Genomic DNA, 57,671 nt, shown 5'->3' with positions numbered 1-57,671 from the left:
GGTAATCGTTTACACAGCCGACACAAGTTATAAAGAGGATTGGGTTGCTTTTAGTGAAGGGGCAGATTTGCTCATTACCGATTGCAACTTTTATGAGGGACAGGATGCTTCGAAAGCCGGACACATGAACAGCAGGCAGGGAGCGGAAATTGCAGCAAAGGCAGGGGTGAAAGAGCTTGTACTAAGCCATCTGCCTCATCATGGCGAAATAACGAAACTTCCGGAAGAGGCAAGGGCCTACTTTAAAGGACCTGTCCATTTGGCGCATGAAGGGTTCGTATGGGCCAAATAACCGATGCCGGAGGATTGCTCTGGCATGCGACATGGGATAAGATAGTACTAGATAAGTTAAGGAGGTTTTCACTATGTTATATATTGATAATGAAGGGATTCACGATCCTCATATCAATTTGGCAATTGAAGAATATATTTTGAAAAATTTCGGCGAGGACGATACATATTTGTTGTTCTATGTGAACGAGCCTTCGATTATTATAGGTAAAAACCAAAATACCATCGAAGAGATCAATACAAACTATGTAGATGAAAACAGAATCCATGTAGTACGGCGCCTTTCCGGCGGTGGAGCTGTTTACCATGATCTCGGCAACTTGAACTTCAGCTTTATAACAAAAGACGACGGGAACAGTTTCCATGACTTTGCTAAATTCACTGAGCCTGTTACAGATGCGTTGAAACAACTGGGTGTAAATGCAGAACTAAAAGGAAGAAACGATATAGTCGTTGATGGCAGGAAAATCTCTGGGAACGCCCAATTCTCTACAAAAGGCCGGATGTTCAGTCATGGAACATTGATGCTTGATTCAGAAATTGAAAATGTCGTATCTGCCCTTAATGTGAAATTGGAGAAAATCAAGTCAAAAGGTATCAAGTCAATCCGCAGCCGTGTCGCCAATATTTCGGAGTTCTTGGAAGAACAAATCACGGTGGAAGGGTTTAAGGAATTAATCTTAAAGCATATCTTCAATGTCAATGATGTAAAAGACGTTCCACAATATAAACTGACCGAGCAGGATTGGGCAAACATCCATAAGCTTTCTGAGGAGCGTTATCAACAGTGGGATTGGAATTATGGAAAGTCTCCGGCATTCAACATTCAGCAATCCCATAAATTTGCCGCTGGCGCCGTTGATGTCCGGCTTGATGTGAAGAAAGGCATTATTGAAAATGCCAAAATTTATGGTGACTTTTTCGGCGTAGGCGACGTAACGGACATCGAAGAAAGATTGAAAGGTACTCGGTATGAACGCCGCTCGATCGATGAAGCAATCAGCGATCTTGATATCAATCATTATCTAGGAAAAATCACCAAAGAAGAGTTTGTTAATTTGATTTATTGAAAAATTATGACCTCCAGCCATATCTGCTGGAGGATTTTTGTTTTGTTTTTCTTTCAGGCCTCTTGCTAGCATATAGTTCGTACCATATAATAGATATTAGTACCATTAATGAATGACCATTCATTCAAAGGAGGGGTTTCATGAATCTTAGTGATCAACTGTCAAGAATAGCTGATCGGCACCCGGAGAAAGCAGCATATTTATTTAATGGCGAGGAAACAAGTTATGCAGAATTAGACGTGATGGTAACGAGGTTTGCCGGGCAATTGCAGGATATGGGTTATCAAAAAGGCGACCATATTGCGCTTATCGCCGGGAATAGCCCATTTTTCATCATTGGTCTTTATGGTGCTCTGCGTGCTGGATTGACGGTCATCCCGATTAATCCTATTTATACTCCCGATGAGATGACATACATTCTTCAAAATGGAGATATTAAAGGCATACTTACAATGGATATTTTATTGGAAAAAATGGCAGCGATGGCCGATGACTTAGAGGATGTCCAGGACTATATCGTGGCAGACACAGGAGCAGGGATTGACTGGGGACAAAGTTTGCTTGCACCAAAAATGAAAACGTTTACAAATATGCTGGGTGAGAATAGAAATCAGTTTTCAAGACCCGAATTGAAGGAACCGGATGTCGCTGTCATCCTTTATACATCCGGGACAACGGGAAAACCAAAAGGAGCTATGCTAACACATCGGAATCTCTATTCGAATGCTAAAGATACTGCCGATTACCTGACAATTAACGAGCAAGACAGAGTCATTGCGGCACTGCCTATGTTTCATGTCTTCTGTCTGACTGTCGCTTTGAACGCTCCCCTTATGAACGGGGGAACCATTCTGATTGTTCCTAATTTTTCCCCACAGGCAGTATTCACTTTGGCCCGGGAGCAGCAGGCGACTGTCTTTGCCGGTGTTCCGACAATGTACAATTATTTACTTCGTACACCTGACGTGAGCCCTGCCGACTTTAGCAGCATCCGCTTGTGCATTTCAGGCGGCGCATCCATGCCTGTCGCTCTTTTGAAGAATTTTGAGGAGAAATTTCAGGTCAGGATTTCGGAAGGGTATGGATTGTCGGAGGCATCCCCTGTCACATGTTTCAATCCGTTGGACAGAGAGCGAAAACCTGGTTCCATCGGGACGAATATCAGAAACGTAGTAAATAAAGTAGTGGACGAGCTTGGAGAGGAATTACCTGTTGGGGAAGTCGGTGAACTGGTTGTGAAGGGTCCGAATGTTATGGCCGGATACTATAAACAGCCCGAAGAGACCGAAGCTGCCCTGAAGGATGGATGGTTATATACCGGGGATATGGCAAGAATGGATGATGAGGGATATTTCTATATTGTTGACAGGAAAAAAGACATGATCTTAGTCGGTGGGTACAATGTCTATCCGCGTGAAGTAGAAGAAGTATTATATGAACACCCAGAGGTATCCGAAGTTGCTGTTGTCGGCAGGCCTGATCCATATAGTGGTGAAACTGTTTCAGCTTTTGTCGTCACAAACAATCCTGCAGTGACAGAAGCAGAACTGGTTGATTATTGCAAGGAACATCTTGCTAAATATAAATTGCCCACGAGAATAGAGTTTCTCGAGGAGCTTCCAAAGAATACAACTGGTAAAATTCTAAGGAAACAACTGCGGGATATCGTGGCCCCTTAATTCCTGCTCGGTCGTTCTTAAGACTTCTGCACCAAGACATTTACTTGTTTCCTGGCTGCATGGTAAGATTTAAGGAATCCCTTGTCAGAGGATGGCAGGGGATTTATTGATTTTTACAGCACAGGCAAGGGGGAAGTTGGGATGAAAAAGTTATTAACGGGTTACATCCTTTATTTGATTGTCATTTGGTGTTATTTCGTTTATTTTTATCCATTGCAAACACTGGCAGACTCAAAGTATGCTGCGCTTGCGCATGCAGTTTTTTTCTCCAAGCTTCCCTTGGAATGGCTGCTCTTGTACATATTGATTAAAAAAGGCTGGTCTTCCACCTGGGTTGACAGGCTGAATGATACAACTGAGAAAGAATGGATAAAAGTACTCATTTTTTCACTACTTCTGGTAGTTATATATGAACTGATCCTGCTTCCGTTCAATTTGCTATGGTTTTCGATCACCCATATAGAAGGAACAAGTCATCAGACAATAGGTAACTGGATGTATGAGTTGGGGTTGAATCTTTTATTTTTCTGGCTTGTTTTAGCTGCCGGAATCTATGTGGTACGTCTACTGATCAAGAAATACAAAAACTGGTGGTTCGGCTTATGGTTGATCGCTCTTCCGATTGCTTTATTTGTCGTCTATATCCAACCAGTATGGATTGATCCGTTGTATGAAAAGTTCACGGTCATGGAAGAAGGGCCGTTAAAAACCGCAATAGAGGACTTTACAGACAAGTCCGGACTGGAGGATGCAACCCTTCTCCAAGTCCATAAGAGCGAAAAAACGACTGCTTTTAATGCATATGTTACAGGGATAATGGGAAATGCGCGGATTGTTTTTTGGGATACCACCCTTCAAGGGATGCCTCAAGAGGAAATTCTGTTCATTCTCGCTCATGAGATTGGTCATTATGTTCACGGCCATGTTTATATTGGGGTGGCAGGTTATATTGTGCTCAGCTTTTTTCTGTTTTACCTCACTGCTGTCATTTATCGCTTCATTTGGTCAAATATCCAGGGAAAGAAACGATTTGGTAAACAGTATGATTTAAAAGCAATTCCTGTCCTGCTATTGCTTTTTTCTTTGCTTATGACTGCGTCACAACCTGTCTCCTTATTTGTTTCCCGGAAAATCGAACAAGCTGCCGATGTGTATGCCATGAATCATACAGAGGATTTGCAGACTGGCGTCGAAAGTTTTAGGAGAATGGCGTTAGAATCAAAAAGCGATATTGATCCTGTATTCTGGATTGAATGGTTTCGTTTTAGTCATCCACCTATTCAGGACAGGATCGACCGTTTGAAGGAAGAGATGGAAGCCAGGGAATCGTCAGGAGAAAATGCAAAATAACAAATGTGCCTGTTCTTGAGTGGAAAGTGGCAATTAAGTCAACACTAAGGCAAGGATGGAAGGTGAATTTGTTGTTGGACAAAAAGGAAAAGTTGGAACTGGAAACTTTTACATTGTTGAATCCGGACTTTGGAACAGACCTTGAAGAGAGCTTAGATGTAGAAGGGTATCTGGGAGAGGAATCAGAATGATAAGGTAAATGAAAAAAATCCTTGCCGGGCTTCCGGAAGGATTTTTTTCATTATGTGTTCATTTCCTTCTGTTCAGGACCGGTGGTTTTGGCGCCGCCCGTTTCGCTTTCATCGGCCAGTTGAACAGGAAGTGCATCTTCTTGGAAACTTGCCGCAAGAATGATTGCAAAGAAACAAATAAGCAGCAATCTTTTCACCTATTTGGCCTCCTGTAGTTCAATATGTTTGTAGTAGTAATTTGAAGCTTCTTTGTAATTTTTATTAGAATAATAGAAATTACCCAATTTCAGATAACATTTCTTCAAAAAGCGGAACTCATTGGTTCTTTCAAAAAAAGAAGTCAGTTTTTTCAGGTTGTTTTTAAATTCATCCATTTGGCCATTGAGCAGATAATAATCATTAAAAACAAACAAGAGTCTGTAGCGGTCCTCTTCATCATTGGTCAGCGCCTCTGCCACCCAATAGTAATCAGAAGCTTCTTTTGTTTTTTTCTCTTTTAATTTACATTCGATAATTTCCCTGTATGTTATCAGTAGATTGCTGTTTTTGACTTGCTGTTTGATATGTAAAGCATGGAGGAAAAAGTGAATGCCTTTTTCGAGATTATCCTGATTAACTTCCACGAGTCCAAGATTGTGATAGACATATCCTAAGATATCGAGAATTCCATTTTCCTCCGCTATTCTTTCAGCCTCATGAAATTTAAGCTTCGCCTGATCGTAATTACCCGTCTCCCTGTACATTGTTCCAAGTAAATTCAACGACTGGGCAGTATCGTGTTTATTATTTAATGCAGTATAGTAGTTTATGGCTTCATTCCCGAATAAAATAGCATTCTGGTAATCGTTAAGCCGCTTATAAAATAAAGCTATATTAAAGGTTAATGTTGCCCTTATGGCTAAATCATCGACATTGTTCTTCAACTTTGAGAAGTAACTGATGGCACTGCTGAACTCGTAATTTTTATAATGATAGAATCCATGATAATAAGTATAGGCGTTTTCCAGATGCAGAGGCAGTGATTCCCTGCTTTCCAAATAGCTATTAATGTACCCCTCGTGGATGGAACTCCATTCCTTGTGTTTGTTCCGGCCTTTTAAAAGATAAGCTCCTTTTAAGAGAAGGTAATAGCATTCCATTTCCGGAGATAGAAGATATTCGTAATAATGGGAATCGATTAAATCGATCAATTGTCCGGTTTCTGCACTACCAGTCATGATATACTTGGCCAGCCTGATCAGAAGAAGCTGAACTTCTTTGTCCTCTTTATCAAAGTCCAGGAAATAAGCAGGAGGAATATCAAGCTTCCGGGCCAGGGTCTGTAAAAGCTGAGGATCCGGGACCAGCTGTCCATTTTCAATCCGGCTCAGTTTGGAAAGGGAAGTTATGCCGCTTGATAAGGATTTGAGGGTATATCCTTTCAACAACCGTGCTAACAATATCCTTTTTCCTACATGTATCATGTTACACCCTCCCAAAGCATAAAGTCCTAGTTCCAATTATACGTAATAGTTCCTTAAATTGCTATTTCATTTTTCGACTGTTTTTATCAAGTCAGATTAAAAAAGTCGAGTCATGCCTTTCTCCTTACCTGATGTGCGGGAGTTTTTCCATTGCCTTCTGTCCATTTCAGCCTTGCTCTGCAAGCGTTATCGAGCTTCCGGACAGAATGAGTCTTTAGGATGACAAAATTTGAAATTTTTTACAAATTTTCAAATTTTTCTATCTTTTTCTACTATTTTCTGGTAAATTGTTATCAAGCTTAAATTTATTGCTGAACATGAGAGGATGAATAGATAAGATGGAAATAAAAAAACAATATGAAGTAAACCCATTTACACTCGCAGTTCTTTCGGAAGAGTTCAACGGTAAATACCTCTCCCGCATCATGGAAGACGACGAGGTGATTTTTGTTGAACAGCCTCCAAGTAAAGTGATCGATCTTGCTTGTAAATATTTCGGAAGTTCATTGCGAGGTAGACAAGATGGAACAAAAGATATCTTCAAAGTAACGCACAAAGCTCCCATATCTATTGATCCTTCGAGTGGAATGTATTTTTTTCCGACTACTTCTCCAAATAACCCCCAATGTAACTGGATCGCGCACTCCCACATCGATCAAGTGGTAAAAGCGCCCAATCAGTCCTCTCAGATCATTTTTACGAATGGTAAGTCCGTTACGCTGGACGTTTCTTATGGTTCCCTGCTCAATCAAGTCCAGCGGACCGCTCAGTTCAGGTACTTGCTTGATCATCGCATTAAGTATGTTGGGAAGAATAATCATGCTGAGATTGTAGCAGAGCCTTTTGCATAAACTCCCGTAAAATACTTTCGACCTTTTTACGGATCGCCGGATTGAAATAATTCCTTTTTTCTTCCCGTCCCCTGCACAGGAACAAAAAAGAAGAAAAGGAATCATTTTTGTTCAAGGAGAGTACTTGGAGCTGCTTATCAGCCATTTTTTTCCGTAACTGCCTGCGTTCAGCCAGTGCTTCGGTTTCCATTTTATTTAACAATTCCATATAGGGTTCTTTAATTTTAAAATTGGTCTCTTGAATAGTATGGATATCTTTTTGGACGACAAGTATTGCCATGGAAAGGAACAAAAAACGTGAAGCTAGCTCAAATTCCTCTTCGCTGAGATAACGCATTTTCCCCCTCCTCTTTCGAACGTATGTTCTATTATAACCTAATTATACAGCATTCAAAACAAAAAAATCACAGAAATAAATGGAAATTCAGCAATAAATTTTTAAGCGGAAAAAGCGCATAGCGGAATGAGGAGAGGCGAAACAGGATTGAAAACAGAAAAGGGCCGGCTATTTGAGCCGGCCCTTTGCACCTGGTTTAGAAAGGGTTATAAAGAAAGAACAAGAACAACCCAATGCTAACCAGAAAAGTAGCTATATAAATGACTAATAACAATGGAAGATTTTCCTTCAGGGAACTCTTTTCGTAACTGTTGGACCTGGCTAGTGCCTGCTGAGCGCCATGCCCCTCTTTCTCGTAGTCGCGAGCCTTCTTGCTTTCTTCTTTGCCAAGCATCAATGTGACAACCAAGGCCACGATACAAAAAATGAAAGCGATAGTCATCAAAACAATATACATTTTTCTCCCCTCCACCCGTTCTCTCCCAATTATATAGAGACATAAAAATAAATGAAATAAGCGATTCAGATAAATACTGAAACTAGGAAATTTTATTTGTTTACTTTACAATATAATCAGGAAAACTAATAAAGTACACTACACTGATTATAGCTGATTTGGCGAGGGGTCTGGAAGAGATGCAGTTATTAAACATCGATGTCTCCGAATTGAGGGAACTAATCGAAAACAATAGATTTGATGACTTACTCATGCAGTTGTTGAAGAGCTATGAAAGTCTGGGACCACTACCGGGAATATTGCTTCCTTTTATTGAAGCTTTTTTATCTTTTCTCCCGCTTGTGGTGTTTGTGCTAGCCAATGCAGCAGCCTATGGCCTGCTGGAAGGATTTCTCCTTTCCTGGATCGGTGCAAGTATTGGAGCGGTTTGTGTATTCTGGATTGTAAGAAGGCTCGGGCAAAAGCGCTTTTTTTTATGGCTGCGAAAGAACAAGCAAGTAAAACGAGTTACCTCTTGGCTGGAAAGGCATGGATTCGGACCGCTGTTTTTATTGATGTGTTTTCCGTTTTCTCCTTCTTCGATCATTAACATTGTCGCAGGACTTTCCAAAATCAGTTTTCAACAATTTATATTGGCTGCATTGTTCGGGAAAGCAGTGATGATTTTCACAATAGCTTATGTCGGAGATAGTATCACCTCTTTTGCGCAAAACCCTGTCAAGACTGTGATTGTCGGTATATGCATTCTACTGTTCTGGGTATTCGGGAAATATTTGGAGAAAAGACTGCAGAAAAAAGACAGGGAGTCGTACAAGGAGGTAAAAAGAGATTAATTTTTTTCCTGCGGGGTAAAATGTTTATACAAACAACCTGGAGGAAGCAAAGATGCAAAGAATTAATTATTGGAAGCTTATACGAACGGTTTTGATAGCAGTTCTGCTTGCTTTTCTCTTCCGTTCCTATTTATTCGCCAGCTATGTTGTCGATGGAAAATCCATGGAACCGACTCTGTTTGATGAGAATCTGATCATGGTCAACAAGGTTGCATATGACCTTCATGATATCGATCGATTTGACGTTATAGTCTTTCATGCGAATGAAGAAGAAGATTATGTGAAACGGGTGATAGGAACGCCTGGAGATACGATTGAATATAGGAATGACCAGTTATACCTTAATGGAGAGAAAGTAGCAGAGTCCTATTTGGATCCTTTTAAACAGGGAATGGATCTGCCGCTGACAGAAGACTTTTCTTTGGAAGATGTGACCGGGCAGAAGCAAGTCCCAGAAGGAAAACTTTTCGTTATGGGAGATAATCGCAGAGAGAGCCTTGACAGCAGATACTTTGGATTCGTAAATAAGGAAGAAGTTGTCGGCAAAGTCGATGTGCGATATTGGCCTGTTTCTCAAATAGGGTTGAGTTTTAATTAAAGCAAAAAGCTTGATTCAGACACGCACACTGAATCAAGCTTTTTTGCTTTTTGAGAACCTGATCGATTGTAATCAGGGAACAAATGTTCTATAATATTAATCATCTGGTAAGGTTTTCGCAAGTAAGCCCAACAGGATAAATATTGCAGCGATTATCCCTAATACAAATGGAAAAGGGACCAGGGAGGCAAGGGCCGAACCTACACTCGCACCACTCAGCAGAGTGAAGGAGTAAATGGCTACTGCGCTGGTTCCATGCACAGTGTTCCTTCCGACCAGTAATACAACCATGGGTATGGTCAAAGAAGTAGACGTAATCATCAAAAAGGAAGCAAACGTAATCGTCCCCACATTCAATCCTGCTATCGCGGGGAGGAATCCCGCCACCATCACAAACAATTGAAACCTCAAAATTTGCTTTGCCCGGAACCTCCTTAAGAGTGCACTAATGAAAAAAGAAGGCAGGATTCCAATCAAACTGCATACACGGAACAACTGTAAAGGGACAGGAAAATCAGTCCATACTTGATGAAGGTATATTTCAAATGAACCATAAAATAACATAATAGGTAATAGTAAGAAAAAGGCAATTAAGTAAAGCTTTCGCAATATTTGATTTTGAAAACATGATAAAATAATAGTAGTCGGTTTCTTTGATGGTATGCTATCGGAAGGAACGGCTTTTTTCAATGTGATAAACAATAGAGAAAAACATATTAGATAAAACAGAAAAAAACCGGTGAAAACAGCTGAAAAGAAGAAAGCTTCTGCCAAATAAGAGGAAATAATCTGACCGAAAACGCCTGCAAACAAGAATCCGGTATTGATCAAGGCAATGGCTGTTCCCTGCAGGGAGCCCTGGAAATATCGAAAGCAGTATCCGAAAGCGACCGGAGCAAAGCTGGCTGCTGTAAAGCCTTGCAGGGCGCGGAGCAGAATCAACTGGCCAACATCAGCGGCAAATATCAACGCACCGGTTATCAGACTCAACATGGCCATCCCCGTTACAAGAATTTTGCGAAGGGGAAGACGGTCGGCCAAAAAGCCGAAAACCAATAAACCGGTTGCGTAAGTACAAATGAACAGGGAACTGGTCAACGAGGCGTAACTAATCGAAACATTATGGCTTTCGGCAAGCCGGGGCTGGAGCGGGATCATTACATAGATGCTGCTGGCAACGAAGACTGCACAATAAATGAGTGCACCGGCTGTCAATGTGTTTTTGGACATACCGCTAACCTCCCGTTGTAGAAACTATGGTACTATATGCAAACCCGGAAAAATTGTGATAAGAGGAGAATTCATTATGGGGATACGATTTTTATTGGGTAAGGCCGGTGCTGGCAAAAGCGGTACCTGCCTCGCGGAAATAGAAACAAAATTGCAGGAGGATCCTCAGGGACCGCCGATCTTTTATATCGTTCCGGAACAAATGACCTTTCAGCAGGAATATGAACTCGCCAAACGGATAACGGGAAGCATCCGGGCACAAGTGTTCAGTTTTTCCAGACTGGCCTGGAGGGTGTTTCAGGAAACCGGCGGCGGCACCCGGAAATTCATTACATCCACAGGGATCCAAATGATGCTTAGGAAAATAACGGAAGAAAGAAAATCGGACTGGAATGTATTCCAGAAGGCAATTGAAAAGCAAGGGTTTATGGAGCAGCTGGAAGGGATGATTACGGAATTCAAACGATACCGCATCACACCGGAAATGCTTACAGCGCAAATTATCGATATGGATCGTTTCACTCACAAGTACCCTGGTGAGGTTGCTTTGAAAAATAAACTGGAAGATTTGAGTTATATTTATGACCGTTTAGTGGATGCGCTGAAAGATCAATATATCGACAGTGAAGATCAGCTCCAGCTGCTGGCAGATAAAATAACAGAGGCAGATTTCATGGAAGATGCTGAGATTTATTTGGATGGTTTTCACCATTTCACACCGCAGGAACTTTTGGTCGTGGAAGCACTGATCAAAAAAACCAGCCAGGTATCGGTTACACTTGCAACCGATGGCCAGAACGATCAAGAGGTATCGGAACTCGATCTTTTTTGTCTGCCTACAGAAACCTACCAAACGCTTAAGTCATTGGCAGAAGAAAATTCGATCGATATTCAAGTCGAGCGGTTGGACCAGCAAGACGGAAGGTTTGAGAATCGGCCATATTTTGCCCATTTGGAAAGTTACTTTGACAAGCGGCCGTCTCCAGAATACAAAGGGACGGTCCCAATCCGGATTGCGGAAGCCGTCCATCCAAGGGCCGAAGTGGAAGGAGTCGCTCAGGAGATACTCCGCCTTGTACGTGAAGAACAATACAGGTATAAAGATATTGCCGTTTTGATCAGACAGACCGAAGTGTATCATGAGTTGATTCATACGGTGTTTGAGGATTATGGAATCCCGGTATTTATAGATGAGAAAAGAACGATGCTGAACCATCCATTGTTGGAGTTCGTCCGTTCGGCACTAGATATAGTGGAGGGCAACTGGCGGTATGAAGCAGTTTTCCGCCTGTTGAAAACGGGATTGATCCCGGTAGCGGACAGCAGGTATCCATTGACGGATGAAGCAATAGACGAACTGGAGAATTATGTTCTGGAATACGGTATTCGCGGGAGAAGTAGATGGATTAGTGATGAACCTTGGATTTTTCAACGTTTTCGGGGGTTTGACCAGGCTTCTCAAACAGACAAAGAACAGGAAATACAAACAAGAATCAATCGTTATCGCGACCAGGTAGTCTATGCCCTGCAAGATTTTGATGAAAAACTAAGAGACACTGAAACAATCCAGGAAAGAGCTGAAATTATATTTGAATGGCTTGAGGGTCTGCAGGTTCCCCAAAGGCTGGAAGAAAATAGAGACAGGTTGGATGAGCAAGGTCATATAGAACTGGCAAGGGAGCAGGAGCAGGTCTGGGATGCCGTCATGCAACTGCTGGATGAAATGGTTGAAATCGCAGGAGATGACAAAGTGTCTCTTCAAGTTTTCCGGGCTTCCCTTGAAGCAGGTTTTGAATCGCTTAAATTCGCCCACGTACCGCCTAGCATGGACCATGTCATAACAGGTACCATTGACCGTTCGAGGATTACAGGTATCAAGTGTTCATTCCTGCTGGGGGTCAATGAAGGTATCTGGCCGATGAAACCGGGAGAAAGCGGAATGATATCGGAAGAAGAGCGGGAATTGCTTGCTGAACAGGGAATGAAGCTGGCGGATGGCAGTAAACGCCAATTGCTGGATGACTGGTTTTATGTTTATTTAGCTTTTACTTCGGCCAAAGACCAGCTATGGATCAGTTACCCGTTAAGTGATGAGGAAGGAAAATCGAAAGTGCCTTCTCAATTGATCAAAAGGATGGAGGATTTGTTCCCTTCATGCAGGGAACACACTCTTCTTCAAGATCCAGAAGAGCTAATGGATGCTGACAGGTTCATCTCGACTCCGGTGAAAACGAGATCGGCATTAACGGCACAATTGGCAAGGAATTTGCGCGGCTATCCGATTCACGATGCATGGTGGAATGTGCTGAATTGGTATATCGCCAGTGAAGATAAAGGCGGCACCACCTATTCTATTTTACAGAGCTTGTTTTACCAGAACAATCCGACAAACTTGTCGGAACAAACTGCAAGTCAGTTGTATCCACAACAAGTCAAAGCCAGCGTTTCCAGATTGGAAATGTATTATCGATGTTCTTATCAACACTTTGCCAAGTACAGTCTTGGACTGGAAGAACGACGGATCTATAAGCTGGATGCACCAGACATTGGCCAATTGTTTCACGAAGCCTTGAAAAAAATCACTGATTGGGTTCAGACTGAGGGGCGGAATTTCGCGGATTTGCAAAAACAAGAAACAAACCAATATGCCCAAAGAGCGGTATCGAGCCTTGCTCCGGTCTTGCAGCACCAGATACTTCACAGTTCCAACAGGTATAAATATATCCAACAGAAGCTTCAAGAAATTATTGCCAGGGCCGCCTATGTGTTGAGCGAGCAAGCAAGGCAGAGCGACTTTTCCCCTATCGGCCTAGAATTAGGGTTTGGTCCCGGTCAGCAGCTGCCACCCATCACAATCGACTTGCCAAACGGTTACGAATTGGTATTAAGAGGCAGGATAGACAGGGTTGACAGAGCCATCAACCAAGAGCATTTGTTCCTGCGGATTATTGATTATAAATCAAGTTCCAAAGGATTGAATTTGTCGGAAGTATATTATGGGCTGGCATTGCAGATGCTGGCATACCTGGATGTTGTGCTTTCCCATTCCGAAAGCTGGCTCGGGGTGAAGGCGACGCCGGCCGGAGTGTTATATTTCCATGTCCATAATCCGATGCTTTCCCAAAATAAGAGATTAGAAGATGCAGATATAGAAAAAGAGATTTTCAAGAAATTCAAAATGCAAGGACTATTAGTGGAGAATGAACAAATCGTCAAAATGATGGACACAGGTCTTGATAGTGGAATGAGCCAGATTGTGCCGGCAGGTTTAAAGAAAAACGGCGAATTCCGCAAGGGTTCCCATACAGCAGAAACGGAAACATTCAATCAGCTGCAAGGCTATATCCGGGAACTGATGGTACAAGCAGGCACCGATATTACCAGCGGCGGTGTACATTTGAATCCATACCAGCAAAACCAGCAGGTGGCCTGTACCTATTGTCCGTTCAAATCAGTTTGCCAGTTTGATTCAACCTTGCATGAAAACAATTATCGGAGATTGAAAGAAATGAAAGATGAAGATGTGTTGAACGAGATAACTAGAAGGAGGGGGGACAAATAATGCCACAATGGACAAAAGAACAAGAAGAAGCTATATATGCAGGGGGAAGCGATGTACTGGTGGCCGCTGCGGCAGGGTCAGGAAAAACGGCTGTTTTAGTCGAACGAATCATTCAGAAACTGCTCAACAAGACAATGCCGGTCGATATCGATTCTCTCCTGGTCGTGACATTCACCAACGCCGCAGCCCAAGAAATGCGGAACAGGGTGGGGCAGGCACTGGAAGCTGCATTAGAGGCTAACCCTTCTTCCCTTCATCTAAAGAAGCAGTTGTCCTTGCTGCAGCGCGCATCGATATCTACTCTCCATTCCTTTTGCATGGATGTTGTCCGCAGACATGCCTACCTGCTCGACATTGATCCGGGTTTCCGAATCGCTGATGATATAGAAGGGGACATGATCAGGCAGGAAGTATTGGAGGATATGTTTGAAGATTGGTATGGCAAAGAAGAAATGGAAGAACAGAATGCCTTTTTTGCTGTAGTAGATCGTTTTTCCAATGACAGAAGCGATCTGGAAGTGGAAGAATTGATTTTGAAGTTATATGAATTCGCGATGCAAAATCCCTGGCCGGAAAACTGGCTGGATAATATGGCTGCCATGTATAACGTGGATGAAGAGGAAGACGAAGATAACCTGCCATGGCTTGGCATTTTAAAAAGAGAAGTGAACAGTCAGCTGGACGCGATGCTCACGGAAGCAGAAGAAGCTATGGCTCTCACAAAGGAAAATGACGGACCGTATCATTACGCGGATGCAATAGAATCAGATATCGAAATGTTCCGGGAAGCATTTCATCATGTGAATAACTCCTGGCAACATGCTCAGGAATTCTTTTCTGCAGGCAGCTTCCAAGCATTATCACGTAAGAAAGCCGATTGTGCGGAAGAGAAAAAGGAAAAGGTGAAGGAACTTAGAAACAATTATAAGAAACGGTGGAACGACTTAGCGGGGGACTGGTTTTCAAGGAGTCTTCCTGCTTATTTGGCAGATATGAAGACTTTGTATCCTGCCGTTGTTCAACTTACTTCCCTTGTAAAAGAGTTCAAAGAAAGATATACGCAATTAAAAAGAGAAAAGGCCATCGTCGATTTCTCAGACTTGGAGCATTACTGCCTTCAAGTCCTGATGGATGAAAAGTCGACCCCGGAAAGGATCGTGCCATCGGCAGCAGCCTATCATTTTCAAAGTTCTTTCCATGAAGTGCTTGTCGATGAATACCAGGATACAAACCTTGTACAGGAAACACTGCTTTCTCTGATCACCGATAAAGAAGGACCTGGAAACATGTTTATGGTAGGGGATGTAAAACAGAGCATTTACAGATTCCGTCACGCAGAGCCTACTTTGTTCCTTAATAAATATAAACAGTTTGCCGAAGAGTCTCATCCGGCTATACGGATTGATCTGGCCAGGAACTTCCGGAGCAGGGAACAGGTATTGACTGCCACGAACTATATTTTCAGACAGCTTCTCAGTGAAGATGTCGGGGAAATGGAATACGAAAAAGATGCAGAGTTAATCTATGCTAACAAAGTGTATGACGAATTGAAGCTCAATGATACAGATGCCGAACTGGTCATTATCGACAGGGACGCCAATGAAGAGATCGGGGATGAAGAAGGAACGGAAAACTTTGAGGATTTGGAGAAAGCCCAGTTGGAAGCACGGGCTTACGCGCGCATGATCAAAAAGTGGATCGGCAGCGAAGAGAATAGACCAATGCAGGTGGTCGACAAGGAAACAGGTGGACAGCGTGGTATTCAATACCGCGATATAGTCATTTTGCTCCGTTCGATGACATGGGCGCCTACTATTACTGACGAATTGAAACAGCAGGGAATCCCTGTCTATGCAGAGTTATCGACAGGATATCTGGAAGCGATCGAAATAAAAGTTATGCTGAGTCTTCTGAAAATTATCGATAACCCTAAACAGGATATTCCGCTAGCCTCTGTCCTCCGTTCGCCAATTGTCGGGTTGAATGAAGAGGATCTGGCTGAAATACGCCTTGCCAAAAAACAAGCGGCCTATTATGAGGCCATGACATCTTTTATCAAAAACGAGGCCGACACACAAAAAGGCAAAAAGCTCAAACGGTTTTTAGTACAATTGAAAGAATGGAGAAACAGGGCGAGACAAGGAGCTCTTTCAGATTTGATCTGGCAGATTTACCGGGAAACAGGCTACTATGACTTTGTAGGGGGAATCCCTGGCGGCAGGCAGCGGCAGGCCAACCTCAGAGCTCTTTACGATCGGGCCAGAACGTATGAAAACACCTCTTTCCGAGGGCTGTTCCGTTTTCTCAGGTTCATAGAGCGGATGGAAGAGAGAGGAGACGATCTCGGAGCTGCAAGAGCGTTGGGGGAACAAGAAGATGTTGTCCGTCTGATGACCATCCATAAAAGTAAAGGATTGGAATTCCCGGCAGTGATCCTTGGGGCAATGGATAAACAGTTCAACCAGCAGGACCTCAGACAAAAGTACCTGCTTCATAAGGACTTGGGCTTTGGAAGCAAGTATATCAATCCTTCCAAACGAATTATGTATCCCACCCTTGCCTATCATGCTCTCAAAAAGGAAAAGCAAAGGGAATTGCTTGCGGAGGAAATGCGGGTGTTGTATGTAGCCTTAACAAGGGCGAAAGAAAAATTGGTAATGGTCGGCAATGTCGCATCCTTTGAAAAGAAACAGGAGAAATGGCAGAAGGTCATTGACCACCCTGAATGGGTACTTCCTTCCCATTACCGGCTGGAGACCCAATCATTTCTGGATTGGGTTGCGCCTTCCCTGATCAGGCATAAGGATAACGAGGGTCTTAGAAATATCGAGGTAAACATTCAAGTGCCTGCACCAATCAGGCAGGATCCTTCCAGCTGGCATATTGAATTGCTTCATGGCAGCCGATTGACGAATATCAGGGAAGAAGGAGAGATTCCGGCAGCTGAAATAGAAGCCTCTATCAAGAACTGGCAGCCTGTAAGTCATGCCGACCCTTCTTTAGATGTCCATGTGAAGCGACGGCTAACTTATGAGTATCCTTATCCGAATGCCGTTCATTACCGGGCGAAACAGACAGTTACAGAATTGAAAAGACAGAGGCAGATAAAGGATGAATACAGCAGTGATCAGCTTGTACCACAGTATAAAGCTCCGATTGTAAAACGTCCTCGTTTCATGCAGAAAGAAAAAAGATTGACGGCAGCTGAGAAGGGGAGTGCGATGCATACTGTTATGCAGCATTTGCCTTTGTCGAGAAAATGGAGTGAAGAAGAACTTGCCGAGTACGTCCAGTCTTTTGTAACGAAAGAGATTCTCACACAGGAAGAAGCCGATGTTATCGATTTAAAAGCTATTGCCCGCTTTTTTGAGACGGAAATAGGGGAGATGCTTATTCTGGCTTCTGATGTGAAACGAGAGGTACCGTTCAGCTTTTCCATGAAAGCTAATCAAGTTTATGCCGATTGGGAAGGCGACACAGATGAAGTCGTCCTGATCCAAGGGGTGATCGACTGTGCCATCCCTTCAGAAGATGGATGGATTATCCTTGATTACAAGACTGATTCCATTGATAGGGAAGTGACAGACGTTGTGAAGCAAAAACTGTTTTCCCGATATGAAACACAGCTTGACTTGTATGCTTCAGCTTTGGAACAAATATGGAAACAGCCTGTCAAAAAGAAATATCTCTATTTCTTCGACGGTGCGTTAATTGAAGCTTAGCAAGCTCTGGATTCTTCTATCGCAATAACCGTAAACTGTGACATAACTGGCCTCATCCTGAATCAGTCGAGTGCTACACGGCCGCTGCGGCAGAACACTTCGCTTTCCATGGGCACGGCCTCAGCCAGGGGACTACTTGAATTAACATCCTTGCACCCTTGGGTCGAGGAATTCACTGCGAAGCTTAACCGGAAGACGCAGACCCATCACTCGGGGTCTTCGATGGGACTGCGATTACTCGCCCCATCTAAAACCTTTGCTGTTCCCATAGGAGTCTGCGTATTCTGCCTTCGCTGTTAGGGGTTTTCTGAATTTTGGTCAGTTTTTGGTTAGGAATACACCATGTTAAACATACATTAGGGCCACTTATCACTTGATCAGAAATCTATCCAAAGCGAAGGAAAAATGCGACACTCCTGGGGGAAGAGCAGCTTCCGAAGACCCCGCAGTGAGCGCTTTTTGCTCAAGAGGAGGCTGAGGTGCTGCCCCCGGAAAGGGAGTATTTTTCCGCAGCGCCGGGTTAGCATTTAACTAAAATCAGGACAAGAAGCAGCCACACAAGGGTAGAATTAATTGTCACTATGTCGCAGTTTCCCTCAATTATGAGATATGTAGTAAAGAGCACCCGGTGGAGGGGTGCTCTTTTTCACGTTGTTGATTCTATTGTTTTTATGCGTTTGCTGTGACGTTTTGGTCTGATACGTCCGGGTCTGCTGTGTTGGTTGCACTGAAGCCTGAATTGGTGTTGATGAAGTCGCCAGTGTTGAAACAACCCGAACCGGCGCTGGTCTTGGAAGTGCTCTTTGGCGACAAATAGAAACTATCACCGAAATTGATGACACCGCCGTCAATGCCGTTTATTTTAATTGGACCTACAATCGATGGCATGCATATACACCTTCTTTAATCACTTTAACATTAGTATATTTACGTTCCTTCAAACTGTTCCTCCGGCAGGATGCGAATGTGCTTTACCCGTACTTCCGAATCAATCGTCCCTAATCCGCCTATCTGCACAATGGCTGAAGTCGAAATACCGATAATATTAATCCGGTTAACATGTATGGACGGCGAATGGTTGATGGTCTGTTTTTGGACAGGCGAGTAGACAGGCTTTTCTGGAAGCGGCTCTTTAAACACCGAAAAAGAAGAAAAGGTAATGTTCTCGTCCTCATCCTTGTAATTTGTTCTGGGCTGTTGGACAGCAATAACCTTTGTTCTCGGTCCTGCGTGTTCCACATCCCCAATCTCGAATGTGGAACCATTAGAGATGGAATTGACATACATTTTGTTCACATGAACAGTTCTCCGTTTATTCGGTATTCGTGTCATCTAAATTCCTCATTGGAACGGGAGAACCAACGATAAGTGACTCAGGGGGAGTGTCAAAAAAGGAGTACAAAGTGATTTCTTCATTATCCCCTACTAAAAATACAGAGGATGTCGTAACACCAGTAACTTCAATGTCTCCTATTTGTATCCCATAGTTGTGAACTTCGAATTTCATCCTATTAACCCCTTTTTACTAATTTTTCTGGAAGTATTGATGCAAAGAATGAAAAATTTCAGCCTTTATCTGCTCCATGATTTGATCATGTTTTTCCGTATTTGAACCGGTGGAATGATGATTTTGTAAATAATGTCTCACCCGGGCCGGCAGCTGTTTTCGTATATCATCAAGAAGCATATCTTGTTCCTGCTGATTCAATGGCCGATTGTATTGATTGGATAGATGATTCAACAAGTTGGCACCTTCTTTTGTCAGATACCCGTTCATCTCGTCTATAAGTTGTTTTGTTCCATCCTGTTTTTGTTCCCTCATTGGTGAAAGAGCCTGGTTGACATCCATATCTTCAATGCTGGATAAACCTTCTGGACTAAGGCCGATATGGAGGGTACCGTCGAGTCTTTCAATTTTTAATTGATCGAAGTGATAATCAATTCGTTCAACTGTTGTATGATTGTTTTGGTTGTTTTTTTCCAGATCTTCGATTCGTTTTTCAAGTTCTTTGAGTTTTTTATCCTGTTGTTGAATATAATGATGCAGTTCCGAAATATATTGAGTCCAAGAGTGTGGATGCACTTGAAAAACTCCTTTCTGGGCAAAGACCTATATTACTCTATGCATAAAAGGATATATTTGTGATTTATGTCAAGGGGGCTAACGGAACAAGCGTGCCTTCTGTGGCAATTTCGCCTGCTATCGGAACGTCCGGCGCTGGCTCTGTGTATCCTCCTGTATTATAAAGCTGAGAAGAGGCTCTTACCATTCCGGCACTGCCAATTTGAATAATGGAAGAATTATTTACACTTCCGACTCTTAGTTTATTTATGGTAATCGTTTGGTGAATGGTCAAATTCATCCCTGACCCTCCTTACGCTGTCCCTGAAATAGGTTGATCAATAAAATCAGAATCCTCTACATCTGAGGATGATTTATGGAGTTGGATCTTGATTCCATTACCGGTATTAAAGGAGCCTCCCCCTGCAAATGTCTTGGCAGTTGTGTAAGGATTGATTGCGTAAACATCGCCGATATTGAAAATGCTTGAAGAAGATATTGAATTCACTTTGACAGCTCCTACTATTGCGGGCATTTTCATTCCTCCTTTTCTCCAGTCTATGTGGGCGTATTACATTCTGTTCAAGATACGTATGGTTGAATAGGAAAAGTTGAGATAGAATGACACTAAAGGCATGGAAAGTAGTTGGGAGGAGTGTTAATGGAACATACAGGCACACCAATTGGGGAAGGCCAGCGATTACAGTGGATAGACGCCGCGAGAGGGTTGGCGATTTTCGGGATATTCATGGTGAACGTGCCAGCGTACAATGCGCCTTTTTTTCAATATGGAGGGGAGAAAGCTTATTGGGATAACCCGGCAGATCATTTTGTCCAAAACATGATTGATATCTTTTTTCAGGCAAGCTTCTATACATTGTTTTCTTTTTTGTTTGGATTCGGAATGCAAATCATGATGGAAAGGCTGGCGGAAAAACGTCTACACCCACAACGAGTCATTTTCAGGCGGTTAATTGTCCTGACCGGCTTCGGTCTTGTTCACGCTTTTTTCATTTGGCATGGGGACATATTGTTATCTTACGGGTTGATAGGGATGCTGTTATTCTTCTTTTTCAAAAGAAAAGATAAAACTATTCTTTTATGGAGCGTGTTGCTGCTTGTCATTCCGGTGCTGTTGTTCACCTGGCTTCTTTTTTTAGTAAGAGAATATGGAATGGCGGTTGATCAGCAGGCAATCTATCAAGCTATGCATTCATATGGGGAAGGGACTTATGGGGAGATTCTAAAGCAGAACTACCAAGATTGGATTTACGTGAACGGGGGCATTAATTATCTCTTCCTGGCAATAAATCTGCTGCCGCTATTTTTGCTGGGCATACTGGCTGCCAGAAAGAAATGGCTGCATGATATTACGCTTCATCTTTCTTTTTTGAAAAAGGTTTGGGCTGTAACGGCAGTTGTTTTTGCCGTTTGTAAGGCAGGTCCGTATCTATTGGGAAATCCGGAGTGGTTGTCTATTTTCCAGGATTCGATTGGAGGATCAGCTTCGGCACTATTCTATGTCTCGACGGTAACGCTTCTCTACCAAAAAGAATCTTGGCGGAAGATCCTGCGCCCGCTTACATATGTCGGCAGGATGTCTTTAACTAATTACTTGTTGCAATCAGTTGTTTGCTTTTTCCTTTTTTATTCAATTGGTCTTGGATTATACGGTGAAGTACGGCCGGTGTACAGCGTGTTGATTGTTTTGATTATTTTCTGTCTGCAAGTAGCCGCGAGTAAAGTTTGGTTCAAACATTACCGCTTCGGCCCTGTGGAAGGTTTGTGGAGAACCTTGACTTATGGCCGAATGCAAAAAATGCGGAAGGCGAGGGAATAAGTATGAATCGTTCAAAGGTGGAAAGGGAAGCGGCAAAGTGGAAGGAAGAAGGAATTATCAGCGAAAGGCAGTACCGCCAGATCGTGGAGCGTTATCAACCAGGGAACAATTCCTTTCTTCTTGCGATTTTTGCAGGTTTGTTTATTGGTCTGGGCTTCCTGACTTTCATTGCTTCCAACTGGGATGTTATTCCTCCGGAAGGTAAAATGGTTATTATTCTTTTCTTTGTCACAGCATTTTACCTAACAGGCCACGTATCCTATGAACGCCGCTCTAAGTCAATAGGAATCGCTTTTATGCTAATAGGGCTGCTGACATTTGGTGCAGGGATTTTTCTTACGGGACAAATGTACCACTTCGCCTTTTTTTCGGCAGTCCCCTTTGTCATTTGGGCTTTAGCAGCAACGGCTTTGTTTGCCATTTATCCCTACCCGGTCCTGTATGTGTCAGCAATCGCGATAGTGACGATCGGACAATTGTACAGTGGATTTGTTTACAGTGACTTCAATATTTGGCTGTTGTTGATTCTGGTCCTCGTATTAGGGCATTATACGTACCATCGGGCCCGGTTTTTATACGGTTATTTGTTCGTAGTAAGCTTCATTCTCCAGTCACTGGTATGGGTGGCGGTAGAGCAAAGTCAATACTATTGGCTGTTGGTTCCGCTTCTATTGATCTACACAGTTGGCGAATTGGCTGGTAAGACCAGTTTGAAACGTTCGTTTATCAATATGAGTTTAATAGCTGCGTTCTCACTGAATATCTTTCAGGCTTTCTTTTTGGGAAACGGGTATTTACGGTCTGAATTGGAATTTGGTTTGGGATTTCCGATTTTCTGGTCTGTATTGATTATCTTCGTTCTTTGGCTGAAGAGCCGTAAACGGAATGCTTTTCACTTCGTCGATCTTGCTTTGTTCATTCCTGTCTTCTATATTCCATTTGGAGATATGGTTGCTATGCTGTTATTGTTCGTTTATTCAATAGGGGTGCTGCTTCACGGCTATGAGGAAGAACGGCAAGAGAGCATTGTCTCCGGTACGATAGCATTTTTAATCAGTACCCTGATCGCATACATCCATTTTGTCTGGGATTTCCTGGATAAGTCGATTTTCTTTTTCACAGGCGGAGTCCTTTTATTTGTTCTCAGCTTTCTTTTGGAAAGAAAACGGAGGAACGTTCAAAAAGGAGGCGGCAGCTGATGAAAAAAATCTTGTTTTATTCCATTGTAATCCTGCAAATTTTGTTCCTGGCTGGCATGTCGGGAGCCTATTATTTAGTCGAGGATTGGGGAGAAAAAGTGAAACTCCGGACCGAACCAATTGACCCGCAGGATGTATTTTATGGGGATTATGTTCACCTCCGCTATCAAGCGCAAAATATAGATGAAGAACAATGGGAAGGTGAACAGGAGGACATTTCCAGAAATACAAAGGTGTACGTAACTTTAAGAGAAAACAGCGATGGTTTTCATGAAGTGGAACGAGCATCTGTTGAAAAATTAAAGCCGGCAGATGGCCAAGTAGTTTTAACGGCAGTCTACCAATACTATGATCATTATGAAAACACCCACTCTGTTGATTATGGAATCAGTCGGTATTTTGTAGAAGATAACACCGGGCAGGAGATCGAGTCTTCAAGACAGGAGATGTTTGCTACTGTCTCAGCATCTCCATGGGGACAGAAACGGATTTTGTCCCTCGAAATAGCGGAATAAAAGAGCGGCCTCAAATTGATGTCTTCTATTCTCATTCACAAATGATCGGCCTTTAATTAGGGAAAGGACTGCCGTGCACGGCAGTCCTTCCGTTTATGTTTCCAATACTGCTTTGATTTGTGTAACAGCCCATTTCAAGTCCGCTTTATCAATCGTCAGTGGGGGAGCAAACCGGATGACGTTTTCATGCGTTTCCTTGCAAAGCAACCCTTTCTCTTTCAATCGCTCACAGTAAGGGCGGGCTGATTCTGTTAATTCCACTCCGATAAATAAGCCCCGTCCCCGTACCTCTTTGATTTTTGGGTTTTTTATCTTCACTAGTTCCCCTTTCATGTAATTCCCGAGCTCCAGGGAACGACCTGCCAGATTTTCTTCTTCGATTACATCCAGAGCAGCAACAGAAACTGCGCATGCTAAAGGGTTGCCGCCGAAAGTCGAACCGTGTGATCCAGGGTTGAACACTCCGAGAATGTCTTTATTGGCTACAATGCAAGATATCGGAAAAACACCACCGCCCAGCGCTTTTCCTAGGATGAGGACGTCCGGCTGGATGTCTTCCCAGTCACAAGCAAACATTTTTCCGCTTCTGCCAAGGCCTGCCTGGATTTCATCAGCAGCAAACAAGATGTTTTTTTCCTTGCAAATCTCATAGGCATCCTTCAAGTAACCTTCCGGAGGGATGATGATACCAGCCTCGCCTTGAATCGGTTCGACCAGAAACCCGGCAGTATTCTCTGTTACAGCTTCTCTTAATGCCTCCCTATCCCCGTAAGGAATGATTTTTATTCCGGGGAGCATCGGGCCGAAGCCTCGCTTATATTCCTCTTCTGAGGACAAGGAAACAGCAGTCATCGTCCTTCCGTGGAAATTGCCGGAACAGGCAATGATTTCCGCCTGATTCTCTTTGATTCCTTTCACTTCATAGCCCCAGCGGCGGATGGCTTTGACTGCCGTTTCGACAGCCTCGGCTCCCGTGTTCATCGGAAGCGCCATCTCCTTATTGGTAAGTTTGCAAACTTTTTCATACCAAGGACCAAGTTGATCATTGTGGAATGCTCGTGAAGTAAGGGTCACACGGTCGGCTTGTTGTTTTAGTGCCTCGACAATTCTTGGATGGCGGTGGCCTTGATTGACCGCTGAATAAGCGCTCAACATATCCATGTAGCGGTTTCCTTCAGGGTCTTCCACCCAGACACCCTCCGCTTTGGAAACGACAATTGGAAGCGGATGATAGTTTTTTGCACCGAACTCCTGGGTCTGATCGATTATTTCCTGACTTGATCGTGCCATGATATCCCTCCGTTTCTGAATTTTGCAACGTTTACATTATAACAGTTTTCAGCGTGGATTGCTTTTAAGCTGAAAGGGATCACACTGAAAAGGAGAGAATGGAATGGACACAATATTTTCAAATGAAAAGCGGGAGAAAAAATGATATGATAAGCTTGATCGACTAAAAAAGGAGGTACGTCATGGCTCATTTACATATTACCTCATGGGTGCTGGCACTTATTTTATTTGCACTTGCTTTGATGTTCTATAAGCAAGGGAAGAAACCAAGTAAAATTCTGCACATGATTTTAAGACTAGATTATTTATTGATTCTTTATTCCGGTGGAACTCTGTTATCGAATTACTTTAACGGATCCATGCTTCCGGAAGCAATCATCAAGGCCTTAGCTGGCATTTGGGTGATTGCAGCTTTGGAACTGCTTTTGGTAAGAGTCAACAAGGGCAAGCCGGTTCTTGGCATGTGGGTGCAATTGGGAGTAGCCCTTATCATCGTCCTTGCACTTGGCTTCGGCCGTCTGCCTTTGGGTATTCTGCCTTAATATCAGAGAAAACCTTATCGCTTCGGTGGTAAGGTTTTTTTTGCGATAAATACGTTTTACCTATTCCCTTAGCACATTATGGGCGCATGCCGCATAGGTTGTAGCGAAAGGATGTGGTTCAGCAGTGTGTGGAATTACAGGATGGGTGGACTTTAAACGGGATCTTTCAGCTCAAAAGGAAATGGTCAGAAACATGGCGGCAACCATCCAGCATCGTGGACCGGATGAATACAATGAATGGTTTTCCACCCATGCAGCATTTGGGCATCAGCGCTTGATCGTTGTGGATCCTGCTGGCGGAAAGCAGCCGATGGAATGCAGTCAACAATCGGAAAACTACGTAATGGTCTATAATGGGGAGCTATATAATACGGAAGATATAAGGAAAGAATTGATCAAATATGGCTGGAGCTTTCGATCACATTCTGATACAGAGGTTTTGTTGAAAAGTTATATTCAATGGAAAGAAAATTGTGTGGACAAATTAAACGGCATCTTTGCTTTTGCAATATGGGACCCCGCCAAAGAGCGATTGTTCCTGGCCAGGGACCGGCTCGGGGTGAAGCCGTTGTTTTACAAACAGGAAGGCGCAGGTTTGTTGTTCGGCTCTGAGCTGAAAGCGATTCTGGCCCATGACGATGTCCGGCCTGTCGTAGATAGAGAAGGCTTGAGCGAGGTTCTGGCCCTGGGTCCTTCCCGTACTCCCGGACATGGAGTGTTCAAGGGAATTAATGAACTAAAAGCCGCACACGTGGGAGTGTTTGATAAGAACGGCTTGAAAACAAAACGTTACTGGAACGTGGAAAGCAAACAGCATGTTGATGATATCGACACGACTGCAAGGACGATCAGGGAACTGTTGACAGATGCTGTTGAACGCCAGCTTGTCTCGGATGTATCGCTCGGTACCTTTCTATCAGGTGGAGTGGATTCAAGCGCTATAACGGCGATTGCCTCGAATTATCTGAAGAAAAATGGTCAAAAGCAACTGTCGACCTTTTCGATCGATTACGAGGATAATGATAAATACTTCAAAGCAAGTTCTTTCCAGCCGAACAGCGACAATGCTTTTATCAAGAAGATGGTTGATGCGTTTGACACGGAACATCACAATTTCATCATGGATAACGAAACATTGGCAAGTCTTCTGAAGAGAGCTGTAGAGTTAAGGGATTTACCGGGGATGGCCGATGTCGACTCTTCTTTGCTTTGGTTTTGCGGGAAAACAAAACAAGAAGTGACAGTCGCGTTGTCGGGAGAGTGTGCGGATGAAATTTTTGGCGGGTACCCATGGTTTTACCGTGAGGACGATTTGGCGAGAGACGGTTTTCCATGGATAAGGTCTGCAGAAGTGAGACGTTCACTTTTGACGGAACAATGGCAGGAGAAGCTTGACTTGCATCAATATATGCTCACTCGTTATCATGAAACGATCAAAGAAACGCCTGCTTTTGATGGGGACAATGAGATCGAAAGTCAACGCCGGCAGATGTTTTACTTAAACATGCACTGGTTTATGCCGACACTGTTGGATCGGAAAGACCGGATGAGCATGGGGGCGAGTTTTGAAGCAAGGGTGCCATTCAGTGACCATAGGTTAGTGGAATATGTATGGAACATACCTTGGGAAATGAAAACCTATCAAGGAAGAGAAAAGGGAATTCTAAGAAAAGCATTGGAGGGGCTGCTTCCGGATGAAATTCTGTACCGTAAGAAAAGTCCATATCCGAAAACACATAACCCTGATTACAAAAAGGCAGTAGTTACATGGCTGAATGGTATTTTGAAAGATCCGGAAGCGCGGTTGTTTGAACTGTTCGACAGGAAGCAAATAGAGAAAATAGTAAACAGCGAAGGAAATGAAATAGACGCCCCTTGGTTCGGCCAGCTGATGACAGGACCGCAGCTGCTTGCCCATCTCGGTCAGATCGATCACTGGCTGAGAAAGTACAATGTGATTATTGAGAAAGATTAATGATCTGCCATTATGGCAGATTTTTTTTTGGAGGAACATATCCGATAGTGTCAGAAAACTGTCATTTGCAATTTCGATAGTTAAAGACTAATCTTGATAATGTAAGCATTTTCCGCCTTGAAGAGGGTGGAGAATAGATGGACTTGGAGGAACGGGATATGAAAAAAATACTGACAATCATGACAATCCTTCCGTTTCTTGTTTTTTGCTCGCAACCTGCCCAGGCTGAAGAACAAGAAGAGCGTACTGTGGAGGAAGAAACGATTTATTATCTTATGGTCGACCGTTTTGTAAATCAAAACTTTGAAAATGATGAGGAAATAAATATCGATGATCCAGAAGCCTATCACGGGGGTGACTTGGAAGGAGTTATCTCGCAACTTGACGAACTCAAGCAACAGGGATTCACGGCTGTCAACATCAGTCCGTTGATGGAGAATGCACCCGGTGGTTATCACGGGATGTGGGTCACTGATTTCATGGAACTGGACGAACAGTTTGGTACATGGGAATCCGCACAGCAATTAGTAGAAGAAGCACATTCCAAAAATATGAAAGTCTATATGGATTTCACCATCAACCATACTGCCGAACAGCATCCGTGGACAGAGGATGCCAGTAAACAGGGTTGGTTCCTTCCTGAAAGCGAAGTGTCCCCTGATCATCCAGAAACGATACAGGCCTCCTGGGTTGAAGGACTGCCGAGATTGAACCTGGAAAACCCTGATGTAGCAGCGAGTATAAAAGAAGCGGGATTATACTGGGCGGAGCGGTTAAACCTGGACGGTTACCGTCTATTGCTTGATAGTGAGACTCCCCTTTCATTTGTTGAGACTTTTACAGAGTCAATCCGCGATCAACATGCAAAGTTCAAATTCCTTGCTGACGACATGACTGAAAATGGCGGGCAAGATTACAAGGATGCCGGCATAGATTTAGTGTTGGATTACTCTTATAATGATAAGCTTACTGCAGTTCTGGCTGATGTCGGGAATCCCCTGGAAGATTTGCCTGTACAAGCAGCTGGAGCTTCGAAGGGAATATTCCTTGATAGCCAATACACGACCAGATTTACCAGGGAAGCTGTCAAAAATGAACAGAATCCTGTGACTCGTTGGAAACTTGGTTTACTCTACTTATATACAACCCCGGGAACACCGGTAATTTACCAGGGAAGCGAGGTGGCAATGGATAACGGACAAGATGTTCCAGACCACAGAACAGCACAGCTAAATAGTGGAGAGGATGAGTTGAAGCAATATCTGGAACAAATCGGCTCTCTAAGGGAACAATATGCTTCCTTGACTAAAGGAGATTTCGAACATGTAGCCAGCGATGGTGCAATGAGTCTTTACAAAAGAAGCTACCAGCAAGAGGAAATCTTTATCGCCATCAACAATGATAATGAAACGAAAACTATCCGTTTAGAAGGTGACCGTGATGGGGAACAGTTAAGGGGATTGTTATACGATAACATTGTCCGTCTGGACGACAACAACGATTACAGAATCACCCTTGATAGGGAGACGGCGGATGTGTTCATTGTCGAAAAGAATACGGGAATCAATTGGTTGTTTGTTTCTTTTATTTTGTTAGTGTTTGCTATATTTATAAGTAGTATTATCTATTTGACCATTAAACAGAAGCGAAGGACAAAATAAACCTAATTGTCAGGAGGATTCGTCGATGCTAGAAGATACTAGTTTTGCTATCCATCCAGGGAAAGACGCACAAGAAGGCCGAAATAACTTTAAGGATATTGGGAACCTTGTTACAAACGAAGTACAGGAAGATATCTACCAGTTTATCTGTGAGAATGGAACGGTTAATGTAGTCTTTTACACGGAAGAGATTGCCAGAGTCATCATGAATCCAGACATGAAACCGGACATGGGCTTGTCTAAGACGGCTATAAACAGACAGCCTATGCAAGTGGAGATGGAGGAATCAGAAAGCACTTTTACATTAAGAACGAATAAGTTGACTATCGAGATGAACAAGCAGCCATTCCGGCTCAAAGTTATGGATAGTGATAAACGAATCCTGTTGAATGAAAAAGAAATCGGCATGGGTTCCGGTAATGCCGGCGAAGTGATTTGCTATAAGACAATGGAAGCAGACGATCACTTCTACGGGTTTGGCGAAAAGTCGGGATTCCTTGATAAACGCGGCGAAAAGTATGAAATGTGGAATACAGATGTTTTTGCCCCGCACAATCCGGAAACAGACCCGCTTTATGAATCCATTCCATACTTCATGACACTTAGGAATGGCAGGGCGCACGGTGTCTTTTTTGACAATACTTATCGTACGTTCTTCGATATGAAAACGATCGATGAAGTTTACTCATTTATGGCAGAAGGCGGCCAGCTGGATTATTACATATTTGCAGGGCCGGCTCCAAAGGATGTTTTGGAACAATATACGTGGATTACCGGCCGGATGCCGCTGCCTCCGAAATGGGCACTGGGTTATCATCAATCCCGCTACAGTTATGAAACAGAACAGGAAGTAAGGGAGCTGGCAGATACCTTTAGAGAAAAGGATATTCCTGTCGATGTCATTTATTTAGACATCCATTATATGAATGGTTACCGTGTTTTTACTTTTGACAAAGATCGCTTCCCTGAACCGAAGAAGCTCATTGAAGACTTGAGAGAGAGCGGCATTCGAATTGTCCCGATCGTTGACCCGGGGGTTAAAAAGGATCCGGAATATGCCATCTACCAACAGGGAATCACAGATGATTTATTTTGTAAGTATTTAGAAGGGAATGTTTACTTTGGAGATGTCTGGCCTGGTGTCAGTGCGTTTCCTGATTTTACAGATGAAAAGGTTCGGGACTGGTGGGGGCAAAATCACAAGTTTTACACGGATATGGGTATAGAAGGCATATGGAACGACATGAATGAACCAGCTGTCTTCAATGAAACAAAAACGATGGATACAGAGGTCATGCACAAAAATGATGGCAGCCCTGAAACCCACAGGGCACTTCACAATGTGTACGGTCTTTTGATGGGAAAAGCAACATACGAAGGGCTGAAAGAACAGTTGAACGGAAAGCGGCCATTCTTGCTGACGCGGGCAGGATACGCAGGTGTCCAACGCTATGCGGCAGTCTGGACCGGTGATAACCGCAGCTTCTGGGAGCACCTGCAAATGTCTCTTCCGATGTGTATGAACCTTGGATTGTCAGGTGTGGCTTTCACAGGCCCGGATGTCGGCGGCTTTGCCCATGATGCCAATGCCGAATTATTGACACGGTGGACCCAGGTCGGTGCATTCACCCCTTATTTCCGAAATCATTCTGCAATTGGCACTTTATACCAGGAACCATGGAGATTTGGAGAAACCCATGGGGAACTGATTAAGAAATATATTGAACTACGTTATAAATGGATGCCACAGCTTTATTCCGTTTTCCGGGAAGCAAGTGAAAAAGGCCTTCCGGTTATGCGCCCCTTATTCATGGAATTTCCGGAAGACGAGAAGACATACAGGATAAGCGACCAGTTTATGATCGGGAACAACGTCCTGGTAGCGCCGGTTATGGCACCCGGAGTAACTGACAGGGCGGTCTATTTGCCGGAAGGGGAATGGACGGACTATCTGACCGGAGATCAATATGAAGGCGGAAAGGCCCATCTAGTGCACGCAGAGCTTGACCATCTGCCGATTTTTGTCCGGAAAGGGACAGCAATTATGGAGGGAAATGTTGTACCTTCGATGGACACAAAACAAACGGACTTGACCCTTCATGTCTATGCAAGCCGAAAGAATGATAGATACCAGTACACGTTTTATGATGATGATGGAGAAACCTTCTCATATGAAAATGGAAGCTATAAACAATTGGATATAGAAATACAGTGTGGACAAGAAGGCGTCAATATCGACGTTATAAATCAAACAGGCAGCTACAAAGCACCTTATGAACAAATAAAAGTAGAAGTACACGGTTTGGAAGATACACAGCAGGTGACCGTGAATGGTCAAAAGGACCATGCTTTGAAAATAAAATAAAAATGAAAAAAATCTGCCGGGACCAGACCGGCAGATTTTTTGTTCGGGCTTGCAACCGCCCCTCAATCAGAAAAGCTCATTATTCCTGGATAACAGGTTCTTCAACGGGCTCCATTCTTGGATCACGAGGCTGTTCCGGAAGTTTGACAGTTTGGATGGATTTCTGTGCTTCCAAGTCATATACTTTCATTTGGTTGTAGGAAAAAGAGTATAGATAATCTCCTTTAGATACCATTCTCCTCAATTCCGAACTCCAATCTGGATGGGATTCCTGCTTTTCGGGCTGGTGGGTAAAGGTTTCTTTCAGCTTGATTCCATTTTCAGGTGTAACTTGATAGAGAAAGGCCCCTTCAAAGACAAATTGCTGTTCCTGGTAACTGACGTCGTTTTTGTGGACCGTTTTCTCTTCAAACAATGTAACGGGAAAACCGAATAAATTTTTCTCTGGATGTAGATATAATGCTTTGTGGTTATAATTCAATTCTGAATAAGAACCGCTGCCTCCGATGATTTCCGTGAACTTTTCGACAGGGTTTTCTACATCGGTAATATCAAACAGGGACAGTTTGAGCCCATCTGTTCTTACGACTGGTTCACCGCTATTTTGACTGTCGACAAGCTGGGTATCCTGCCCGAATCCGAGCAGGTAATCATCTCCGATTGGGTGTAGGTAATTACTGAACCCCGGGATTTTCAACTCGCCCAGCACATCAGGTTTTTCAGGATCTTCCAAGTCAATGACAAAAAGAGGATCAACTTGTTTGAACGTCACCATGTATGCTCTTTTTTCCATAAATCGCACACTATAAATGTGTTCTCCTTTTGCCAGCCCCTCCAGTTTTCCTATGGGATGGAGATTCAAATCAAACGTATATATATGGTTGGCGGATTGATCATTTTGATTCCACTGATTCGTAGTCACGGCCACCCGGAAGCTGTCTTCCCGTTCATCCATCGCAAACTGATTAATCAAGGTTCCATTAACGACATTGGAAGCTTGATAACTTACAGTTCCATCTTCTAACCCAAATTGGATGATTTCGGTGCTGACCGGCTGAGCCATTTGACTATCAAACACGCTATTACCTGAATCAGGTAACTGACTTACAGCTGTGTAAAGATGCTTTTTGGACATATAAATTTGATCGGACGTTCCCAAATATGATACTACATTTGCTTCTGATTCCGTGTCGTTGATATCGAAGGAAGTAATCGTTAAAAACTGGCTTTCTTCACTATCGGGAATGTAGTGCATGTTTTCATAGGGAACCGGGGTCCATTGTGTTGATTTGGCAGTATCTTTCATACGCGGCCGGAGCTCTCCATCATTGGAGCCGCCATCTTCCAAGACTTGAAAGGGAGGGTGGAAGTTTGTGATCAAATAGACATGTCCTTCGACCCGGCGGGAGGAAAGATGGTAGCCTTCCACGGTGATTTCCCGGACTTTTTCCGGATGATTTTTATCTGTAATATCGTACAGGTAAGCGGCCGTCTGTGTTTGCATGCCTGGAAAAGTCGTGGCCTTGCTGGCTTGGGATTTATTTATATCAATGGCTGGGCTCTTATTGCCGATAATTACTAAGGCATCGTTATAAGTGTAAAGTTCTGTCGGATGGAAGTTTTCTTCGTATATAGTAGAAATAATTTCACTATCCTCCTGGTTCCCTTTAGCTATGACCGTATCACTTTCTCTGGAAAAGAAGATATAGTTTCCTGCCATCTTGATAATGTCCGCTTCATCCACTCCTTGCACCTGTGTGTTTGTCCGGGAGGCAGAGTTGCTTTCAGAAGCGGCGCTGTCGGCCGTAGAAGCAGACTCTTCCATTGCCTCGCTGCTGCTGAATAAGCGATCTTCCTTGTTAGATCTTTCTTCTAACAGGGTGGCTAATTGTTGTCGATCTTCTATATTGGGTAAATCTCCGACTGTTTCAAAAGTATGGCTGATGGATTGAGCCAAGTTTCGCCCTGAAGCTGCCGTTACGTCTTCTGCGATGTGGAGCCGGTACTGTTTGCCAATTTGATAGCCTTGTTCTGGCGCTTCAATCTGCAGGCTGGTATGAGTACTGTTCCAGGTTAAAGAAACAGGGACAGTCTGATCACTTTCATCGAGGACCTTGACCGCACTTGATTGAAACGTTTCGGGATCCATTTCTTCCGAGAAGTTTACTGTCCAATTCTTATAAACAGGAACATAGGCCGAAGCAGAAGAGAGTTCAGCTGTTATTCTGCCGGTGAACAAATAAGCCCCTGCCATCACGATGACAATGAAAAGGCTGCCCAATAGAAACCATTTTTTCATATATATCCCACCTTTGTCTTCGCTTTCATAGTTAGACGGTGAAACGTCCGAAATGTTACATGATTGTAATAAAAAACGAGACAACCGATTACCGGTCATCTCGTAAGAATTATTTATAAGGACTGTTCAGGAAGAATAAAGCAATTGTGCCAGGGCCGGCATGGGCACCGATTGAGGAACCGACCATTTCGATATGAATATTTTCGTTGTGAAATTGTTCTTTTATCATAGATGCAAGCTTTTCTGCGTTTTCAAGGTCATCCCCGTGGCTGATGGCGATCGGCTGGTTCTGTAAGTCGGCTCCACGTTCTTCCATCACCTCGATCATCCTTTTGAACACACGTTTTGAACCCCTGATTTTTTCCAATGGTATCAGTTTGCCGTCTTCCATGTGGAGTAATGGTTTGATTTTCAACAGGGATCCAACAAAAGCTGCTGTCTTGCTTACACGGCCCCCACGGTAAAGGTATTCCAAATCATCTACCGTGAAAATATGTTCCATATGTTCGGCATGGTACTTGCTGATTTCCAGGATTTTTTCTATTCCTTCTCCTTGCTGTGCCAATTGGGCGGCACGCAAGACTACCAATCCGTAGCCCATAGAAGCTCCCTTAGTGTCGACAACTTCAAGATTCCAGTCAGGATACGTCTCAAGAAGCTCCTGCTGCATCATCCTGCCGGCATTGTAGGTACCGGATAATTCTGATGAAAAAGCCAAATAAATGCACGGCTGATTTTGTTTTGCGTATTTTTCGAAAGTATCTTTGAATGCTTTTGGACTGACTTGGGATGTCTTGGGAGCTTTGCCGTTCCTCATGGCATCATACACAGTCTTGGCAGAAATCGTCCTGGCATCTTCATAGTTTTCCTCATCGAGCTGAACGGTCAGTGAAACCATATCGATGTCATATTTGTCATAATAATCATTCGACAGGTCGCAAGCAGAATCTGCGATAATTTTGACGTTCATTGAAATCCTCCTTTTGGTCTTTACGATAATGGTATAGACATAATGGTTACCATTCTTGGCAGCTATCATTAGTTTAAGCTTCCACTATTTTATAGTAAAGCATTTTTCTGGCAAGCTGGAAAAAACATAAAAAATTCAAGCAGGGGAATTCTTATTAACCTGATTATATTGTAATATGGTTGGGTATGGAAAAAAGGGGCTTATTTTAGTACATATGGGAAACGATAAGAAAAAAGAAAAAAGAAGCGGTGGTTACTATTGATGTAATCTTTTCGACTTCATCGGAATAAAGGAGGCAGCCATGTTTTTTATTGAAGCGAGACGGATTGCCATTGTTATCTTCGGTGCATTACTGAACGCAATGTCATTGAATCTATTTCTAATCGGAGCAAATGTATATGCCAGCGGTTTTACCGGTATTGCCCAGCTCCTCTCAAGTATTTTTCAGGATTTCTTTAATATTCAGGGTGTGAGTACAGGTATCATCTTATTCATTTTAAATATACCGGTGGCAATTTTAGGCTGGTATAAAGTAGGGAAAGGATTTACCATTTACAGCTTTGTTTCCGTATTGGTCACAACGGTATTTCTGGAACTAATACCGGTTATAAGGTTATCAGAGGATATCATACTTAATGCCGTTTTCGGGGGTGTCCTCGGCGGTGCCGGTGTCGGGCTTACTTTGAAGTATGGTGCGTCTACAGGCGGTCTGGACATTGTGGCAATGGTATTGTCGAGAATGAAAGACAAGCCGATCGGCAGCTTTTTCCTCATCATCAATAGTGCGATTATTGCGATTGCGGGCATTCTATATGAACCGGAAAACGCCCTTTACACCTTGTTGACTTTGTATGTTACCACCCGTGTCATAGATGCTCTTCACACCAGACATGAAAAAGTTACCGCCATGATTGTCACAAGAAAAGCCAACGAACTGCAGAAAGCAATCCATGATACGATGATCAGGGGGATTACTATTTTGCCTGCCCGCGGTGCTTACACGCGGGAAGATAAAGACATGATGGTTCTAGTCATCACGCGCTATGAATTATATGATTTAGAACGGATTATTTCGGAAGTCGATCCACAGGCGTTTACCAATGTTGTCCAGACGACAGGCATATTCGGATTTTTCCGCAGAAACGATTAGTTACTAGAAAAGGGGCGGCCCACGAGGCCGCCCCTTTTACTATATACATTTAATATCCGTGATTTGCTAGTAATTCTTCCACTTTTGGGGAAAGTTCTTCCCAATCTGCGTCGAATTTTTTATTTACAGTAATGAAATTTTGATATCCGAATACATTGTCGACACCTTCAATGTCCATCAATTCATTAAGAATTTGGTGTTCGCTTGTTTGGCCGGGCATAACGGAAACACTGGCATCCCCTTCAAAAATCAAGGAATCAGTGGTGAATTTCATTGCATTTGGATTCGGTGTAGAATCAACACGTACACTCATCTTCATATCCTCCTAAAATTACGCGTATTTACGTCAATAATAGCAGATATAAAAGCTATACAAAAGAATTTAACCGCAATTTAATTATTGGCAAAATTTACTTTGGTTTTATATATACAGAAAAAACCGGTCCTCGGGGGATAAGGACCGGTTTCTTTGTGAATGAAGGTTATCTCAATTCGTTATGACGCTCTAATTGTTCTTCCAACTGTTGGAGTTGCTGCTGTTCTTCTGGGGAAGCGCTTGTATATGCGGATTGGATGGCATCTCTTGCTGCTTGTTTTTCCTGCTCGCTGGCACCACGGTTTCTGCCATTTCCATTAGCCATATTCGTCAAACGGCCGACAGCATTTCTTGCTTGTTCCATGAAGTTATTCGCCATATTGTTCGCCATTGTTAAAACCCTCCCAGAGTATGTTGGTCAGCTTCATCCCGTTTTCGCTCTACATCTGTAAAGCGCTCACGGTAAGGAAAACGTTCATCGTGCTTTTTGACCGAGTCTGCTCCTTGTTGAGTAAAACGCTTTGACTTGCTTTTTTTACTCAATATCGATTCCTCCCAGTAAAAAAGCCTGAACGCTGTTGTGCGTTCAAGCTTAGTATGGACAAATCATTTTGGTTGATGACATGAAATATCAGGAAACAGTCAAATGGCTTTTCGTCCAAGCTCCAGATAGTTGTCAAGAAAATCGCCGATACCGTTTGCTTCATTCGTTGCAGTTACATGTTTCGCTAAGGCTTTCAACTCATCAATACCGTTTTCCATTGCGACTCCCACACCTGCATACTCGATCATTTCCAGGTCATTATCTTCATCTCCAAATGCGATGACACGCTCTTGAGGGATGTCATAATAATGGGCGATTTTTTTCAGGCCGACTGCTTTATTCAATCCTTTTCTGACAATTTCGATCACATGCCAGGGAGCTCCCCATTTTCTATGTTCAATGACAGAAGCGTGTTGATCATCCAGGTGTGTTCTTAATTCCTGGATATGTTCGACTTTTGGATGAATTAGTATGGACGTTGGGTCCTCGTCGAGATGGTTTTTCAAACTGCCAATAGTGACTTGATTATCGGCATGGAATATTTCCATAAGTTCTTCGTCATACTGATCTAAATAAATATCATCGCCCACTTCTGCCATGATATTTTTAACATTTAAATCGTAACAAGTCTGGATAATCTTTTTGGCTGTACGGTTGGACATAGGGCTGTGCAGCGCATCCCATTTATGGTCCAGAGGGTGATGGATCAAAGCGCCGTTGAAATTCACCATCGGCGTATCCAATTGGAGTTCATGATAAAAGTCGATACTTGCCCTGTGCGGTCTTCCAGTCGCAATTACAACAATATGTCCTTCCTGTTTGGCCTGGAAGATGGTTTGTTTCGTCTTTTCACTGATGACTTTCTCATCTGTAAGCAAAGTTCCATCTAAGTCAAGTGCAATTAAATGCTGCTTGTTTTTCCTCATTTTATCACCTCTTGTGTAAGTATAGTTTATTCAGTACAGAAAAATCAGTAAAGGAATTGTAAATTTCTATTTTTTTTGCATGTAGACACGGTTAATAATATGATAGAAGAAAGGTCACATAAGAAGAATGAATTTTTTCCATTCTTAATAAGAAAACGAAAGAAGGATTAAAAACCATGATAAGCGTTTATAAAGAAAATTGGAAGGGCATTCCCGTTTTAGTCGTTGTCAACGCCCAAAAAATTAACGAGCCATTACCAGTACTTACATATTTTCATGGTTATACGAGTGCGAAAGAACATAATCTGCCGCTTGCTTATTTGTTGGCAGAGAAAGATTACCGGGTTGTACTGCCTGATTGTCTGCTGCATGGGGAAAGAGAAGAAGATATCTCCAATTCGGAAAGGCATATGCAGTTTTTCAACATAGTCGGTGAAAACCTAAAAGACCTGCAGACAATAAAAGAGACGCTTGAAGAGAAGGAGCTACTGCTTGATGGCAGGTTCGGCGTGGCGGGTACTAGCATGGGGGGAATCACTACTTCAGCTGCACTTACTCAGTATTCCTGGATCAAGGCTGCCGCGATTTTGATGGGATCTCCTAAATTGACGGATTATGCCGGACTGCTTGTAAAGGAAATGCAAAACAACCGGTTCAACTTTACAATGAGTGACCAGGAAATCGACCAGACTTATCAAGCTTTGTCTAAAATCGATTTGTCTAAGCAACCCGAAAAGTTGTTTGAGCGTCCATTATTTTTCTGGCATGGAGAAGCTGATCAGGTTGTACCTTTCGACCATTCTTATCGTTTTTACGAAGAAGTGGTTCCACAATATAAAAACCCGGAAAACATCCGCTTCCTGAGGGAAGTAGGACAAGGTCACAAAGTAAGCAGGTTTGCTATTTTAGAAACGGTTGACTGGTTTGATTTACAACTTTAAGTGATCTATATCATTTAAAAACTGGGTCATTTATGGTTATAATGGATATAAGTTTATTGAAGGAGGTAGAATTCATGGACGAAGCATTGCAAGAAAACTTAATGGGTGCTCTCGAAAATGTTATTGACCCGGAACTCGGGATAGATATCGTTAATCTTGGTTTAGTTTATGGTGTAGACCTTGATGAAGAAGGCATAGCTACTGTTACAATGACACTGACAGCAATGGGCTGTCCACTTGCCGGACATATCGAACAAGACGTGAAATTTGTGATGAGCGACATTCCGGAAGTGAAAGAAACGAAGGTCAACATTGTATGGAATCCGCCATGGTCCAAAGACAGAATGTCAAGATACGCAAAAATTGCGTTGGGAATTCCGGATTGATACGACAAATCCCTTGCTGATCAAAATTGGCGAGGGGTTTTTTAATAGGGGCTGGATAGATAATGGATGAAAACAGCCGGTTGCCCAAACTGCAGATCGTCGGTTACAAGAACAGCGGGAAAACAACCGTCACCACTGAACTGGTATCCCGACTGACTCAACAGGGATGGAATGTTGCCACATGGAAACACCATGGCCATGGGGGCCGACCGGATATGGTAACAGGGACAGACAGCTATTTGCATCAACAGGCAGGGTCGCTGGCAGCTGGTGTAGAAGGCGGAGGAGAGTTCCACCTATCGGTTAAAGGCTTGACACAAGAGGGAATTTTGTCTTTTTATGAAAAGCTCCCAATTGATCTATTGATCATTGAAGGGTATAAACAGCTGGCGTTCCCAAAGATAGCTTTGCTAAGGACCGATCAGGACAAATTACTATTGGATGAACTTGAAAATGTCAAAGCGGTGATCTGCCGTGACAATTCCATCGAAATAGCAACGGATATACCAGTGTTTTTGCTGGACGAAAAAGAAAAGTATCTTCAATGGATGGAGAGTTACTTGGGTAGGGGGAGAAAGCATGGCAAACGATAAAGACTTCTGGATCACGAGCGAGCCAATACCCATTTCAGAGGTGACAGATAAAGTCACCAGGCCGGAAGCAGGTGCAATCAACACATTCATCGGAACTGTGAGGGAGTTTACAAAAGGAAAGCGGACATTATATTTAGAATACCAGGCTTATATCCCGATGGCAGAGAAAAAACTTGCTCAAATAGGCGAGGAAATCAAAGAAAAGTGGCCAGAGGCTGTAACGGCCATCGCACACCGGATCGGACGTCTGGAAATATCCGAAATTGCTGTAGTGATAGCGGTTTCCACTCCACATCGTGCCGATTCATATGAAGCCAGTAAATATGCGATTGAACGAATTAAAGAAATTGTCCCGATCTGGAAAAAGGAACATTGGGAAGACGGAGAACTTTGGATTGGCGATCAAAAAGAAGTAAAGCAATATCCCGATGGCAGACCGGACGAGGAGGACTTAAGGTGATAAAAATATTGCTATTTGCTCAACTGCAGGAAGCAGCTGGAACAGACAATATCGAATTGCAGGCGGATGGGCTGACGGTTGCGGCTGTCAAAGAAAAGCTGGCAAAGGATTATCAGCTTACGACGCTCGATCAGTCGATGGCTGCTATCAACGAGGAATACGCAGAAGATGACGACGTAATCCAACAAGGAGATACAGTCGCCTTTATCCCGCCTGTCAGCGGCGGATGAAAAAAAGAGGAGACAAGCTTGAACATGCTTGTCTCCTCTTTTTTCTGTTTATAATAAAATAATCGCGATAATCCCGACGATGAAACAATAGAATGAGAAATATTTCAGGTTTCCTTTTGCCATGATATTCATGAACCATTTCAAGGAATAATAAGTGGCAATAATGGATGCAAGGAAAGCAAGAATATAAGGAATCATCAAGACGTCGAGTTGCTGGTCATTGATAATATCATCGGCTTTCAAAAGTACTGTGCCGAGACTGACAGGAATGTAAAGAAGGAAGGAATAACGCAATGCCGTTTCTTTTTTCATTCCCAATAACATAGCACCGACAATGGTTGCTCCAGAGCGGCTGATTCCTGGAATCAATGCAACAGCCTGGGCCATTCCGACGATCAAGGCGTCTTTGACGGTGATTTCTCCGTCGTTTTTGTGGCCGCGGATGTTGCGGATAACCCATAATGCGATCCCTGTGATTATCAAGGTAATCCCGACCATTTGCGGTGCACTGAAAGTATCCTCGATTTGCTCTTCAAACAGAACGCCGATCACGCCGGCAGGAATCGTACCGATAATCAGATAGATGATAAAGTTGAAATCATCCCGTCCTTCTTCCTTTTTATTGACCATGAAGTTAAACCCGTTTTGGATAAGCCGGATGATGTCATTTTTATAGACGAGCAATACTGCTATAAGGGAACCGAAATTCACCAATACTTCGAATGACAAACCGTGTATTTCGAGTTGAAAGAGGTTCCGGATCAAGACTAAGTGACCACTCGACGAGATGGGGATTGGTTCAGAGAAGCCTTGGAATAGACCGAGAAATAAATACTTTAAAAGCAACCAAAAATCATTCATAAAATCCATGTTTTTCCTCCTGTTATAAAAGCTCTTTATCTTTAGAGTGATAGTACATAAGAGAAATCCGAGATGCCGGATCGTTTATAGTCGGTCTGTTGCAAGATAAAATTCAATATCCGTGTCACACACCCAGATACTTGTGAATAGGCTACAAGTGTGAAGCGTGAAGGAGGCAAAAAAATGAACAGACCGCATCATCATAAGTATGATCTTTGCAAAAAACATATGCATCAGTATGTAATGGCCGAAATGGAAGATGGCTCCCAGGTAGACGGGATTGTTACTGATTTGGATGAAGACTTTGTCTATTTAGCTGTTCCGATCAGCGCATTTGACCACCATGAGCAAATGTCCTTTGGTCAAATGCAGGACGGCCAGATGCCTTATGGGCAATACCCACAACACGAACAGATGCCTTACGGGCAATACCCGCAACACGAACAAATGCCTTACGGACAATATCAACAGGACTACCGTCAGTTTGGTTGGGGTTATCCAGGTTATGGCGGATTCGGTTATGGTTATCCTGGTTACGGATATGGATATCCCGGCAGGCGGTTCAGGCGCTTGGTTTTACCTCTTACAGCATTGGCCGCTCTATCCGCCCTACCATGGTATTAAAAACAGCTATAATAAACCCTTGCCTTCTCCCAGAGGCAAGGGTTTAATCTCCAACATATCAGTGTTGATGGAATTAATAATCCTTTTCTTCTTTAAGTACCCCGTCACCGAGAATGATGACTGCCACAGCAAAGATCACTGTCAGCACAAGTACTTGATTAATTGGAAGAGTTTCTCCAGCCATGCTGGACAATACATAAGAAATCAAAAAACTAAGTAAAAATGACCAAACAATCGTCCAAAGATAACGCAATCATTTCACCTCATTCGTTTCACATTCTGTCCTTATTTTATCAGAAGGGAAGAGAAAAATAAATAAAATTTGTCGGTATTTATCCTTAATTGTGATTCTTGTTCAGGAACTTATTGTTTTATACACGGATAAATATAGGGAGAAAGCTATAAAAAGGAGGTATTCCGTATGATCGCGGTCGCACCTTGCTGCGGGTGGATTAATTATCATCTTGTTCAAAAATTGTTAAACGGCGGAAATAATATTGCAGGGATAGGATTCCCCAAGACAGAAAAAGAGGAATTGCTTTATGACTTTTTCGGCAGGAATGACCATTTCCATGGCTTCACTTCTATGGAGGAGGCTGAAGAAAATAACGGTTCAGCTATCACCACTTTGATTGTTGTCGGATGCAGCAGCCAGATTGATGAGGGGAAAATCCAACCAGTTGATAGAAATATTTTTATCAAGGTGGATGACGGTGATTGGCACTCCGAGCGTTGGTCGATTATAGATGTACCCTTGCTATTTGGCGAGTGGATGCCAAGAGATGAAACAGGGATTTATTTTAGAAACAAGCATATTCCTTTTGACACGGCTGAGTTCAAGGAAAATGCCATCTACATCGGTGACTTTGCAGAAGTGGTCGCCGGCTTGCTTGAGGGAGAAACCTCATGGCGGAGAAAACGCGCCATCCCTGATTCGTCTTTGGAAGAAGGGGACAATGAAAACATCATCAAGATGAAAGCAAAAAAAACCATCGAAGCAAGATTGAAAGAACTCGACGAGCATTATCGGAATTATCAAGAGTTATATTGAGGAGAAAACAGAAAATTCGTTTACGGACATACACTTAACAGGTAGAATGGAGATAAATAAGAAAGAACGTTTGCGAATAGGAGTGCGTATCTTGAAGATAAGATCAAGCCTTTATTTTGTCGGTACTCTCTTTTTTCTCATTCTCCTTGTTAGTGGATGTAATACATTGGGCGATGGAGACATTCAAAGAGTCGGAATGTTGGTGGAAACAACCATTCATGATGAAGCCTGGGGGCAAAAAGGATATCAGGGTTTGTTGGATATAAAAGAAGAATTCGATGTAGACGTTTACTTTAAAGAAGGAATACAAACACAACAGGATGTCAATCAAGCTGTCGAGGAATTTTCCAATAAAGGTATCAACTTAATTTTCGGGCACAGCAGCACCTATGGAAAGATGTTTGCCGAATTGAACGATTCGTATCCAAATATGCATTTTGTTTATTTTAACGGCGGCTATTCGGACAGTAATTTAACCAGCTTGAACTTCAATTCACATGCGATGGGTTTTTTTAGTGGAATGGTCGCTGGCGAGATGACTTCTACCAATAATGTCGGGCTTATTGGAGCATATGAATGGCAGCCTGAAATTGAAGGTTTCTATGAAGGGGTTAATTATCAAAATCCTGATGCCGTCGTGCAAATGAATTTTGTCAATAGCTGGGAAGACTCCGACAGGGCAATAAGCATGATGGAACAAATGATCGACAAAGATGTAGATGTATTTTACCCGACAGGAGATTTGTTCAGCACTCCTGTCATAAAAAAAGCGAGAGAAGAAGATTTATCGGCGATCGGATATGTAACAGACCAGCGGAAACTTGGTGAAAACACTGTTCTGACCAGTACCGTCCAGCATGTGGACGAGCTATATTTACTCGCCGCCGAGCAATTCAATGAAGGGGAACTGGAAGGCGAAGTGAAAACTTTCGACTTCAAAGATGGAGCGATAAGCCTTGGGGAATTCAGTGAAAGAGTTCCTGATTCGTTTCAAGAGGAAATCGAAGACCATGTGGAATATTATGAAGAAACAGGTCTGCTTCCGAATGAGCGGTAATGAGATGAATGACAGACAGGGAAATACAAGAGGACGATCCACAAAAAGAGGGACGTCCTCTTTATTTAGGGTTACTTTTTGAATTTTTTGACCATATTGGATATCTCTTTCACATAGGGAGATAGTTGGCGATATGTTTCCATCATGGTTTGGGCGGTAGTAAATAAATCGAAGGATTCTGTTTCGCTTTCTTTCTTCTGTTGTTCCTCTAGATTCGGTTGTCGGCCAGGCCCGAACATCATTTGATCAAAGCGGTTGAAAGGGTGGTCCTGGACGTTTGGTTTTTCCTTTTCTGTCATTGGAATCACCTCCTTCTTCATCATATTTAAAGAATGGGAATTAAGGGAAGGCTGATAACCTATAATGAGTGAAGAGGACAAACAATGATACTTGAACAAAATGGTTTTTTCGATTAACATTAGTACCAAGTCTTAATAATTGATAATAACTCTCTATAGAAGAGGAGATGGAATAAAATGAATGCAGGTATTATCGGTACAGGACACTACGTACCTGAAAAAGTTCTCACAAATTTCGATTTGGAGAAGATGGTTGAGACAAATGATGAATGGATCCGGACAAGGACCGGGATTGAAGAAAGGCGGATTGCCGAGGATCATATCGATACCTCGCACATGGCTTATGAAGCAGCACTAAGCGCTTTAAAGGAGGCCAACCTGTCTGCGGAAGATCTTGATATGATTCTTGTGGCAACCGTAACCCCTGACACTCCATTTCCATCCGTTGCCTGCATGCTTCAAGACCGCCTTGGTGCCAAGAAGGTAGCTGCAATGGACTTGAGTGCAGCCTGTTCAGGTTTTATGTATGGTATTATCACGGCAAAACAATTTATCGAAACAGGTGCATATAAAAACATTCTTGTAGTCGGAGTCGAGAAACTCTCTAAAATCACTGACTGGACAGATCGCAACACATGTGTGTTATTCGGCGATGGGGCCGGAGCAGCTGTAGTGGGACCGGTAAGTGACGGGAAAGGCATTCTCTCTTTCGAACTGGGAGCAGACGGTTCCGGAGGTAAGTATTTATACCAAGATAAAGATTATTTAAGCATGAATGGCAGAGAAGTATTCAAATTTGCTGTCAGACAAATGCCTGAATCCTCAGTAAACGTGGTAGAGAAGATCGGCTACAACAAAGAAGACGTCGATTATTTGATTCCCCACCAAGCGAATATCCGAATCATGGAAGCAGCCAGAGAACGTCTCGGCATACCAGAAGAGAAGATGGCCATGTCGGTCAAGAAATATGGAAACACATCTGCCGCTTCCATACCGATTGCTTTATCTGAAGGGGTTAAAGAGGGTAAGATACAAGAAGATGATTTAGTTGTCCTTGTCGGTTTTGGTGGAGGACTTACATGGGGCGCCGTCGCTCTTAAGTGGGGAAAGTAACGATTAGATAAGGAGGAGCAGCAATCATGGAAAATAGACGAGTAGTAATCACCGGTATGGGGGCGATAACTCCAGTCGGTAATGATATGAATACGATGTGGCAGAGCATTTTGGACGGCAAGTCCGGTATTGACTATGTCACAAAAGTGAATAAAGACGATTTTCCTGCAAAAGTAGCGGGGGAAGTGAAAGATTTCGATCCTGTTAACTATATGGAGAAAAAAGAAGCAAAAAGAATGGATTTATTCACGCAATATGCAGTCGCAGCTGCCAAAATGGCGGTTGATGACGCAGAGTTGGACATTAATGATGAAATTGCCCCGCGTGTGGGTGTTTGGATCGGTTCCGGCATTGGCGGTATGCAAACTTATGAAGAACAATTCGAAAAATTTCAGCAGAAAGGTTACCGTCGCGTCAGTCCTTTCTTTGTACCAATGTTGATTCCGGATATGGCTGCAGGTCAAGTGTCCATCCAACTGGGCGCGAAAGGAATCAATTCTTGTACCGTTACAGCATGTGCTTCCGGTACCAATTCCATCGGGGATGCCTACAAGGTCATCCAGCGAGGTGATGCCGACGTAATGATCACAGGGGGAGCTGAAGCACCGCTGACAAAGATGTCTTTTGCAGGATTTTCAACTGCCAAAGCATTGACTTTCAACGATGACCCAGCAACAGCGAGCCGCCCTTTTGATAAGAATCGAGACGGATTCGTCATGGGAGAAGGGTCAGGCATTTTGATTCTGGAAACACTGGAATCTGCTAAACAGCGCGGCGCTAAAATTTATGGAGAAATTGTCGGATACGGATCTGCCGGTGACGCTTACCATATTACATCGCCGGCACCGGAAGGCGAAGGAGCTGTCAGGTCGATGGATCAGGCAGTGAAGGATGCGGGAATCCAACCTGCTGATATTGCTTATATAAACGCGCACGGAACGAGTACGGAATTAAACGATTCCTTTGAAACAAAGGCAGTCAAACAAGTATTCGGTGAGCATGCATACAAACTAGCCGTGTCTTCAACTAAGTCCATGACAGGCCATTTATTGGGAGCAGCAGGCGCTATTGAAGCGATTATCACGGTAAAATCGATTCAGGACAGCATTCTGCCTCCGACCATTAACTTGGAAACGCCTGATGAAGAATGTGACTTGGATTACGTGCCGAAAAAAGCGCGTGAACAAGAATATGAATATGGATTAAGCAATTCATTAGGGTTCGGCGGCCATAACGCGACGCTTATTTTCAAAAAATATAAAGAATCATAATAAAAAGGCAGGTTTCTCTAAAAAGGGATTCCTGCCTTTTTGCAATTGCACCTGAAGGTAAGTTCGGACAAGCAAGCATGACAGGAGCTTGTCTTACATATTAATTATATAAACAAAGATTGGGACAGGCAGGGGATAGGAATTGGGATACGCATTCTTGTTTATGATAGGTTTCGGTATGGCTGTGTCCGGAGGAGTAACGTTGATTATCTATCTGAATTTTTTACCTGCAGGATTATCCTGGTTTAACTATTTTCTTTTCATACAAGGCAGGGTGGAATGCTATTTTCTACCTGCAGGATTGTTGATCATGATGTTTGCCCTTTACAAATTTCCGAATTATACATGCTAATTTTTAGGTTAATTCGAATAAATATCGCTTTGTTGGCCATAATGTATTCTAAAAGATGCAGACCAGTAGAACGAACAGTTGGCTGACGTTTCATACAGTTTCCGTGCGGGGAAAACCGTCCAAGTACCCGCAGTTGGATGGACGGCATTCGTTCCACTGATCCTTGTGGCTGGAAGACCATTCAAGGAAGTCTCACTTAAAAAAGCGGGGGTTCGACATGTTATATTTACATGATGTATGGGTGAATTGGTTTGAAGGAGAAGAAAATGGTTACAATGTATGTGCTTTTCATGAATGGAGAAAAGAGGATGGAATTGAACTGTTAGACCAGGTACCCATTCTGTATATTGACGAGTTATTATACCATTACATTGAAAATGATCTTCAGGATTTACCTAGAGACTTGTTGGACAGCATTTATAAAAGAGCTTACTTAAGAAAAAACCAAGAGAGAATTTCTATCGAATACGCTTGTATCCTGACAAATGGAGTATCGATTTTGGCGGTCGACACGGCTGGCTACCAGGCACCTGTCCGTAAAAGCCGGTTAATACCAAGGCAAGAACGGCTCGTTTATGACATGATCGAGGGTACTGAGCGTCAGGAGTTTTCATTCACGATTGAGAATAAGGAAAAAGAATATCATATTCTATCTCTGCCCCCTGCGTCCATGCTCGGGCTGACGAGAAAAGAAAGGCAGTTAAAGCAATTATTAATGATGGCGCTCGATCAGCTGGAAGGAACGAATAACTTGCAGGAAGTCCGTTATTGGTTAACAGAATGGGATCCTTCCCAGTATGCGAAGATTAGAGAGATGGAGTTTGCAGAAGCATGGCAGACATTATACGACGGAGTATGTGATGGCTGGGGATTGGCTCATGAAGAACTATGTGCCAAACTGGTGAAAGGGCAGCCGTTTTTTGAGAAAATGTATGAACTTGAACAGAGCCAGGAACAATCAAATACTTATAAACGAATGATGTAAAAAGCGAGGCTGCTTCCGAAAGGACGGCCTCGCTTTTTTAGCTTATTCACTTTTTTCTAACCCTGCCAAGTCCCATTGCTTTCTTGGCTTTTGCCAACATTCGGGAAGCTGTTTGTTCTGCTTTATCAGCGCCTTTATCAAGAATGTCATCGAGTTCTTTGGAATCGATCAATTGATAGTAACGCTCCTGAAGTGGTTTTAAGACACTGATTACGGCTTCAGCTGTACCTTGTTTGAAATCTCCATAACCTTTGCCTTCATACTTCCTTTCCAAATCTTCGATCGATTCACCTGTGCAACTGGCATGGATGGATAGGAGGTTGCTCACTCCAGGTTTATTCTCTTTATCGAATTTCACAATTCCTTCTGAATCGGTAACAGCGCTCTTTATTTTTTTCTCGATCTTTTTCTCATCGTCCAGCATGAAAATAGATGCTTTCTGGTTTTCGTCAGACTTACTCATCTTCTTTACCGGATTTTGCAAGGACATAATCCTTGCGCCCGTTTCAGGTATGCTTACTTCTGGAACAGTGAAGATATCATTAAATTTGTTGTTGAACCTTTCCGCAAGATTGCGGGTCAGTTCAAGATGCTGTTTTTGATCTTCTCCGACCGGTACTATATCTGTTTTGTATAGAAGAATGTCTGCAGCCATTAACGGAGGATACGTTAAAAGCGAAGATGAGACGGCTTCTTTACCGGTTGATTTATCTTTAAACTGGGTCATTCTTTCAAGTTCTCCGATATAACTTATCGACTGCAACATCCATCCAAGTTGAGTATGTGCAGAAACCTCTGACTGGATGAACAAGGTGGATTTATCAGGATCAATCCCTGAAGCCAAGTAAAGAGCGGCTAATGATCGGATGTTCTCTCTTAATTTAAGTCTGTCCTGTGGGACCGTAATTGCATGTTCGTCTACAATGCAGAAGTAGCAATTGTTTTCCTCTTGAAGGTCGACGAAATGCTTCATTGCCCCTAAGTAATTACCAATGGTCAGAGTACCACTGGGTTGGATACCTGAAAAAATGGTTTTCATCTGTTTTCACCTCATCATTTTTTTGTGCATGAAAAACCTTGGAATTGACGGACCAGGCAATACCCCGCTTCCAGTGCCAAAAATGGCTCGAAGTGGTTACCAGGTGGCTTGGTTAAAATTTTTTTATAACAAAAAAAATTCATTCTCCTCTTCTTCTATAGAAGGGACGAATGAACCGCGGTGCCACCCTTGTTGCCTCATAAAAAGGCCAACTTATTGCCGATAGGCTCCAGTTAACGCCTGGAAACGGCGGCAGACAGTATCTCAAAGCCGGCCACTACTCCAAAAGCCCAATTCCATGACTCCTTGGTGCCTGTTTCCACCGAACACAGGCTCTCTATAAACCAGAGGGAACATGTACTTATCTTTTTCATCGCATCATTTTCAGTTGTTTGTAACTGGATTATAGTAAATTACCGCTGTTTTTGCAAGTCTATTCAGCCTGCATAATAGACAAACAACAGGACGACCATAATGATGAACAGGGAGATGCCTTGAAAAAACAAAAATCTTAAGAAGGAGGATCCTATCTTGTCCGAAGGCATTGGCTTCTCCTTTAATTCTTCCAAATAGTCATTATGCCTCCGGAAACTGTGGATCACCTTCCGGAAACCGAAACTGACACCATCAAAAAAACCGCCCTTAAGAACAAAGAAGAACAACCCCAGCACCAAATAGGCGATTGCTATATAAAAAAGAACATCGATAAAAGTCTGCAAGTTAAATGGGGGTGCTACAAAAAAGAAAATAATGAAGCTGGTTAGTACATTTATGATAAGAAAAAACCACTTATTACTTAGAAAACCCAATTCGTCCACAACCTTATAGATAGATAATCCGTATTATAGCATGAATAAAAAAGGTGATAAAAGAATGGCTCCCATTTCCACTCTTGTAAGAAATAATGACAACTTTCCGCCTATAAATTGGTGGTGTAAGAATAAAAAATGAGGGTATAGAAGGTTTAAAACGAATAGGCATAAAGAACTATTTTACGTCATCCTAATGTAATGTTTAAGCGGTTTATTAAAATTTATGTAAAAAAAATAATGCAAAATAGTAAGAAAACTTGTATAATTTCACTTGTGGATGAAGTATCTGCACAAATTATTAGAAAATTTAATCTTAGGGGAGGTCATTTACTTCATGAGAAAGACAAATTGGCTATTGCTGGTAATGGCATTAGTACTTAGTGTGTTTCTTGCAGCTTGTTCCGGCGGCTCAGATTCCGGTGAAGAAACAGGCGGTACAGATGACGCTGAGAACACAACGGAAGAAGGAACTGAAGAAGGCGGCGAGAGCACTGAAGGAGAAGCAAGCGGTGAGCAAGTGCTTAACATCCTTGAATCTTCTCAAATTCCGACAATGGATTCATCTCATGCTACTGACGCGGTTGCTTTCCAATTCTTAGGATCTACAATGGAAGGACTTTACCGTCTTGGACCTGACGCAACTCCAGTTCCTGGAATCGCTGAAGGGGACCCGGAAATTAGTGAAGATGGTACGACTTGGAACATTAAACTTCGTGAAGATGCAGTATGGTCAAACGGTGACCCTGTAACTGCCCACGATTTCGTATTTGCATGGAGACGTGCTATCAATCCTGATACAGGATCTGAGTACGGTCCATTCATGATGAATGACGTTTTGAAAAACGCAACAGCTATCAACAATGGAGAAGCTGAAGTGGATGAATTGGGCGTAGAAGCTGTAAGCGACTACGAACTTGAAATCACTTTGGAAAAGCCTGTTCCATATTTCCATAGCTTGTTGACTTTCGGTACTTACTTACCAATGAATGAAGATTTTGTTACAGAACAAGGCGATGACTATGCTTTGACTTCTGAAAACCTTATTTATAACGGACCTTTCGTCCTTCAAGACTGGGATCCGACAGCTAACGAACAATGGACTTTGGTTAAAAACGAAGACTATTGGGATGCTGAAACAGTACAATTAGAAGAAATCAATGTTAGTGTTGTTAAAGAAACAAGTACTGCTGTAAACCTTTATGAAACAGGCGAAGTCGACCGTGCCGGTCTGACTGCTGAATTTGTTGAACAATATGCTGGTACAGAAGATTATAAAACACTTCCAGAACCTACATTGTTCTACTTGAAAATGAACCAAGCTAATGAAGCATTAGCTAACCAAGATATCCGTAAAGCAATTGCAATGTCTATCAACAAACAGGACTTGGTTGATGTTATTCTTGCAAATGGATCTATCCCATCAACTGGGGCTGTGCCAACAGACTTCAGTACACACCCTGAAAGCGGAGAAGACTTCCGTGATCTTAATGGTGACTTGCTTACTGAAGACAAAGAAGCAGCTAAAGAACACTGGCAAGCCGGCCTTGATGCGCTTGGTGTAGATTCAATTACACTTCGCTACCTTGGCGGTGACACTGAAACTGCTACAGACATGGATGCTTATATCAAGAACCAATTGGAAGAAAACCTTGAAGGTTTGACTATTGAAATCTCTTCAGTACCTTTCGAAGAGCGTATTGCAAGAGATGAAGCTTCTGACTATGACATCCAAAACTCTGGCTGGGGTCCTGACTACCTTGACCCAAGCACATGGTTGAATATGTGGACTTCTGACAGCCCATATATGACAATGAACTATAACAATGAAGAATATGATTCACTAATCAGTGAAGCTAACAATGATCTATTAACAGACTTGCCAGCTCGCTTCGACAACTTCCTTGAAGCTGAAAAAGTGCTTATGGAAGATGCAGCGATCGCTCCATTGTACCAACGTTCTCGTGCGTACCTATGGAGACCATCTGTTAAAGACGTTCACTTCAATCCAATGGGGGCAGACTTCTCATACAAATGGGCTTATATCCAAGAGTAAAAACATCATAGTATGAGACAGTTTCATACCTCTTTGGTAGAGGAGAGGAGAGTGTACTGCCAGAAAATTGGCATATACTCTCTTTTTCCATTTTATGAAGGTTTACTGAATTATTTGAACATTGAGATATATTAAAAGAATAGGAGGGATAGGGATGGTTAGGTATTTATTACAACGACTCATATACATGCTCATAACCTTGCTGCTTATAGCGACATTCTCCTTTTTCCTGATGAAAATGCTGCCGGGTTCTCCTATGAAAGCGGAAGAGAAACTATCGGAAGCACAGTTAGAAATCCTGTATGAGAAGTACGGGTTGGATGACCCTGTACCTGTTCAGTATTTAAGATATTTAGGAAATTTGGCACAAGGTGATCTAGGTGTATCATTCCAGCTTAATAACCAGCCTATAACAGACATTTTGCTTAACAGAATTCCTGTTTCCGCACACTTAGGGGCACAGGCTTTGATAATAGGAACCATTATCGGAATGCTGCTGGGTTTGGTGGCAGCTGTTAAAAATAACTCATGGGTTGATTACACGGCGAACGTAGTTTCGGTTATCGGGATTTCAATACCGTCCTTTATATTCGCTGGTTTGCTGCAGTATTTTGTAGGTGTACAACTAGGGTGGCTGCCAATTGCCTTCTGGGAAGGACCTACACATACCATTATGCCGACTATTGCCCTGGCAATATTCCCGCTGGCAATCGCGGCGAGATTCTTGAGAACGGAAATGATCGAAGTATTGGGTTCTGATTATATTGTTACGGCAAGAGCGAAAGGTATAAACAACACTGCCCTTATGTTTAAACACGGCTTGCGTAATGCGTTAATTCCGCTTGTCACAGTAATGGGGCCTATGGCAGTAAGTCTGATGACTGGTACATTGGTAATCGAGCAGATCTTTTCGATACCGGGAATCGGTGAACAGTTTGTCACTTCGATTATGACGAACGATTTCCCGATGATAATGGGAACCACTTTATTCTTCGCCTTTTTCTTCATCCTGATCATCTTGGTTATCGATATACTTTACGGAATCATTGACCCTCGGATTCGACTGGCTGGAGGTAAGGATTAATGGATAAAGAAAAATTAAACAAAGATTTATTTAGACCTGCTGAGACAGATGAAGCGAAGAGTGAAGAGATTCAACGTCCAAGCCTGACGTACTGGCAGGACGCCTGGATCAGGTTACGAAAAAATAAAGGTGCCATTTTTGGTATTGTTGTTTTAGTTTTGATAGGATTAATGGCTATCATTGGGCCACATATCAACCAATATGGAACAAATGATCAGGATTTGGGATTATCGAAACTTCCGCCACGTGTTCAGGGATTAGAAGAGATCCGCTGGCTGCGTTTGGACGGAACGAAATCGGAGACCTATGAAGCGGCGTCTGTAGAGGCTGCTAAAGAACGATTAAGGTCCAGATTTACACAGACTGATGACGAGTTTATCACTTACGATGTAAAAAGTGAGGGAGACGGAAGTCCAGAGTCTGCAAAAGTAACAGGTTATTACCACATTTATGAGGATAAAGGCATTACAGATCAATATTTTTGGTTTGGTACGGACACACTTGGCCGTGATTTATTCACAAGAACATGGGACGGTACAAGAGTTTCACTATTAATCGCTTTTGTAGCAGCTGCCATCGATATGTTGATCGGGGTTGCTTATGGTGGTATTTCAGGCTACTACGGTGGCAGAGTAGATAATGTCATGCAGCGGATTATTGAAATATTGGTAGGGATACCGAACCTTGTTGTCGTTATCTTAATGATTATGGTCCTGGATCCCGGGATAATTGCTATCATCATTGCCTTGACGATAACCGGTTGGACGGGCATGGCCCGGATTGTCAGGGGGCAAATTCTGAAGTTGAAAGGGCAGGAATTCGTATTGGCTTCACGAACATTAGGTTCTTCCAATACAAGAATCCTTTCAAAACATCTAATCCCTAACACTTTAGGTATGATCATCGTTAACACTATGTTTACCATTCCTTCAGCAATTTTCTTTGAAGCTTTCTTAAGTTTTATCGGACTAGGGCTTCAGGCACCGGAGGCGTCACTTGGAACACTCATTAATGAAGGGTTCAAAGCACTTCAAATCAACCCGCATATTATGATTTTCCCTGCGATCGTCATTTCATTAATCATGATTGGCTTTAATATTTTGGCAGATGGACTTCGGGATGCGTTAGATCCGAAGATGCGTGAATAGGAGGCAGATGCTGACATGGAAAATATATTAGAAGTAAAAGACTTACACATCTCCTTTGATACGTACGGTGGAGAAGTAAAAGCTGTCCGTGGTGTTTCCTTTGATTTGAAAAAAGGAGAGACACTTGCGATAGTCGGAGAATCAGGATCAGGTAAGTCAGTGACTACAAGAGCATTGGCCCGTCTTATTCCTTCACCACCCGGAAGAATCAAAAAAGGAGAAATCCTGTTTGAAGGCAAAGATTTAACTAAACTGAAAGAGAAACAAATGCAGGCGATTCGCGGAAAAGATATTTCTACCATCTTTCAGGATCCGATGACATCTCTTAATCCAACCATGAAGATAGGTAACCAAATCATGGAAGGGCTTATTAAGCATCAAAAGATGAGCAAGAGTCAGGCGAAACAACGTGCTGTTGAACTACTCGAACTTGTAGGATTACCACAGCCGGCTGAAAGGATTAATCAATATCCACACCAATTTTCAGGTGGACAGCGCCAACGTGTTGTTATTGCAATTGCTTTGGCTTGTAATCCGAAGATACTAATCGCTGATGAACCTACTACGGCCTTGGACGTTACCATTCAAGCGCAAATTCTTGAATTAATGAAAGATATTCAAAAGAAAACAGAGAGTTCGATCATTTTCATCACGCATGACTTGGGCGTGGTTGCCAACGTAGCTGATCGGGTTGCTGTTATGTATGCCGGTAAAATAGTCGAAATCGGTACAGTAGATGAAATCTTCTACAACCCAAAACATCCATACACATGGGGATTATTAGGTTCCATGCCTACCTTGGATAATACCGACGACGATCTTGTTGCCATTCCTGGTTCGCCGCCAGACATGTTGAAACCTCCTAAAGGAGACGCCTTTGCTCCAAGGAACGAATTTGCACTGGAAATCGATAAGGAAATGGAACCACCGATGTTCCAAGTATCCGATACGCATTATGCAGCTACATGGTTATTGCATGAGTATGCACCGGATATACAACCGCCAGCTGCTGTCCAACGCCGTATGAAAGGTTTTGCGCAGACGGTTTCCGGTAAGGCACAGGAAGGTGAAAAATCATGAGTAAAGAAAAGCTGTTAGAAGTAAAAAATTTGAAGCAGCATTTTAAAACGGGAAGAAAAAGCGTAGTAAAAGCCATAGATGGTATCACTTTTGATATTTACAAAGGTGAAACATTCGGTTTAGTAGGTGAGTCAGGTTGTGGGAAGTCTACTACTGGAAGAACCATTATCAGACTTTATGATGCAACTGACGGAAATGTTAAGTTTAATGGCGAAGACGTCCATGGAAAAAAATCTGCGAGTGATTTGAAAAAATTCAACCAAAAAATGCAGATGATTTTTCAGGATCCATACGCCTCTTTAAACCCGCGTATGACTGTTATGGATATCATTGCGGAAGGTTTGGATGTGCACGGCCTGACAAAGAGTGCAGACGAAAGAAAGCGCCGTGTGGAAGGATTATTGGAAAGAGTTGGTTTAAACAAAGAACACGCCAACCGTTATCCACACGAATTCAGTGGCGGTCAGCGTCAGCGAATTGGTATCGCTCGGGCATTAGCAGTAGATCCTGAATTTATCATTGCAGATGAGCCTATCTCTGCATTGGATGTGTCCATACAGGCCCAGGTTGTAAACTTACTGAAAGAATTACAGAAAGAACAAGGTTTAACTTATCTATTTATCGCACATGACCTCTCCATGGTTAAATATATCAGTGACCGAATCGGTGTAATGTATTTTGGTAAACTTGTTGAATTGGCAGATAGTGATGAATTATATAAAAATCCAGTTCATCCTTACACAAAATCGTTGTTGTCTGCTATCCCGCTTCCGGATCCGGACTATGAACGGAACCGCCAAAGAGTGGCTTATGATCCAAGTCAACATGATACTAGTGAAGAACCGGAGCTAAGAGAAATCAGCCCCGATCATTGGGTATTGTGTACAACAAAAGAGTTCGAAGCTTATAAACAAGAACACAATGATAATTGACAATCCCGGTAGTTGACATATATATGATTCTAAAAGACCCTTTGGCAAAGGGTCTTTTTTTTACTTCATAACAAACCTGTTTAGTTATCTGGAAACTTTACAGATGAGGCAAACTGTGACATAGTGAAAATTCACTATAAAGAGACTTCCTCTCGTTCTGATTATAAATGACTGGTATGGCCTCGATGCGCCAGAACACTTCGCTTTCCATGGGCACGGCCTCAGCCAGGGGACTACTTGAATTAACATCCTTGCTGCCTTTGGGACTGCGATTCCTCGTCCCACCGAAAACCATGGGTCGAGGAATCTGCTACGAAGCTTAACTGGAAGACGCAGACCCATCACTCGGGGTCTTCGGACACGTGGGACTGCGATTACTCGCCCCATCGAAGACCTTTCGCTGTTCCCATAGGACAAGGAAAGCTCCGACAGCATCGCTTCGCATCAAGAAAATTGGTTTGTATTTTCGAGGAGTCTGCGTGTTCTGCCTTCGCTGTTAGTAATTTTCTTAAATTTGAGGTCAAGAATACGCATTCTCCAATTCCCTAACAATTAACTAAAAACAATCCTAAGAAGCGGATGATTTCTAGCAAAATCCGCATTGAATGCGACTCAAGTGCCCATGTTAGACACATTTTAGGATTTTTCTCACTAATCAAAAACTATACCAAGCTGCGGAAAAATGCGAGACTCCAGTGGGAAAGGAACAGTCTGAAGACCCCGCAGGGCGCTTTTCCCGAGGAGGCTGAAGCGTTCCCCACGGAAAGCGAGTATTTTTCCGCAGCGCTGGACTACCACTCAATCAGAAAAGGATGGGAGGAAGTCACTTTAAAGTTATGTCGCATTATATGGGTATTGTGAATGTTCCAATCCTTTGAAAAAGAGGTTTAATTATTTTTGAAAAAAGGTATTTGGATAATAGTGTTAAATTACGTAAACTGGGTTCCCATCTATGAGGGATGTCTTTTATAATAGAAATAAATACATACTTGTGGGAGTTTGATGAAAAATGGGGAAATTGCAGCAAAAGTTGTTGGCAGGTGCAACGGCACTTTTTCTTGGTACCGTGATATTGGCGACTACAGTCGAAGCTGATGAAGATGCCAAAGAAGCAAATAGACATCATGAAAGCAAAAAGACATTGGAAACCTATGAATTACCAGAACGGATGGTTAGGTTCACGTATGATTCAGGACTCGATTTTGAATACCCGGATGCTGTCAGAGGGATTTATGTAACCGGTAACTCTGCCGGAGGAGAACGGTTCGACAAGTTGATTAACCTGGTAAATTCAACGGATTTAAATGCGATGGTCATCGATGTGAAAGAAGATCACGGAAATGTAACTTTTCAATTGGATGAAGGATCTCCTTATTATGACATAGGGACCAACTTCGTGAAAGATCCAAGAGCGGTCCTTGAGCGCCTTGAAGAGGAAGGGATTTATCCAATTGCCAGAATCGTAGTCTTTAAGGATTCCGTCTTGGCAAAAGAGCGCCCAGACCTCTCGTTCACCCAAAATGGCGAGGTTTGGACAAATGGAAAAGGGGAAGCATTTGTGAGCCCTTTTCAAAAAGAAGTTTGGGACTATAATATCGGATTGGCCAAGAAGGCTGCAGAGTTAGGATTTCAGGAAATACAGTTTGATTATGTCCGTTTTCCGGAAGGATTTGAAAACAGGGACGATGAGCTGGAATACGATCAGGGAGAGTATGCAGACGATGACACGAACGAAGTGAAAAAACGTGTACAGGCTGTTACAGACTTCGTTGCACACGCTAAGGAAGAACTATCCAGTTATGATGTCGATGTCTCAGTAGATATTTTCGGCTATGCAGCAACTATCCCGGAAACGCCTGGTATCGGTCAAAACTTTTCGAAAATATCTTCGAATGTTGATGTGATTTCTTCCATGATTTATCCGAGTCATTGGACTTCTTACTTTGGTATAGACAAACCGGATGAAGAGCCATATCGGTTGGTGACAGAGTATGCTAAAGTCGAAAATGAAG

Annotated in this window: 58 protein-coding genes and 1 other annotated feature (1 of these 59 only partly in view); of the genes, 35 read left to right on the top strand and 23 right to left on the bottom strand. The window is 42.8% G+C overall.

Features of this window, described 5'->3' with window-relative positions:
* The 4 genes from CZ434_RS10560 to CZ434_RS10545 form a co-directional block, all read left to right on the top strand.
* Positions 1-292: the end of an MBL fold metallo-hydrolase gene (locus CZ434_RS10560; protein WP_077623110.1), read on the top strand. It extends 440 nt beyond the left edge of the window; only the last 292 of its 732 coding nucleotides appear in the window; the start codon falls outside the window, past its left edge; it ends in the stop codon at positions 290-292.
* Positions 293-365: 73 nt separating this feature from the next.
* Positions 366-1,361 (top strand): lipoate--protein ligase, encoded by a 996-nt coding sequence (gene lplA / locus CZ434_RS10555; RefSeq protein WP_077623109.1) that lies wholly within the window; start codon positions 366-368, stop codon positions 1,359-1,361.
* A gap of 140 nt (positions 1,362-1,501) precedes the next feature.
* Positions 1,502-3,040 (top strand): fatty acid--CoA ligase family protein, encoded by a 1,539-nt coding sequence (locus CZ434_RS10550; protein WP_077623108.1) that lies wholly within the window; start codon positions 1,502-1,504, stop codon positions 3,038-3,040.
* 141 nt (positions 3,041-3,181) lie between these two features.
* A complete protein-coding gene (locus CZ434_RS10545; protein ID WP_077623107.1) occupies positions 3,182-4,390 on the top strand; it encodes a M48 family metallopeptidase in 1,209 nt (402 codons plus the stop codon).
* 241 nt (positions 4,391-4,631) lie between these two features.
* Here CZ434_RS10545 and CZ434_RS22150 read toward each other — a convergent pair whose 3' ends face one another.
* Positions 4,632-4,778, bottom strand: a complete 147-nt coding sequence (locus CZ434_RS22150; protein ID WP_179107241.1) for a hypothetical protein — start codon at positions 4,776-4,778, stop codon at positions 4,632-4,634.
* Positions 4,779-6,044, bottom strand: coding sequence for a helix-turn-helix transcriptional regulator (locus CZ434_RS10535; protein ID WP_077623105.1), 1,266 nt, complete (start codon positions 6,042-6,044; stop codon positions 4,779-4,781). It lies immediately after the preceding gene.
* A gap of 338 nt (positions 6,045-6,382) precedes the next feature.
* On the opposite strand from CZ434_RS10535, the gene CZ434_RS10530 reads away from it, so the two are divergent.
* Positions 6,383-6,895, top strand: coding sequence for a competence protein ComK (locus CZ434_RS10530; protein WP_077623104.1), 513 nt, complete (start codon positions 6,383-6,385; stop codon positions 6,893-6,895).
* On the opposite strand, the gene CZ434_RS10525 is transcribed toward CZ434_RS10530, so the two are convergent.
* Together CZ434_RS10525 and CZ434_RS10520 are read right to left on the bottom strand one after the other, a co-directional pair.
* A complete protein-coding gene (locus CZ434_RS10525; RefSeq protein ID WP_077623103.1) occupies positions 6,840-7,232 on the bottom strand; it encodes a YhjD family protein in 393 nt (130 codons plus the stop codon). The genes CZ434_RS10530 and CZ434_RS10525 overlap by 56 nt on opposite strands.
* A gap of 196 nt (positions 7,233-7,428) precedes the next feature.
* Entirely contained in the window at positions 7,429-7,689 is a 261-nt protein-coding gene (locus CZ434_RS10520) for a hypothetical protein (protein ID WP_077623102.1), read from the bottom strand.
* Between the two features lie 179 nt (positions 7,690-7,868).
* Here CZ434_RS10520 and CZ434_RS10515 point away from each other — a divergent pair, with 179 nt between their 5' ends.
* Positions 7,869-8,522 carry a TVP38/TMEM64 family protein gene (locus CZ434_RS10515; protein ID WP_077623101.1) on the top strand — a complete coding sequence of 218 codons (654 nt, stop codon included), beginning with the start codon at positions 7,869-7,871 and terminating at the stop codon, positions 8,520-8,522.
* Between the two features lie 52 nt (positions 8,523-8,574).
* On the top strand, positions 8,575-9,120 hold the full coding sequence (gene lepB / locus CZ434_RS10510) for a signal peptidase I (protein WP_077623100.1): 546 nt from the start codon (positions 8,575-8,577) through the stop codon (positions 9,118-9,120).
* A 96-nt stretch (positions 9,121-9,216) separates the two neighbouring features.
* Here lepB and CZ434_RS10505 read toward each other — a convergent pair whose 3' ends face one another.
* Entirely contained in the window at positions 9,217-10,350 is a 1,134-nt protein-coding gene (locus CZ434_RS10505; RefSeq protein ID WP_077623099.1) for an MFS transporter, read from the bottom strand.
* Positions 10,351-10,426: 76 nt separating this feature from the next.
* Between CZ434_RS10505 and addB the strand changes: the two genes are divergently transcribed.
* Positions 10,427-13,912: a helicase-exonuclease AddAB subunit AddB gene (addB, locus tag CZ434_RS10500; protein WP_077623098.1), complete on the top strand. Its 3,486-nt coding sequence runs from the start codon at positions 10,427-10,429 to the stop codon at positions 13,910-13,912.
* A complete protein-coding gene (addA, locus tag CZ434_RS10495; RefSeq protein WP_077623097.1) occupies positions 13,912-17,634 on the top strand; it encodes a helicase-exonuclease AddAB subunit AddA in 3,723 nt (1,240 codons plus the stop codon). Before addB ends, addA begins: the two co-directional genes overlap by 1 nt.
* A 669-nt stretch (positions 17,635-18,303) precedes the next feature.
* Here the strand turns inward: addA and CZ434_RS10490 are convergent.
* The 6 genes from CZ434_RS10490 to CZ434_RS10465 form a co-directional block, all read right to left on the bottom strand.
* Positions 18,304-18,522 (bottom strand): spore germination protein, encoded by a 219-nt coding sequence (locus CZ434_RS10490; RefSeq protein ID WP_077623096.1) that lies wholly within the window; start codon positions 18,520-18,522, stop codon positions 18,304-18,306.
* A 39-nt stretch (positions 18,523-18,561) separates the two neighbouring features.
* Positions 18,562-18,966 carry a spore germination protein GerPE gene (locus CZ434_RS10485; protein WP_077623095.1) on the bottom strand — a complete coding sequence of 135 codons (405 nt, stop codon included), beginning with the start codon at positions 18,964-18,966 and terminating at the stop codon, positions 18,562-18,564.
* Positions 18,947-19,141 carry a spore gernimation protein GerPD gene (locus CZ434_RS10480; RefSeq protein WP_077623094.1) on the bottom strand — a complete coding sequence of 65 codons (195 nt, stop codon included), beginning with the start codon at positions 19,139-19,141 and terminating at the stop codon, positions 18,947-18,949. The genes CZ434_RS10485 and CZ434_RS10480 overlap by 20 nt, the downstream gene beginning before the upstream one ends.
* 18 nt (positions 19,142-19,159) lie before the next feature.
* A complete protein-coding gene (gene gerPC, locus CZ434_RS10475; RefSeq protein ID WP_077623093.1) occupies positions 19,160-19,717 on the bottom strand; it encodes a spore germination protein GerPC in 558 nt (185 codons plus the stop codon).
* 64 nt (positions 19,718-19,781) lie between these two features.
* Positions 19,782-19,997 (bottom strand): spore germination protein GerPB, encoded by a 216-nt coding sequence (locus tag CZ434_RS10470; RefSeq protein WP_077623092.1) that lies wholly within the window; start codon positions 19,995-19,997, stop codon positions 19,782-19,784.
* A gap of 12 nt (positions 19,998-20,009) precedes the next feature.
* The gene (locus CZ434_RS10465) at positions 20,010-20,231 is read right to left on the bottom strand and encodes a spore germination protein (protein WP_077623091.1); all 222 of its coding nucleotides are present in this window, start codon (positions 20,229-20,231) and stop codon (positions 20,010-20,012) included.
* A 126-nt stretch (positions 20,232-20,357) separates the two neighbouring features.
* Between CZ434_RS10465 and CZ434_RS10460 the strand changes: the two genes are divergently transcribed.
* From CZ434_RS10460 to CZ434_RS10450, 3 genes are read left to right on the top strand one after another with little or no spacing between them, the layout of a single operon-like run.
* A complete protein-coding gene (locus CZ434_RS10460; protein WP_077623090.1) occupies positions 20,358-21,536 on the top strand; it encodes a DUF418 domain-containing protein in 1,179 nt (392 codons plus the stop codon).
* A gap of 2 nt (positions 21,537-21,538) precedes the next feature.
* Positions 21,539-22,735, top strand: a complete 1,197-nt coding sequence (locus CZ434_RS10455; protein ID WP_077623089.1) for a DUF2157 domain-containing protein — start codon at positions 21,539-21,541, stop codon at positions 22,733-22,735.
* Positions 22,735-23,250 carry a GDYXXLXY domain-containing protein gene (locus CZ434_RS10450; RefSeq protein ID WP_077623088.1) on the top strand — a complete coding sequence of 172 codons (516 nt, stop codon included), beginning with the start codon at positions 22,735-22,737 and terminating at the stop codon, positions 23,248-23,250. The genes CZ434_RS10455 and CZ434_RS10450 overlap by 1 nt, the downstream gene beginning before the upstream one ends.
* Before the next feature lie 93 nt (positions 23,251-23,343).
* Here CZ434_RS10450 and CZ434_RS10445 read toward each other — a convergent pair whose 3' ends face one another.
* Positions 23,344-24,540 (bottom strand): ornithine--oxo-acid transaminase, encoded by a 1,197-nt coding sequence (locus CZ434_RS10445; protein WP_077623087.1) that lies wholly within the window; start codon positions 24,538-24,540, stop codon positions 23,344-23,346.
* Positions 24,541-24,722: 182 nt separating this feature from the next.
* Here CZ434_RS10445 and CZ434_RS10435 point away from each other — a divergent pair, with 182 nt between their 5' ends.
* The 4 genes from CZ434_RS10435 (at position 24,723) to CZ434_RS10420 (ending at position 31,083) form a co-directional block, all read left to right on the top strand.
* Complete coding sequence (locus CZ434_RS10435) at positions 24,723-25,082, top strand: YisL family protein (RefSeq protein ID WP_077623085.1); 360 nt, start codon at positions 24,723-24,725, stop codon at positions 25,080-25,082.
* 124 nt (positions 25,083-25,206) lie between these two features.
* Positions 25,207-27,057, top strand: a complete 1,851-nt coding sequence (gene asnB, locus CZ434_RS10430) for an asparagine synthase (glutamine-hydrolyzing) (RefSeq protein WP_077623084.1) — start codon at positions 25,207-25,209, stop codon at positions 27,055-27,057.
* 158 nt (positions 27,058-27,215) lie between these two features.
* Positions 27,216-28,718 carry an alpha-amylase family glycosyl hydrolase gene (locus CZ434_RS10425; RefSeq protein ID WP_179107240.1) on the top strand — a complete coding sequence of 501 codons (1,503 nt, stop codon included), beginning with the start codon at positions 27,216-27,218 and terminating at the stop codon, positions 28,716-28,718.
* 25 nt (positions 28,719-28,743) lie between these two features.
* Positions 28,744-31,083: a glycoside hydrolase family 31 protein gene (locus CZ434_RS10420; RefSeq protein WP_077623082.1), complete on the top strand. Its 2,340-nt coding sequence runs from the start codon at positions 28,744-28,746 to the stop codon at positions 31,081-31,083.
* 79 nt (positions 31,084-31,162) lie between these two features.
* Here the strand turns inward: CZ434_RS10420 and CZ434_RS10415 are convergent, their stop codons facing one another.
* Entirely contained in the window at positions 31,163-33,382 is a 2,220-nt protein-coding gene (locus CZ434_RS10415) for a beta-propeller domain-containing protein (RefSeq protein WP_179107239.1), read from the bottom strand.
* Positions 33,383-33,491: 109 nt separating this feature from the next.
* The gene (locus tag CZ434_RS10410; RefSeq protein ID WP_077623080.1) at positions 33,492-34,352 is read right to left on the bottom strand and encodes a DegV family protein; all 861 of its coding nucleotides are present in this window, start codon (positions 34,350-34,352) and stop codon (positions 33,492-33,494) included.
* A 301-nt stretch (positions 34,353-34,653) separates the two neighbouring features.
* On the opposite strand from CZ434_RS10410, the gene CZ434_RS10405 reads away from it, so the two are divergent.
* A complete protein-coding gene (locus CZ434_RS10405) occupies positions 34,654-35,502 on the top strand; it encodes a YitT family protein (protein WP_077623079.1) in 849 nt (282 codons plus the stop codon).
* 49 nt (positions 35,503-35,551) lie between these two features.
* Here the strand turns inward: CZ434_RS10405 and CZ434_RS10400 are convergent, their stop codons facing one another.
* The 4 genes from CZ434_RS10400 to CZ434_RS10390 all read right to left on the bottom strand — a co-directional run bounded on the left by CZ434_RS10400 (position 35,552) and on the right by CZ434_RS10390 (position 37,288).
* Positions 35,552-35,815 carry a NifU N-terminal domain-containing protein gene (locus CZ434_RS10400; RefSeq protein ID WP_077623078.1) on the bottom strand — a complete coding sequence of 88 codons (264 nt, stop codon included), beginning with the start codon at positions 35,813-35,815 and terminating at the stop codon, positions 35,552-35,554.
* A gap of 169 nt (positions 35,816-35,984) precedes the next feature.
* A complete protein-coding gene (locus tag CZ434_RS10395) occupies positions 35,985-36,209 on the bottom strand; it encodes a DUF3813 family protein (RefSeq protein ID WP_245830965.1) in 225 nt (74 codons plus the stop codon).
* Between the two features lie 2 nt (positions 36,210-36,211).
* Entirely contained in the window at positions 36,212-36,361 is a 150-nt protein-coding gene (locus tag CZ434_RS22145; protein WP_179107238.1) for a hypothetical protein, read from the bottom strand.
* Between the two features lie 99 nt (positions 36,362-36,460).
* Positions 36,461-37,288, bottom strand: coding sequence for a Cof-type HAD-IIB family hydrolase (locus CZ434_RS10390; RefSeq protein ID WP_077623077.1), 828 nt, complete (start codon positions 37,286-37,288; stop codon positions 36,461-36,463).
* Positions 37,289-37,464: 176 nt separating this feature from the next.
* On the opposite strand from CZ434_RS10390, the gene CZ434_RS10385 reads away from it, so the two are divergent.
* The 5 genes from CZ434_RS10385 to moaD all read left to right on the top strand — a co-directional run bounded on the left by CZ434_RS10385 (position 37,465) and on the right by moaD (position 39,898).
* Positions 37,465-38,229 (top strand): prolyl oligopeptidase family serine peptidase, encoded by a 765-nt coding sequence (locus CZ434_RS10385; RefSeq protein WP_077623076.1) that lies wholly within the window; start codon positions 37,465-37,467, stop codon positions 38,227-38,229.
* 74 nt (positions 38,230-38,303) lie between these two features.
* A complete protein-coding gene (locus CZ434_RS10380) occupies positions 38,304-38,615 on the top strand; it encodes a metal-sulfur cluster assembly factor (RefSeq protein WP_077623075.1) in 312 nt (103 codons plus the stop codon).
* A gap of 62 nt (positions 38,616-38,677) precedes the next feature.
* The gene (mobB, locus tag CZ434_RS10375) at positions 38,678-39,208 is read left to right on the top strand and encodes a molybdopterin-guanine dinucleotide biosynthesis protein B (protein ID WP_077623074.1); all 531 of its coding nucleotides are present in this window, start codon (positions 38,678-38,680) and stop codon (positions 39,206-39,208) included.
* Positions 39,195-39,668 (top strand): molybdenum cofactor biosynthesis protein MoaE, encoded by a 474-nt coding sequence (locus tag CZ434_RS10370; protein ID WP_077623073.1) that lies wholly within the window; start codon positions 39,195-39,197, stop codon positions 39,666-39,668. Before mobB ends, CZ434_RS10370 begins: the two co-directional genes overlap by 14 nt.
* Positions 39,665-39,898: a molybdopterin converting factor subunit 1 gene (gene moaD / locus CZ434_RS10365; protein ID WP_077623072.1), complete on the top strand. Its 234-nt coding sequence runs from the start codon at positions 39,665-39,667 to the stop codon at positions 39,896-39,898. The genes CZ434_RS10370 and moaD overlap by 4 nt, the downstream gene beginning before the upstream one ends.
* A 48-nt stretch (positions 39,899-39,946) precedes the next feature.
* Here moaD and CZ434_RS10360 read toward each other — a convergent pair whose 3' ends face one another.
* Entirely contained in the window at positions 39,947-40,759 is an 813-nt protein-coding gene (locus CZ434_RS10360) for an undecaprenyl-diphosphate phosphatase (protein WP_077625150.1), read from the bottom strand.
* A gap of 183 nt (positions 40,760-40,942) precedes the next feature.
* On the opposite strand from CZ434_RS10360, the gene CZ434_RS10355 reads away from it, so the two are divergent.
* A complete protein-coding gene (locus tag CZ434_RS10355; protein ID WP_077623071.1) occupies positions 40,943-41,383 on the top strand; it encodes a hypothetical protein in 441 nt (146 codons plus the stop codon).
* 73 nt (positions 41,384-41,456) lie between these two features.
* Here the strand turns inward: CZ434_RS10355 and CZ434_RS10350 are convergent, their stop codons facing one another.
* Entirely contained in the window at positions 41,457-41,636 is a 180-nt protein-coding gene (locus CZ434_RS10350; RefSeq protein WP_077623070.1) for a YjzD family protein, read from the bottom strand.
* 168 nt (positions 41,637-41,804) lie between these two features.
* Here CZ434_RS10350 and CZ434_RS10345 point away from each other — a divergent pair, with 168 nt between their 5' ends.
* Together CZ434_RS10345 and CZ434_RS10340 are read left to right on the top strand one after the other, a co-directional pair.
* Positions 41,805-42,434 carry a hypothetical protein gene (locus CZ434_RS10345; RefSeq protein ID WP_077623069.1) on the top strand — a complete coding sequence of 210 codons (630 nt, stop codon included), beginning with the start codon at positions 41,805-41,807 and terminating at the stop codon, positions 42,432-42,434.
* Between the two features lie 91 nt (positions 42,435-42,525).
* Positions 42,526-43,491, top strand: a complete 966-nt coding sequence (locus CZ434_RS10340; protein ID WP_342745682.1) for a BMP family ABC transporter substrate-binding protein — start codon at positions 42,526-42,528, stop codon at positions 43,489-43,491.
* 71 nt (positions 43,492-43,562) lie between these two features.
* On the opposite strand, the gene CZ434_RS10335 is transcribed toward CZ434_RS10340, so the two are convergent.
* The gene (locus CZ434_RS10335) at positions 43,563-43,790 is read right to left on the bottom strand and encodes a hypothetical protein (RefSeq protein WP_077623067.1); all 228 of its coding nucleotides are present in this window, start codon (positions 43,788-43,790) and stop codon (positions 43,563-43,565) included.
* 177 nt (positions 43,791-43,967) lie between these two features.
* Between CZ434_RS10335 and CZ434_RS10330 the strand changes: the two genes are divergently transcribed.
* The 4 genes from CZ434_RS10330 (at position 43,968) to CZ434_RS10315 (ending at position 47,511) form a co-directional block, all read left to right on the top strand.
* The gene (locus CZ434_RS10330; protein ID WP_077623066.1) at positions 43,968-44,903 is read left to right on the top strand and encodes a beta-ketoacyl-ACP synthase III; all 936 of its coding nucleotides are present in this window, start codon (positions 43,968-43,970) and stop codon (positions 44,901-44,903) included.
* Positions 44,904-44,929: 26 nt separating this feature from the next.
* Positions 44,930-46,174, top strand: coding sequence for a beta-ketoacyl-ACP synthase II (gene fabF, locus CZ434_RS10325; RefSeq protein WP_077623065.1), 1,245 nt, complete (start codon positions 44,930-44,932; stop codon positions 46,172-46,174).
* 142 nt (positions 46,175-46,316) lie between these two features.
* Positions 46,317-46,526 carry a YuzI family membrane protein gene (locus tag CZ434_RS10320; protein ID WP_077623064.1) on the top strand — a complete coding sequence of 70 codons (210 nt, stop codon included), beginning with the start codon at positions 46,317-46,319 and terminating at the stop codon, positions 46,524-46,526.
* Positions 46,527-46,743: 217 nt separating this feature from the next.
* A complete protein-coding gene (locus CZ434_RS10315; RefSeq protein ID WP_077623063.1) occupies positions 46,744-47,511 on the top strand; it encodes a YjbA family protein in 768 nt (255 codons plus the stop codon).
* Between the two features lie 46 nt (positions 47,512-47,557).
* Here the strand turns inward: CZ434_RS10315 and trpS are convergent, their stop codons facing one another.
* Complete coding sequence (trpS, locus tag CZ434_RS10310; protein ID WP_077623062.1) at positions 47,558-48,550, bottom strand: tryptophan--tRNA ligase; 993 nt, start codon at positions 48,548-48,550, stop codon at positions 47,558-47,560.
* A 159-nt stretch (positions 48,551-48,709) separates the two neighbouring features.
* Positions 48,710-48,933: a binding site (T-box leader), on the bottom strand.
* 54 nt (positions 48,934-48,987) lie between these two features.
* Entirely contained in the window at positions 48,988-49,359 is a 372-nt protein-coding gene (locus CZ434_RS10305; RefSeq protein WP_179107237.1) for a DUF3899 domain-containing protein, read from the bottom strand.
* Between the two features lie 337 nt (positions 49,360-49,696).
* Here CZ434_RS10305 and CZ434_RS10300 point away from each other — a divergent pair, with 337 nt between their 5' ends.
* The 6 genes from CZ434_RS10300 to CZ434_RS10275 form a co-directional block, all read left to right on the top strand.
* Positions 49,697-51,415 carry a peptide ABC transporter substrate-binding protein gene (locus tag CZ434_RS10300; protein ID WP_077623060.1) on the top strand — a complete coding sequence of 573 codons (1,719 nt, stop codon included), beginning with the start codon at positions 49,697-49,699 and terminating at the stop codon, positions 51,413-51,415.
* 154 nt (positions 51,416-51,569) lie between these two features.
* Positions 51,570-52,499, top strand: a complete 930-nt coding sequence (gene opp3b / locus CZ434_RS10295) for an oligopeptide ABC transporter permease (RefSeq protein ID WP_077623059.1) — start codon at positions 51,570-51,572, stop codon at positions 52,497-52,499.
* Positions 52,499-53,647 carry an oligopeptide ABC transporter permease gene (gene opp3C / locus CZ434_RS10290; RefSeq protein WP_077623058.1) on the top strand — a complete coding sequence of 383 codons (1,149 nt, stop codon included), beginning with the start codon at positions 52,499-52,501 and terminating at the stop codon, positions 53,645-53,647. The genes opp3b and opp3C overlap by 1 nt, the downstream gene beginning before the upstream one ends.
* Positions 53,648-53,662: 15 nt before the next feature.
* Entirely contained in the window at positions 53,663-54,727 is a 1,065-nt protein-coding gene (locus CZ434_RS10285; protein WP_077623057.1) for an ABC transporter ATP-binding protein, read from the top strand.
* The gene (locus tag CZ434_RS10280; protein WP_077623056.1) at positions 54,724-55,659 is read left to right on the top strand and encodes an ABC transporter ATP-binding protein; all 936 of its coding nucleotides are present in this window, start codon (positions 54,724-54,726) and stop codon (positions 55,657-55,659) included. The genes CZ434_RS10285 and CZ434_RS10280 overlap by 4 nt, the downstream gene beginning before the upstream one ends.
* A gap of 1,009 nt (positions 55,660-56,668) precedes the next feature.
* Positions 56,669-57,671 (top strand): putative glycoside hydrolase (locus tag CZ434_RS10275; RefSeq protein ID WP_077623055.1); only part of this gene is annotated, 1,003 nt, incomplete at its 3' end.

The sequence above is a fragment of the Sediminibacillus massiliensis genome (assembly GCF_900156915.1).
GTDB classification, from domain to species: Bacteria; Bacillota; Bacilli; order Bacillales; family Amphibacillaceae; genus Sediminibacillus_A; species Sediminibacillus_A massiliensis.
The sequence above is the reverse complement of the archived record's forward strand: the minus strand, read 5'-3'. Positions and strand labels throughout refer to the sequence as shown.

Excerpts from the sequence above, each read along its gene's own strand:
- lplA (WP_077623109.1), top strand. The coding sequence starts at position 366 with ATGTTATATATTGATAATGAAGGGATTCACGATCCTCATATCAATTTG.
- CZ434_RS10550 (WP_077623108.1), top strand. The coding sequence starts at position 1,502 with ATGAATCTTAGTGATCAACTGTCAAGAATAGCTGATCGGCACCCGGAG.
- CZ434_RS10545 (WP_077623107.1), top strand. The coding sequence starts at position 3,182 with ATGAAAAAGTTATTAACGGGTTACATCCTTTATTTGATTGTCATTTGG.
- CZ434_RS10535 (WP_077623105.1), bottom strand. The coding sequence starts at position 6,044 with ATGATACATGTAGGAAAAAGGATATTGTTAGCACGGTTGTTGAAAGGA.
- CZ434_RS10530 (WP_077623104.1), top strand. The coding sequence starts at position 6,383 with ATGGAAATAAAAAAACAATATGAAGTAAACCCATTTACACTCGCAGTT.
- CZ434_RS10525 (WP_077623103.1), bottom strand. The coding sequence starts at position 7,232 with ATGCGTTATCTCAGCGAAGAGGAATTTGAGCTAGCTTCACGTTTTTTG.
- CZ434_RS10520 (WP_077623102.1), bottom strand. The coding sequence starts at position 7,689 with ATGTATATTGTTTTGATGACTATCGCTTTCATTTTTTGTATCGTGGCC.
- CZ434_RS10515 (WP_077623101.1), top strand. The coding sequence starts at position 7,869 with ATGCAGTTATTAAACATCGATGTCTCCGAATTGAGGGAACTAATCGAA.
- lepB (WP_077623100.1), top strand. The coding sequence starts at position 8,575 with ATGCAAAGAATTAATTATTGGAAGCTTATACGAACGGTTTTGATAGCA.
- CZ434_RS10505 (WP_077623099.1), bottom strand. The coding sequence starts at position 10,350 with ATGTCCAAAAACACATTGACAGCCGGTGCACTCATTTATTGTGCAGTC.
- addB (WP_077623098.1), top strand. The coding sequence starts at position 10,427 with ATGGGGATACGATTTTTATTGGGTAAGGCCGGTGCTGGCAAAAGCGGT.
- addA (WP_077623097.1), top strand. The coding sequence starts at position 13,912 with ATGCCACAATGGACAAAAGAACAAGAAGAAGCTATATATGCAGGGGGA.
- CZ434_RS10490 (WP_077623096.1), bottom strand. The coding sequence starts at position 18,522 with ATGCCATCGATTGTAGGTCCAATTAAAATAAACGGCATTGACGGCGGT.
- CZ434_RS10485 (WP_077623095.1), bottom strand. The coding sequence starts at position 18,966 with ATGACACGAATACCGAATAAACGGAGAACTGTTCATGTGAACAAAATG.
- CZ434_RS10480 (WP_077623094.1), bottom strand. The coding sequence starts at position 19,141 with ATGAAATTCGAAGTTCACAACTATGGGATACAAATAGGAGACATTGAA.
- CZ434_RS10470 (WP_077623092.1), bottom strand. The coding sequence starts at position 19,997 with ATGAATTTGACCATTCACCAAACGATTACCATAAATAAACTAAGAGTC.
- CZ434_RS10465 (WP_077623091.1), bottom strand. The coding sequence starts at position 20,231 with ATGCCCGCAATAGTAGGAGCTGTCAAAGTGAATTCAATATCTTCTTCA.
- CZ434_RS10460 (WP_077623090.1), top strand. The coding sequence starts at position 20,358 with ATGGAACATACAGGCACACCAATTGGGGAAGGCCAGCGATTACAGTGG.
- CZ434_RS10455 (WP_077623089.1), top strand. The coding sequence starts at position 21,539 with ATGAATCGTTCAAAGGTGGAAAGGGAAGCGGCAAAGTGGAAGGAAGAA.
- CZ434_RS10450 (WP_077623088.1), top strand. The coding sequence starts at position 22,735 with ATGAAAAAAATCTTGTTTTATTCCATTGTAATCCTGCAAATTTTGTTC.
- CZ434_RS10445 (WP_077623087.1), bottom strand. The coding sequence starts at position 24,540 with ATGGCACGATCAAGTCAGGAAATAATCGATCAGACCCAGGAGTTCGGT.
- CZ434_RS10435 (WP_077623085.1), top strand. The coding sequence starts at position 24,723 with ATGGCTCATTTACATATTACCTCATGGGTGCTGGCACTTATTTTATTT.
- CZ434_RS10425 (WP_179107240.1), top strand. The coding sequence starts at position 27,216 with ATGAAAAAAATACTGACAATCATGACAATCCTTCCGTTTCTTGTTTTT.
- CZ434_RS10420 (WP_077623082.1), top strand. The coding sequence starts at position 28,744 with ATGCTAGAAGATACTAGTTTTGCTATCCATCCAGGGAAAGACGCACAA.
- CZ434_RS10415 (WP_179107239.1), bottom strand. The coding sequence starts at position 33,382 with ATGAAAAAATGGTTTCTATTGGGCAGCCTTTTCATTGTCATCGTGATG.
- CZ434_RS10410 (WP_077623080.1), bottom strand. The coding sequence starts at position 34,352 with ATGAACGTCAAAATTATCGCAGATTCTGCTTGCGACCTGTCGAATGAT.
- CZ434_RS10405 (WP_077623079.1), top strand. The coding sequence starts at position 34,654 with ATGTTTTTTATTGAAGCGAGACGGATTGCCATTGTTATCTTCGGTGCA.
- CZ434_RS10400 (WP_077623078.1), bottom strand. The coding sequence starts at position 35,815 with ATGAGTGTACGTGTTGATTCTACACCGAATCCAAATGCAATGAAATTC.
- CZ434_RS10395 (WP_245830965.1), bottom strand. The coding sequence starts at position 36,209 with ATGGCGAACAATATGGCGAATAACTTCATGGAACAAGCAAGAAATGCT.
- CZ434_RS10390 (WP_077623077.1), bottom strand. The coding sequence starts at position 37,288 with ATGAGGAAAAACAAGCAGCATTTAATTGCACTTGACTTAGATGGAACT.
- CZ434_RS10385 (WP_077623076.1), top strand. The coding sequence starts at position 37,465 with ATGATAAGCGTTTATAAAGAAAATTGGAAGGGCATTCCCGTTTTAGTC.
- CZ434_RS10380 (WP_077623075.1), top strand. The coding sequence starts at position 38,304 with ATGGACGAAGCATTGCAAGAAAACTTAATGGGTGCTCTCGAAAATGTT.
- mobB (WP_077623074.1), top strand. The coding sequence starts at position 38,678 with ATGGATGAAAACAGCCGGTTGCCCAAACTGCAGATCGTCGGTTACAAG.
- CZ434_RS10370 (WP_077623073.1), top strand. The coding sequence starts at position 39,195 with ATGGCAAACGATAAAGACTTCTGGATCACGAGCGAGCCAATACCCATT.
- CZ434_RS10360 (WP_077625150.1), bottom strand. The coding sequence starts at position 40,759 with ATGAATGATTTTTGGTTGCTTTTAAAGTATTTATTTCTCGGTCTATTC.
- CZ434_RS10355 (WP_077623071.1), top strand. The coding sequence starts at position 40,943 with ATGAACAGACCGCATCATCATAAGTATGATCTTTGCAAAAAACATATG.
- CZ434_RS10345 (WP_077623069.1), top strand. The coding sequence starts at position 41,805 with ATGATCGCGGTCGCACCTTGCTGCGGGTGGATTAATTATCATCTTGTT.
- CZ434_RS10335 (WP_077623067.1), bottom strand. The coding sequence starts at position 43,790 with ATGACAGAAAAGGAAAAACCAAACGTCCAGGACCACCCTTTCAACCGC.
- CZ434_RS10330 (WP_077623066.1), top strand. The coding sequence starts at position 43,968 with ATGAATGCAGGTATTATCGGTACAGGACACTACGTACCTGAAAAAGTT.
- fabF (WP_077623065.1), top strand. The coding sequence starts at position 44,930 with ATGGAAAATAGACGAGTAGTAATCACCGGTATGGGGGCGATAACTCCA.
- CZ434_RS10315 (WP_077623063.1), top strand. The coding sequence starts at position 46,744 with ATGTTATATTTACATGATGTATGGGTGAATTGGTTTGAAGGAGAAGAA.
- trpS (WP_077623062.1), bottom strand. The coding sequence starts at position 48,550 with ATGAAAACCATTTTTTCAGGTATCCAACCCAGTGGTACTCTGACCATT.
- CZ434_RS10300 (WP_077623060.1), top strand. The coding sequence starts at position 49,697 with ATGAGAAAGACAAATTGGCTATTGCTGGTAATGGCATTAGTACTTAGT.
- opp3b (WP_077623059.1), top strand. The coding sequence starts at position 51,570 with ATGGTTAGGTATTTATTACAACGACTCATATACATGCTCATAACCTTG.
- opp3C (WP_077623058.1), top strand. The coding sequence starts at position 52,499 with ATGGATAAAGAAAAATTAAACAAAGATTTATTTAGACCTGCTGAGACA.
- CZ434_RS10285 (WP_077623057.1), top strand. The coding sequence starts at position 53,663 with ATGGAAAATATATTAGAAGTAAAAGACTTACACATCTCCTTTGATACG.
- CZ434_RS10280 (WP_077623056.1), top strand. The coding sequence starts at position 54,724 with ATGAGTAAAGAAAAGCTGTTAGAAGTAAAAAATTTGAAGCAGCATTTT.